The organism is Burkholderia sp. CCA53 (genome assembly GCF_001685525.1).
Classification (GTDB): Bacteria; Pseudomonadota; Gammaproteobacteria; order Burkholderiales; family Burkholderiaceae; genus Burkholderia; species Burkholderia multivorans.
Genome location: NZ_BDDJ01000001.1, coordinates 1,356,817 through 1,414,487 on the forward strand (window position 1 = coordinate 1,356,817; position 57,671 = coordinate 1,414,487).

Annotated in this window: 50 protein-coding genes, 6 tRNA genes and 3 rRNA genes (2 of these 59 only partly in view); 15 read left to right on the forward strand and 44 right to left on the reverse strand. The window is 62.8% G+C overall.

The annotated features are described in order from the left end of the window. The 41 genes from rplF to BCR55_RS06535 form a co-directional block, all read right to left on the reverse strand. Positions 1-483 carry the 5' portion of a 50S ribosomal protein L6 gene (rplF, locus tag BCR55_RS06335; protein WP_006400646.1) on the reverse strand. Its footprint begins 48 nt before the window's first position, so 483 of the gene's 531 nt are visible here — the first part of the coding sequence; its start codon is at positions 481-483; its stop codon lies beyond the left edge, outside the window. An 18-nt stretch (positions 484-501) separates the two neighbouring features. Then, on the reverse strand, positions 502-897 hold the full coding sequence (gene rpsH, locus BCR55_RS06340; protein ID WP_006400647.1) for a 30S ribosomal protein S8: 396 nt from the start codon (positions 895-897) through the stop codon (positions 502-504). 14 nt (positions 898-911) lie between these two features. Then, the gene (gene rpsN / locus BCR55_RS06345) at positions 912-1,217 is read right to left on the reverse strand and encodes a 30S ribosomal protein S14 (RefSeq protein WP_006400648.1); all 306 of its coding nucleotides are present in this window, start codon (positions 1,215-1,217) and stop codon (positions 912-914) included. Positions 1,218-1,224: 7 nt separating this feature from the next. Continuing rightward, positions 1,225-1,764 carry a 50S ribosomal protein L5 gene (gene rplE, locus BCR55_RS06350; RefSeq protein WP_006400649.1) on the reverse strand — a complete coding sequence of 180 codons (540 nt, stop codon included), beginning with the start codon at positions 1,762-1,764 and terminating at the stop codon, positions 1,225-1,227. Between the two features lie 16 nt (positions 1,765-1,780). Next, positions 1,781-2,089 carry a 50S ribosomal protein L24 gene (rplX, locus tag BCR55_RS06355; RefSeq protein WP_006400650.1) on the reverse strand — a complete coding sequence of 103 codons (309 nt, stop codon included), beginning with the start codon at positions 2,087-2,089 and terminating at the stop codon, positions 1,781-1,783. 9 nt (positions 2,090-2,098) lie between these two features. Further along, entirely contained in the window at positions 2,099-2,467 is a 369-nt protein-coding gene (rplN, locus tag BCR55_RS06360) for a 50S ribosomal protein L14 (protein WP_004197951.1), read from the reverse strand. 312 nt (positions 2,468-2,779) lie between these two features. Next, the gene (rpsQ, locus tag BCR55_RS06365) at positions 2,780-3,052 is read right to left on the reverse strand and encodes a 30S ribosomal protein S17 (protein ID WP_006400651.1); all 273 of its coding nucleotides are present in this window, start codon (positions 3,050-3,052) and stop codon (positions 2,780-2,782) included. Further along, positions 3,049-3,243, reverse strand: coding sequence for a 50S ribosomal protein L29 (gene rpmC, locus BCR55_RS06370; protein ID WP_006400652.1), 195 nt, complete (start codon positions 3,241-3,243; stop codon positions 3,049-3,051). Before rpmC ends, rpsQ begins: the two co-directional genes overlap by 4 nt. 9 nt (positions 3,244-3,252) lie before the next feature. Further along, positions 3,253-3,669 carry a 50S ribosomal protein L16 gene (gene rplP, locus BCR55_RS06375; RefSeq protein ID WP_006400653.1) on the reverse strand — a complete coding sequence of 139 codons (417 nt, stop codon included), beginning with the start codon at positions 3,667-3,669 and terminating at the stop codon, positions 3,253-3,255. 2 nt (positions 3,670-3,671) lie between these two features. Continuing rightward, on the reverse strand, positions 3,672-4,472 hold the full coding sequence (rpsC, locus tag BCR55_RS06380; protein ID WP_006400654.1) for a 30S ribosomal protein S3: 801 nt from the start codon (positions 4,470-4,472) through the stop codon (positions 3,672-3,674). 11 nt (positions 4,473-4,483) lie between these two features. Further along, positions 4,484-4,813, reverse strand: a complete 330-nt coding sequence (rplV, locus tag BCR55_RS06385; RefSeq protein ID WP_004199272.1) for a 50S ribosomal protein L22 — start codon at positions 4,811-4,813, stop codon at positions 4,484-4,486. 12 nt (positions 4,814-4,825) lie between these two features. Then, entirely contained in the window at positions 4,826-5,101 is a 276-nt protein-coding gene (gene rpsS / locus BCR55_RS06390) for a 30S ribosomal protein S19 (RefSeq protein WP_004199273.1), read from the reverse strand. A 10-nt stretch (positions 5,102-5,111) separates the two neighbouring features. Next, a complete protein-coding gene (gene rplB / locus BCR55_RS06395; protein WP_006400657.1) occupies positions 5,112-5,939 on the reverse strand; it encodes a 50S ribosomal protein L2 in 828 nt (275 codons plus the stop codon). A 2-nt stretch (positions 5,940-5,941) separates the two neighbouring features. Then, positions 5,942-6,256: a 50S ribosomal protein L23 gene (rplW, locus tag BCR55_RS06400; RefSeq protein WP_004199275.1), complete on the reverse strand. Its 315-nt coding sequence runs from the start codon at positions 6,254-6,256 to the stop codon at positions 5,942-5,944. Beyond that, positions 6,253-6,873, reverse strand: coding sequence for a 50S ribosomal protein L4 (gene rplD, locus BCR55_RS06405; protein WP_006400658.1), 621 nt, complete (start codon positions 6,871-6,873; stop codon positions 6,253-6,255). Before rplD ends, rplW begins: the two co-directional genes overlap by 4 nt. Further along, the gene (rplC, locus tag BCR55_RS06410) at positions 6,873-7,523 is read right to left on the reverse strand and encodes a 50S ribosomal protein L3 (protein ID WP_012212557.1); all 651 of its coding nucleotides are present in this window, start codon (positions 7,521-7,523) and stop codon (positions 6,873-6,875) included. The genes rplD and rplC overlap by 1 nt, the downstream gene beginning before the upstream one ends. A gap of 177 nt (positions 7,524-7,700) precedes the next feature. Beyond that, entirely contained in the window at positions 7,701-8,012 is a 312-nt protein-coding gene (gene rpsJ, locus BCR55_RS06415; protein ID WP_004199280.1) for a 30S ribosomal protein S10, read from the reverse strand. A gap of 286 nt (positions 8,013-8,298) precedes the next feature. Next, positions 8,299-9,489: an elongation factor Tu gene (gene tuf / locus BCR55_RS06420; protein WP_006400660.1), complete on the reverse strand. Its 1,191-nt coding sequence runs from the start codon at positions 9,487-9,489 to the stop codon at positions 8,299-8,301. Positions 9,490-9,531: 42 nt separating this feature from the next. Next, a complete protein-coding gene (gene fusA / locus BCR55_RS06425; RefSeq protein WP_006400661.1) occupies positions 9,532-11,634 on the reverse strand; it encodes an elongation factor G in 2,103 nt (700 codons plus the stop codon). Positions 11,635-11,757: 123 nt separating this feature from the next. Further along, positions 11,758-12,228, reverse strand: coding sequence for a 30S ribosomal protein S7 (gene rpsG / locus BCR55_RS06430; RefSeq protein ID WP_004198359.1), 471 nt, complete (start codon positions 12,226-12,228; stop codon positions 11,758-11,760). Positions 12,229-12,400: 172 nt separating this feature from the next. Then, the gene (gene rpsL, locus BCR55_RS06435; protein WP_006400662.1) at positions 12,401-12,781 is read right to left on the reverse strand and encodes a 30S ribosomal protein S12; all 381 of its coding nucleotides are present in this window, start codon (positions 12,779-12,781) and stop codon (positions 12,401-12,403) included. A gap of 227 nt (positions 12,782-13,008) precedes the next feature. After that, positions 13,009-14,856 carry a DNA helicase RecQ gene (gene recQ / locus BCR55_RS06440; RefSeq protein WP_175403812.1) on the reverse strand — a complete coding sequence of 616 codons (1,848 nt, stop codon included), beginning with the start codon at positions 14,854-14,856 and terminating at the stop codon, positions 13,009-13,011. 229 nt (positions 14,857-15,085) lie between these two features. Beyond that, complete coding sequence (gene rpoC / locus BCR55_RS06445; protein WP_006400664.1) at positions 15,086-19,327, reverse strand: DNA-directed RNA polymerase subunit beta'; 4,242 nt, start codon at positions 19,325-19,327, stop codon at positions 15,086-15,088. Positions 19,328-19,348: 21 nt separating this feature from the next. Next, positions 19,349-23,455, reverse strand: a complete 4,107-nt coding sequence (gene rpoB / locus BCR55_RS06450) for a DNA-directed RNA polymerase subunit beta (RefSeq protein ID WP_006400665.1) — start codon at positions 23,453-23,455, stop codon at positions 19,349-19,351. Positions 23,456-23,833: 378 nt separating this feature from the next. After that, positions 23,834-24,208 (reverse strand): 50S ribosomal protein L7/L12, encoded by a 375-nt coding sequence (rplL, locus tag BCR55_RS06455; protein WP_006400666.1) that lies wholly within the window; start codon positions 24,206-24,208, stop codon positions 23,834-23,836. Positions 24,209-24,271: 63 nt separating this feature from the next. Continuing rightward, a complete protein-coding gene (rplJ, locus tag BCR55_RS06460; protein ID WP_006400668.1) occupies positions 24,272-24,769 on the reverse strand; it encodes a 50S ribosomal protein L10 in 498 nt (165 codons plus the stop codon). Between the two features lie 305 nt (positions 24,770-25,074). Beyond that, a complete protein-coding gene (gene rplA, locus BCR55_RS06465; RefSeq protein ID WP_006400670.1) occupies positions 25,075-25,773 on the reverse strand; it encodes a 50S ribosomal protein L1 in 699 nt (232 codons plus the stop codon). Then, complete coding sequence (gene rplK / locus BCR55_RS06470; RefSeq protein ID WP_006400671.1) at positions 25,774-26,205, reverse strand: 50S ribosomal protein L11; 432 nt, start codon at positions 26,203-26,205, stop codon at positions 25,774-25,776. A gap of 140 nt (positions 26,206-26,345) precedes the next feature. Continuing rightward, complete coding sequence (nusG, locus tag BCR55_RS06475) at positions 26,346-26,903, reverse strand: transcription termination/antitermination protein NusG (protein WP_006400672.1); 558 nt, start codon at positions 26,901-26,903, stop codon at positions 26,346-26,348. Position 26,904: 1 nt separating this feature from the next. Next, complete coding sequence (secE, locus tag BCR55_RS06480) at positions 26,905-27,285, reverse strand: preprotein translocase subunit SecE (protein ID WP_006412134.1); 381 nt, start codon at positions 27,283-27,285, stop codon at positions 26,905-26,907. Between the two features lie 43 nt (positions 27,286-27,328). Further along, a tRNA-Trp gene (locus tag BCR55_RS06485) sits at positions 27,329-27,404 on the reverse strand. Between the two features lie 59 nt (positions 27,405-27,463). Further along, on the reverse strand, positions 27,464-28,654 hold the full coding sequence (gene tuf, locus BCR55_RS06490; protein ID WP_006400660.1) for an elongation factor Tu: 1,191 nt from the start codon (positions 28,652-28,654) through the stop codon (positions 27,464-27,466). A 63-nt stretch (positions 28,655-28,717) separates the two neighbouring features. Then, positions 28,718-28,792: transfer RNA gene (locus tag BCR55_RS06495), tRNA-Thr, on the reverse strand. A gap of 25 nt (positions 28,793-28,817) precedes the next feature. Further along, a tRNA-Gly gene (locus BCR55_RS06500) sits at positions 28,818-28,891 on the reverse strand. Between the two features lie 43 nt (positions 28,892-28,934). Continuing rightward, positions 28,935-29,020: transfer RNA gene (locus BCR55_RS06505), tRNA-Tyr, on the reverse strand. Between the two features lie 1,097 nt (positions 29,021-30,117). Next, positions 30,118-30,230, reverse strand: a 5S ribosomal RNA gene (gene rrf, locus BCR55_RS06510). Between the two features lie 152 nt (positions 30,231-30,382). After that, positions 30,383-33,263: ribosomal RNA gene (locus tag BCR55_RS06515) — 23S ribosomal RNA — on the reverse strand. Positions 33,264-33,611: 348 nt separating this feature from the next. Next, a tRNA-Ala gene (locus BCR55_RS06520) sits at positions 33,612-33,687 on the reverse strand. A 40-nt stretch (positions 33,688-33,727) separates the two neighbouring features. Further along, positions 33,728-33,804 (reverse strand) — tRNA-Ile (locus BCR55_RS06525). A gap of 61 nt (positions 33,805-33,865) precedes the next feature. Beyond that, positions 33,866-35,398, reverse strand: a 16S ribosomal RNA gene (locus BCR55_RS06530). Together the 16S, 23S and 5S rRNA genes with 2 tRNA genes alongside form the textbook arrangement of a ribosomal RNA operon. A gap of 636 nt (positions 35,399-36,034) precedes the next feature. Further along, positions 36,035-37,300, reverse strand: a complete 1,266-nt coding sequence (locus BCR55_RS06535; RefSeq protein WP_065494350.1) for an SGNH/GDSL hydrolase family protein — start codon at positions 37,298-37,300, stop codon at positions 36,035-36,037. Positions 37,301-37,489: 189 nt separating this feature from the next. On the opposite strand from BCR55_RS06535, the gene paaA reads away from it, so the two are divergent. The 8 genes from paaA to BCR55_RS06575 all read left to right on the forward strand — a co-directional run bounded on the left by paaA (position 37,490) and on the right by BCR55_RS06575 (position 43,826). After that, positions 37,490-38,488: a 1,2-phenylacetyl-CoA epoxidase subunit PaaA gene (paaA, locus tag BCR55_RS06540; protein WP_006401298.1), complete on the forward strand. Its 999-nt coding sequence runs from the start codon at positions 37,490-37,492 to the stop codon at positions 38,486-38,488. Positions 38,489-38,595: 107 nt separating this feature from the next. Beyond that, positions 38,596-38,880: a 1,2-phenylacetyl-CoA epoxidase subunit PaaB gene (gene paaB / locus BCR55_RS06545; protein WP_006401299.1), complete on the forward strand. Its 285-nt coding sequence runs from the start codon at positions 38,596-38,598 to the stop codon at positions 38,878-38,880. A gap of 8 nt (positions 38,881-38,888) precedes the next feature. After that, entirely contained in the window at positions 38,889-39,692 is an 804-nt protein-coding gene (paaC, locus tag BCR55_RS06550; protein ID WP_065494351.1) for a 1,2-phenylacetyl-CoA epoxidase subunit PaaC, read from the forward strand. A gap of 22 nt (positions 39,693-39,714) precedes the next feature. Next, entirely contained in the window at positions 39,715-40,278 is a 564-nt protein-coding gene (gene paaD, locus BCR55_RS06555) for a 1,2-phenylacetyl-CoA epoxidase subunit PaaD (protein ID WP_053296722.1), read from the forward strand. Position 40,279: 1 nt separating this feature from the next. After that, positions 40,280-41,368 carry a 1,2-phenylacetyl-CoA epoxidase subunit PaaE gene (paaE, locus tag BCR55_RS06560; protein ID WP_006408270.1) on the forward strand — a complete coding sequence of 363 codons (1,089 nt, stop codon included), beginning with the start codon at positions 40,280-40,282 and terminating at the stop codon, positions 41,366-41,368. A gap of 131 nt (positions 41,369-41,499) precedes the next feature. Continuing rightward, positions 41,500-42,324, forward strand: coding sequence for a DUF1835 domain-containing protein (locus BCR55_RS06565; RefSeq protein WP_035946445.1), 825 nt, complete (start codon positions 41,500-41,502; stop codon positions 42,322-42,324). Positions 42,325-42,340: 16 nt separating this feature from the next. Then, positions 42,341-42,946: a TetR/AcrR family transcriptional regulator gene (locus BCR55_RS06570; protein ID WP_006401304.1), complete on the forward strand. Its 606-nt coding sequence runs from the start codon at positions 42,341-42,343 to the stop codon at positions 42,944-42,946. Between the two features lie 232 nt (positions 42,947-43,178). Continuing rightward, positions 43,179-43,826 carry a GNAT family N-acetyltransferase gene (locus BCR55_RS06575; protein WP_006408711.1) on the forward strand — a complete coding sequence of 216 codons (648 nt, stop codon included), beginning with the start codon at positions 43,179-43,181 and terminating at the stop codon, positions 43,824-43,826. Positions 43,827-43,899: 73 nt separating this feature from the next. Here the strand turns inward: BCR55_RS06575 and BCR55_RS06580 are convergent, their stop codons facing one another. After that, entirely contained in the window at positions 43,900-44,424 is a 525-nt protein-coding gene (locus tag BCR55_RS06580; RefSeq protein ID WP_006401306.1) for an Lrp/AsnC family transcriptional regulator, read from the reverse strand. Between the two features lie 201 nt (positions 44,425-44,625). On the opposite strand from BCR55_RS06580, the gene hppD reads away from it, so the two are divergent. After that, positions 44,626-45,723 carry a 4-hydroxyphenylpyruvate dioxygenase gene (hppD, locus tag BCR55_RS06585; protein ID WP_006401307.1) on the forward strand — a complete coding sequence of 366 codons (1,098 nt, stop codon included), beginning with the start codon at positions 44,626-44,628 and terminating at the stop codon, positions 45,721-45,723. A gap of 138 nt (positions 45,724-45,861) precedes the next feature. Here the strand turns inward: hppD and BCR55_RS06590 are convergent, their stop codons facing one another. Further along, positions 45,862-46,056 carry a hypothetical protein gene (locus tag BCR55_RS06590; protein WP_006401308.1) on the reverse strand — a complete coding sequence of 65 codons (195 nt, stop codon included), beginning with the start codon at positions 46,054-46,056 and terminating at the stop codon, positions 45,862-45,864. A 319-nt stretch (positions 46,057-46,375) separates the two neighbouring features. Here BCR55_RS06590 and BCR55_RS06595 point away from each other — a divergent pair, with 319 nt between their 5' ends. Next, positions 46,376-49,966, forward strand: coding sequence for an indolepyruvate ferredoxin oxidoreductase family protein (locus tag BCR55_RS06595; protein ID WP_065494352.1), 3,591 nt, complete (start codon positions 46,376-46,378; stop codon positions 49,964-49,966). 142 nt (positions 49,967-50,108) lie between these two features. Here BCR55_RS06595 and BCR55_RS06600 read toward each other — a convergent pair whose 3' ends face one another. Then, positions 50,109-52,379 carry an NADP-dependent malic enzyme gene (locus tag BCR55_RS06600; protein ID WP_006408265.1) on the reverse strand — a complete coding sequence of 757 codons (2,271 nt, stop codon included), beginning with the start codon at positions 52,377-52,379 and terminating at the stop codon, positions 50,109-50,111. A 457-nt stretch (positions 52,380-52,836) separates the two neighbouring features. Here BCR55_RS06600 and BCR55_RS06605 point away from each other — a divergent pair, with 457 nt between their 5' ends. The 5 genes from BCR55_RS06605 to BCR55_RS06625 all read left to right on the forward strand — a co-directional run. Then, the gene (locus BCR55_RS06605) at positions 52,837-53,523 is read left to right on the forward strand and encodes an orotate phosphoribosyltransferase (RefSeq protein WP_006409709.1); all 687 of its coding nucleotides are present in this window, start codon (positions 52,837-52,839) and stop codon (positions 53,521-53,523) included. 225 nt (positions 53,524-53,748) lie between these two features. Then, positions 53,749-54,339, forward strand: a complete 591-nt coding sequence (locus tag BCR55_RS06610; protein WP_006408263.1) for a YbhB/YbcL family Raf kinase inhibitor-like protein — start codon at positions 53,749-53,751, stop codon at positions 54,337-54,339. Positions 54,340-54,533: 194 nt separating this feature from the next. Continuing rightward, a complete protein-coding gene (gene argC, locus BCR55_RS06615) occupies positions 54,534-55,484 on the forward strand; it encodes an N-acetyl-gamma-glutamyl-phosphate reductase (RefSeq protein WP_006401315.1) in 951 nt (316 codons plus the stop codon). A gap of 422 nt (positions 55,485-55,906) precedes the next feature. Further along, a complete protein-coding gene (locus BCR55_RS06620) occupies positions 55,907-57,328 on the forward strand; it encodes a DUF2957 domain-containing protein (RefSeq protein ID WP_059936175.1) in 1,422 nt (473 codons plus the stop codon). Between the two features lie 140 nt (positions 57,329-57,468). Then, positions 57,469-57,671 carry the beginning of a DUF2957 domain-containing protein gene (locus BCR55_RS06625; RefSeq protein WP_006401319.1) on the forward strand. The gene runs 1,045 nt beyond the window's last position, so 203 of the gene's 1,248 nt are visible here — the first part of the coding sequence; it begins with the start codon at positions 57,469-57,471; its stop codon lies off the right edge, out of view.

The following is a 57,671-nucleotide window of genomic DNA, read 5'->3' on the forward strand; positions in this document are numbered from 1 at the left end:
CACGCCCTTGCCCTTGTAGGGCTCAGGCGGACGGTAGCCGCGGACTTCCGCAGCCACTTGGCCGACTTTCTGCTTGTCGATCCCCTTGATCACGATTTCGGTTTGCGTCGGGGTTTCAGCCTTGACGCCTTCCGGCATCTGGTGCACCACCGGGTGCGAGAAACCCAGCGACAGGTTCAGCTTGTCGCCTTGCGCTTGCGCACGGTAGCCGACGCCAACCAGCGTCAGCTTGCGCTCGAAACCCTTGGTCACGCCGTGCACGGCATTCGCGATGATCGCGCGCATCGTGCCCGACAGTGCATTTGCTTCGCGGCTTTCGTCGGCCGGCGCCAGGTTCAGCGTGCCGTCGTTGTTCGCCACCTTCACGAGCGGGTTCACCGCTTGCGTGATCGTGCCCAGCGGGCCCTTGACGGTGATGACGCCGTCGGCCAGCTTGACTTCCGCGCCTTGCAGCGCGATCGGGCTCTTACCTACTCGAGACATGTTTCTCTCTCCTCGGCTTTAAGCGACGTAGCAGATGACTTCGCCGCCGACGCCCGTTGCGCGCGCCTTGCGGTCGGTCATCACGCCCTTCGGCGTCGACACGATAGCCACACCGAGGCCATTCATGACCTGCGGAATCTCGTTACGGCCGCGGTACACGCGCAGACCCGGCTTCGACACGCGCTCGAGGCGCTCGATCACCGGACGGCCCGCGTAGTACTTCAGCGCGATGTTCAGCTCAGCCTTCGCGCCTTCGGTCTTCACCGCGAAATCGTCGATATAACCTTCGTCCTTCAGGACTTGTGCGATTGCAACCTTGACCTTCGACGAGGGCATCGCGACCGATACCTTCTCGACCATCTGCGCGTTGCGGATGCGAGTCAGCATATCGGCGATAGGATCACTCATGCTCATTTACGTTTCTCCTATTACCAGCTCGCCTTGGTCAGGCCAGGAATCTCGCCACGGAATGCGATTTCACGAATCTTGTTGCGCGCGAGGCCGAATTTGCGGAACGTGCCACGCGGACGGCCCGTGATCGCGCAGCGGTTGCGCTGGCGGGTCGGGTTTGCGTTGCGGGGCAGTTGCTGCAGCTCAAGGCGTGCTTCGTAGCGCTCTTCTTCCGACTTGCTTTGGTCTTCGATGATCGCCTTCAGCGCTTCGCGCTTTGCTGCGAACTTCGCGACCAGGCGGGCGCGCTTCTTTTCACGTTCGATCAGTGCCAGTTTAGCCACGGTAACCTCAGTTTCTGAACGGGAACTTGAAGCTGGCGAGCAGCGCCTTTGCTTCGTCGTCGGTCTTCGCGGTCGTCGTGATGCTGATGTTCAGCCCACGCAGCGCGTCGATCTTGTCGTAATCGATTTCGGGGAAAATGATCTGCTCTTTCACACCGATGTTGTAGTTGCCACGGCCATCGAATGCACGACCCGACACGCCGCGGAAGTCACGCACGCGCGGCAGCGCAACCGTCACCAGACGGTCGAGGAATTCGTACATCGCACGGCCACGCAGCGTCACCATCGCGCCGATCGGGTAACCCTGGCGGATCTTGAAACCTGCGATTGCCTTGCGAGCCTTCGTGACGACCGGCTTCTGGCCGGCGATCTTCGTGAGGTCGCCAACGGCGTTCTCGATGATCTTCTTGTCCGCGACGGCTTCGCCAAGACCCATGTTCAGCGTGATCTTGGTGATGCGCGGCACTTCCATGACCGACTTGTAACCGAACTTCTCGATCAGGCCGGGCACAACCTTTTCTTTGTAAAACTCTTGCAAACGAGCCATTTTTTACTCCGCTGCGTCAGGCGCTCAGTACGGCACCGGTCGTCTTCAGGAAGCGAACCTTCTTGCCTTCCTCGACCTTGATGCCGACACGCGACGCCTTGCCGTTCGCGTCGACAACCGCGACGTTCGAAATGTGGAGGGGCATCGTCTTCGCTTCCACACCACCCGTCGTACCCTTCATCGGGTTCGGCTTCACGTGCTTCTTGACGAGGTTGATACCTTCAACCGTCACGCGGTCGGCGGCGACTGCCAGCACGACACCGCGCTTGCCCTTGTCCTTGCCTGCGATGACGATGACTTCGTCACCCTTGCGAATCTTGTTCATCGCGACTCCTTACAGCACTTCCGGCGCCAGCGAGACGATCTTCATGAATCGTTCGCTACGCAGCTCACGCGTCACCGGCCCGAAAATGCGGGTGCCGATCGGCTCGAGCTTGTTATTCAAAAGCACAGCGGCGTTGCCGTCGAACTTGATCAGCGAGCCGTCTTGACGGCGCACGCCCTTGGCGGTGCGGACCACCACGGCGTTGTAGATTTCGCCTTTCTTCACACGCCCGCGCGGCGTTGCCTCTTTGACGCTCACCTTGATGATGTCGCCAATGCTGGCATAACGACGCTTCGAGCCGCCGAGCACCTTGATGCACATGACTTCACGCGCACCCGTGTTGTCGGCTACTTCAAGCCGAGATTCGGTCTGGATCATGGTTTGTCTTTCCCAACTTAATCCGGATGCACCACCATGATGCATACGGTCAGTCTTGGTCCCGTCAGCCGATCGGCTGCTTGGGTTGGAACAGCAGCGACGGCAAACGAAACCCGCCATCGCAATTCGGTGAATCTTTCGGAGCAGGCTGGCGCCTGTCCGCTTCCCCCACCAACTTCGCCCGCGACGGGGCTCCCATAAAGAGGGAAGACCGGGATTATAACAAATAATCCCGGTCACGCAAGCAAAAACTTTGCGATTTCAAGCACTTCGTGGAGAAGTGCCCGTTACTACTCTACTGCTCTGACCCGCTTAGATAACGCGGGCTGCCTCGACGAGACGCGCCACCGCCCAGGCCTTCGTCTTCGAAACAGGACGGGTTTCCTGGATTTCGACGAGATCGCCTTCGTTGTAGGTGTTCGCTTCATCGTGCGCGTGGTACTTCTTCGAACGCACGACATACTTGCCGTAGATCGGGTGCTTGACGCGGTGCTCGACCAGCACGGTGACGGTCTTGTCCATCTTGTTGCTGACGACCCGACCGATCAGCGTCCGCTTCAGCGAGGTTTTCACGCTATCGTTCATTTCTGGTTCGCCTTCTGAGTCATGACGGTCCGCACACGTGCGATGTCGCGACGAACCTTCTTCAGCTGGCTCGTGTTCGTGAGCTGCTGGGTCGCGAGTTGCATGCGCAGGCCGAATTGCGCCTTCAGCAGGTCCGCCAGCTCTTTGTTGAGCGCGGCCTGGTCTTTCTGGAGAAGTTCGGAAGCCTTCATGTTTTCTCCTTAGGCGCCGAGCTGGCGAACGATAAACGTGGTCTGGATCGGCAGCTTCGCTGCAGCCAGACGGAACGCCTCACGCGCCAGTTCTTCGGATACGCCGTCCATTTCGTACAGCATCTTGCCCGGCTGAATCTCGGCGACGTAGTACTCCGGGTTACCCTTACCGTTACCCATACGTACTTCGGCCGGCTTCTGCGAAATCGGCTTGTCCGGGAAAATGCGAATCCAGATGCGGCCGCCACGCTTGATGTGACGCGTCATGGCACGACGCGCCGCTTCGATTTGACGCGCGGTCAAACGGCCGCGACCGATCGCCTTCAGGCCGAATTCACCGAACGACACCGCGTTGCCGCGCGTCGCCTTGCCGGTGTTACGACCCTTCTGCTCTTTGCGATACTTCCTGCGTTTCGGTTGCAGCATCGTTATTCTCCAGTCTTGCCGTCTTCCGGCTTGCCGGCGCCACGGCGCGGTGCGCCACGACGAGCACCCGGAGCGCCGCCTTCGCCGTCACGGCGCGGACGACGGTCGCCCGGACGCGCATTGCGACGCGGACGCTTGTCTTCGGCTACTTCTTCCACCACCGGCGCGTCGTTGCGGCCAAGGGTATCGCCCTTGTACACCCACACCTTGACGCCGATGATCCCGTAGGTCGTCTTCGCTTCCGAAGTCGCGTAGTCGATATCGGCACGCAGCGTATGCAGCGGCACGCGACCTTCGCGATACCACTCCGTACGCGCGATTTCGATACCGTTCAGACGGCCTGCGCTCATGATCTTGATGCCCTGGGCACCCAGACGCATCGCGTTCTGCATCGCACGCTTCATCGCGCGCCGGAACATGATCCGGCGCTCGAGCTGCTGCGTGATGGAGTCGGCGATCAGCTGCGCATCGGTTTCCGGCTTGCGGATCTCTTCGATGTTGACGTGAACCGGAACGCCCATGCGGCGTTGCAGTTCCGTCTTCAGCAGTTCGATATCCTCACCCTTCTTGCCGATGACGACGCCCGGACGCGAGCTGAAAATCGTGATGCGCGCGTTCTTTGCCGGACGCTCGATGACGACGCGACCGACCGAAGCGTTCTTCAGCTTCTTCTTCAGATACTCACGAACACCGATGTCTTCCTGCAGCATCGCCGCGAAATTGTTGTTGTTCGCGTACCAACGCGAAGCCCAATTGCGGCTGACAGCCAGGCGGAAGCCAGTCGGATGAATTTTCTGTCCCATCGTATGGCTCCTTAATTCCCGACCGTCACTGTGATGTGACAGGATTGCTTCTCGATGCGGTTACCGCGGCCCTTGGCGCGCGCGGTGAAACGCTTGAGCGATGCAGCCTTGTCGACGTAGATGCTCTTGATCTTCAGCTCGTCGATATCGGCGCCTTCGTTGTGCTCCGCATTCGCGATCGCCGACAGCACGACCTTCTTCACGATGCCAGCCGCTTTCTTCGGCGAGAACGTCAGAACGTTCAGCGCCTTGTCGACCGGCAAACCGCGGATCTGGTCAGCCACAAGGCGCGTCTTTTGCGCCGAGATGCGGGCACCGCGATGAATTGCTTTCACTTCCATCTTGATAGCCCCTTATTTCTTGGCCTTCTTGTCGGCCGCGTGACCCTTGAACGTACGGGTCAGTGCGAACTCGCCAAGCTTGTGGCCGACCATGTTTTCCGAGATGTACACCGGAACGTGTTGACGGCCGTTGTGAACGGCGATCGTCAGGCCGATGAAATCCGGGAGGATCGTCGAGCGACGCGACCAGGTCTTGATCGGCTTCTTGTCGCGCGAAGCTGCAGCCGCCTCAACTTTCTTCAGCAAATGGGCGTCGCAGAACGGACCTTTTTTAACAGAACGTGCCATTGCCTACTCCTTAACGCTTGTGACGGCGCTGGACGATCATCGTCGTCGTGCGCTTGTTGCGACGCGTACGGAAGCCCTTCGTCGGCGTGCCCCACGGGCTCACCGGGTCGCGGCCCGCAGCGGTACGGCCTTCACCACCACCGTGCGGGTGGTCGATCGGGTTCATTGCCACGCCACGCACCGTCGGGCGGATACCGCGCCAGCGGTTCGCACCGGCCTTGCCGATCTGGCGCAGGCTGTGCTCTTCGTTGCCGACTTCACCGATCGTCGCACGGCACTCGATGTGCACGCGGCGGATTTCGCCCGAACGCAGACGGACTTGCGCGTACACGCCTTCGCGTGCGAGCAGCATGGCCGACGTACCGGCCGAACGCGCCATTTGCGCGCCCTTGCCCGGCAGCATCTCGATGCAGTGGATCGTCGTACCGACCGGGATGTTGCGGATCGGCAGCGTGTTGCCTGCACGGATCGGCGCTTCCGAACCCGACATGAGCTGCTGGCCAACCGTCACGCCCTTCGGCGCGATGATGTAGCGGCGCTCGCCGTCGGCGTACAGCACCAGCGCGATGTTCGCGCTGCGGTTCGGGTCGTACTCGAGACGCTCGACCTTCGCCGGAATGCCGTCCTTCGTGCGACGGAAATCGATCACGCGGTAGTGGTGCTTGTGACCACCGCCCTGGTGACGCGTCGTGATGCGGCCGTTGTTGTTGCGGCCAGCCTTGGAGCTCTGCGTGTCGAGCAGTGCCGCGTGCGGCTTGCCCTTGTGCAGGTCCTTGTTGACCACCTTGACCATCGCGCGGCGGCCCGGCGAGGTCGGTTTAACTTTCACGATTGCCATGATTACTTGGCCTCCGCTTCGAAGTTGATTTCCTGGCCGGGCTTCAGGCACACGTATGCCTTCTTCACGTCCTTGCGGCGGCCCATCGAACGGCCGAAGCGCTTTTGCTTGCCCTTCTGAACCAGCACGTTGACGGAATCAACTTCAACCTTGAACAGCAGCTCGACAGCCGCCTTCACTTCCTGCTTCGTGGCATCCGGTGCGACTTCGAACACGACTTGCTCGTTCTTGTCGGCAACCAGCGTCGCCTTTTCGGAAATCACCGGTGCGAGCAGGACCTGCATCAAACGATGATCGTTCTTGCGAATCTCGCTCATGACAGCAACTCCTCGATCTGGGCGACCGCAGCCTTCGTGACCAGCACTTTCTTGAAGTAGATCAGCGACAGCGGGTCAGCGTAGCGCGGCTCGACAACTGCCACGTGCGGCAGGTTGCGCGAAGCCAGGTACAGGTTTTCGTCGACCGTGTCGGTGATGATCAACACGGAATCGAGACCCATGGCCTTGAACTTGTCGGCCAGCAGCTTGGTCTTCGGCGCTTCGAGAACGATGTCCTCGACGACCGACAGACGGCCTTCGCGGGCCAGCTGCGAGAAGATCGAGCAGAGACCTGCGCGATGCATCTTCTTGTTGACCTTGTGCGAGAAGTTTTCTTCCGGCGAGTTCGGGAAGATACGACCACCGCCACGCCACAGCGGGCTCGACGACATACCGGCACGAGCGCGGCCCGTACCCTTCTGACGCCACGGCTTCTTGGTCGTGTGCTTGACCTGCTCGCGGTCCTTCTGCGCGCGGTTACCCTGGCGAGCGTTCGCCTGGTAAGCGACGACGATCTGGTGGATCAGCGCTTCGTTGTAGTCACGACCGAACACGACGTCCGATGCGTTGACCACTGCACCTTCCTGACCATTTTCGTTCAGGAGCTTGAGTTCCATTATTTCGCCCCCTTGGTCTTCACGGCCGGCGTCACGAAAACCTTGCCGCCCTTCGCACCCGGAATCGCACCCTTGACGAGCAGCAGCTTGCGCTCTGCGTCGATACGAGCGATTTCGAGGTTTTGCACCGTCACCGTCACGTCACCCATGTGACCCGTCATGCGCTTGCCCGGGAACACGCGACCCGGATCCTGCGCCATACCGATCGAGCCCGGCACGTTGTGCGAGCGCGAGTTACCGTGGGAAGCACGGCCCGAACCGAAGTTGTAACGCTTGATGGTACCGGCGTAGCCCTTACCGATCGACACGCCTTGCACGTCGACCTTCTGGCCCACTTCGAACAGATCCGGGCCAACGATGGCGCCATTCGACAGCTCGGCTGCCTTGGCCGCATCGATGCGGAATTCCTTGAGGATTTCACCGGCTTCAACGCCGGCTTTGGCGAGATGACCTGCCAGCGGCTTCGTCACGCGCGATGCGCGGCGGGAGCCGAATGCAACCTGAACGGCGGTGTAGCCGTCGGTTTCAACAGTCTTGATCTGCGTCACGCGGTTGTCCGACACGTCCACCACGGTGACGGGAATCGAATCCCCTTCAGCCGTGAAGATACGGGTCATGCCAACCTTGCGACCTACGAGTCCAAGGCTCATCGTTTTCTCCATTCCCGACTGCGATTGGTCGGGGCTGATTTACAAAATGCCGGGTACGCAAGACCCGACTTTTTTACGCGAATGCGCGAAAAGCCTAGCATTGTAGCAAGGCCTCCCGTTTTCTGCAAGCAATCAAAGACTTAGCACCCTCCGGAACCCCGGAAGGCGCCGAAAGCCTTACTGCAGCTTGATTTCCACGTCGACGCCAGCCGGCAGGTCGAGCTTCATCAGCGCGTCGACCGTCTTGTCGGTCGGATCGACGATGTCCATCAGACGCTGGTGGGTACGGATCTCGAGCTGGTCGCGCGACGTCTTGTTGACGTGCGGCGAACGCAGGATGTCAAAACGCTGGATGCGCGTCGGCAGCGGCACCGGGCCACGGACGATTGCACCAGTCCGCTTCGCGGTATCGACGATCTCGGCGGCCGATTGATCGATCAGGCGATAGTCGAAAGCCTTCAGGCGAATGCGGATTTTCTGTTGCTGCATGACGATTCCTTGAAAAGAGCGAGGCGATATTGCATCGCCGGACACTAAAAGAACGCAAGACAGCGCACCTGCGGGGTGCGAGGCACGATGTCCCGGGACGGTACTTCCACTGCTAAGCCCGCGATTCTACACGATTTTGTCGAGCGGTGGTGCGCGTTTGTCGATACCGCGCCGCCGCCCGGCCAAAACGAAACCGGGCGCCAGCGGAACTGGACGCCCGGTTTCGGACGGTACGACTGCTTACCGTGGAATCGCGGCCCCCGTGGGAAGCCGCGGATCGCCGAATTTACTCGATGATCTTTGCGACGACGCCGGCACCGACGGTACGGCCGCCTTCACGGATAGCGAAGCGCAGACCTTCTTCCATCGCGATCGGCGCAATCAGCTTCACCGTGATCGACACGTTGTCGCCCGGCATCACCATTTCCTTGTCCTTCGGCAGCTCGATCGAGCCCGTCACGTCCGTCGTACGGAAGTAGAACTGCGGACGGTAGTTGTTGAAGAACGGCGTGTGACGGCCGCCTTCGTCCTTGCTCAGCACGTACACTTCGGCCGTGAAGTGCGTGTGCGGCGTGATCGAACCCGGCTTCGCCAGAACCTGGCCGCGCTCCACGTCTTCACGCTTCGTGCCGCGCAGCAGGATACCGACGTTGTCGCCTGCCTGACCCTGGTCCAGCAGCTTGCGGAACATTTCAACGCCCGTGCAGGTCGTCTTCACCGTCGGCTTGATACCGACGATTTCGATTTCTTCACCGACCTTCACCACGCCGCGCTCGACACGACCCGTCACCACCGTACCGCGGCCCGAGATCGAGAACACGTCTTCCACCGGCATCAGGAACGTACCGTCCACCGCGCGCTCCGGCGTCGGGATGTACGTGTCCAGCGCGTCGGCCAGGTTCATGATCGCCGTTTCGCCCAGCTCGCCCTTGTCGCCTTCCAGCGCCAGCTTTGCCGAACCCTTGATGATCGGCGTGTCGTCGCCCGGGAAGTCGTACTTCGACAGCAGTTCGCGAACTTCCATCTCGACCAGCTCGAGCAGTTCAGCGTCGTCCACCATGTCGCACTTGTTCAGGAACACGATGATGTACGGAACGCCAACCTGACGCGCCAGCAGGATGTGCTCACGCGTTTGCGGCATCGGGCCGTCTGCGGCCGAGCACACCAGGATTGCGCCGTCCATCTGCGCTGCACCCGTGATCATGTTCTTCACGTAGTCGGCGTGGCCCGGGCAGTCGACGTGCGCGTAGTGGCGGTTCGCCGTTTCGTACTCGATGTGCGCGGTGTTGATCGTGATGCCGCGTGCCTTTTCTTCCGGCGCCGCGTCGATTTCGTCGTACTTCTTCGCTTCGCCGCCGAACTTCGACGACAGAACCGTCGCGATCGCTGCCGTCAGCGTCGTCTTGCCGTGGTCAACGTGACCAATCGTACCAACGTTCACGTGCGGCTTGGTCCGCTCAAACTTCTCTTTTGCCATGATTCTCTTCTTTCAAAAAATAATCAGTTGGTAGATGCAGATTTACTTCGACTTCGCGCTGATGATCGCGTCGGCAACGTTGCGCGGAGCTTCAGCGTAGTGCTTGAACTCCATCGTGTACGTTGCACGGCCTTGCGTCAGCGAGCGCAGCGAGGTCGAGTAACCGAACATTTCCGACAGCGGCACTTCGGCGCGAACGATCTTGCCGCCGCCCACCATGTCTTCCATGCCCTGAACGATGCCGCGACGGCCCGACAGGTCGCCCATCACGTTGCCCATGTACTCTTCCGGCGTCTCGACCTCGACAGCCATCATCGGCTCGAGCACCACCGGATTCGCCTTGCGCATCGCTTCCTTGAACGCCATCGAACCGGCCATGCGGAACGCGTTTTCGTTCGAGTCGACGTCGTGGTACGAACCGAACGTCAGGTGAACCTTCACGTCGACGACCGGGAAGCCGGCCAGCACGCCCGACTTCAGCGTGTCCTGGATACCCTTGTCGACCGCCGGGATGTATTCGCGCGGAATCACGCCGCCCTTGATCTCGTCGAAGAACTCGTAGCCCTTGCCCTGTTCGTTCGGCTCGAGCGTGATGACTGCGTGACCGTACTGGCCGCGGCCGCCCGACTGCTTGACGAACTTGCCTTCGACGTCCTTCGCCGTCGAACGGATCGTTTCGCGGTACGCAACCTGCGGCTTGCCGACGGTTGCTTCGACGCCAAACTCACGCTTCATCCGGTCGACCAGAATTTCGAGGTGGAGCTCGCCCATGCCCGAAATGATGGTCTGGCCCGACTCTTCGTCGGTCTGCACGCGGAACGACGGATCTTCCTGCGCGAGACGGTTCAGCGCGAGGCCCATCTTTTCCTGGTCGGCCTTCGTCTTCGGCTCGACAGCCTGCGAAATCACCGGCTCCGGGAACACCATGCGCTCGAGCACGATCGGGTTGGCCGGATCGCACAGCGTGTCGCCCGTGGTCGCTTCCTTCAGGCCGACCGCAGCGGCGATGTCGCCCGCGCGAACTTCCTTGATTTCCTCACGGTTGTTCGCGTGCATCTGCAGAATACGGCCGAGGCGTTCCTTCTTGCCCTTGGTCGAGTTCAGCACCGTGTCGCCCGAGTTGACGACGCCCGAGTACACACGGAAGAAGATCAGCTGGCCGACGAACGGGTCGGTCATGATCTTGAACGCGAGCGACGAGAACTTCTCGTCGTCCGACGCCTTGCGCTCGGCCGTTTCGCCGTTGTCGAGCTCGCCCTTGACCGGCGGGATGTCGACCGGCGACGGCAGGAAGTCGATCACGGCGTCGAGCATGCGCTGCACGCCCTTGTTCTTGAACGCGGTACCGCACAGCATCGGCTGGATTTCGCACGCGATCGTACGGTCGCGCAGCGCCTTGATGATGTCGGCTTCCGGCAGATCGCCTTCTTCCAGGTACTTGTTCATCAGGTCTTCGTTGGCTTCCGCAGCCGCCTCGACCATCTTTTCACGCCATTCCTGGCACGTATCGACGAGCTCGGCCGGGATGTCGACGTAGTCGAACTTCGTGCCCTGCGACGCCTCGTCCCAAATGATCGCCTTCATCTTCAGCAGATCGACGACGCCCTTGAAGTTTTCTTCCGCGCCGATCGGCACCACGACCGGAACCGGGTTCGCCTTCAGGCGCAGACGGAGCTGGTCGTAGACCTTGAAGAAGTTCGCGCCGGTACGGTCCATCTTGTTGACGAACGCGAGACGCGGCACCTTGTACTTGTTCGCCTGGCGCCACACCGTTTCCGACTGCGGCTGCACGCCGCCCACTGCGCAGTAGACCATGCACGCGCCGTCCAGCACGCGCATCGAACGCTCCACTTCGATCGTGAAGTCGACGTGCCCCGGCGTGTCGATGATGTTGATGCGGTGTTCCGGATAGTTGCCGCCCATGCCCTTCCAGAAGGCGGTGGTAGCAGCGGACGTGATCGTGATGCCACGCTCCTGTTCCTGCTCCATCCAGTCCATCGTTGCTGCGCCGTCGTGGACTTCACCGATCTTGTGGTTCACACCGGTGTAAAACAGAATGCGCTCGGTCGTCGTCGTCTTGCCGGCGTCGATGTGAGCGCTAATACCGATATTGCGGTAGCGCTCGATGGGAGTCTTGCGAGCCACTTTGATCCTCTACTGGGATGGCGCGACGCAGCCCTGCTGCATCGCGCCTCAACACAAACGGGCGAGGCGCTCGAAAAGCGCACCCGCCCGGAATTTATTTCCGCTAACAGCCCAGCCAGGCGCTTAGAAACGGAAATGCGAGAACGCGCGGTTGGCTTCTGCCATGCGGTGAACTTCGTCGCGCTTCTTCATCGCGCCGCCACGGCCTTCGGCCGCTTCGGAGAGTTCACCTGCCAGGCGCAGAGCCATCGACTTCTCGCTGCGCTTCTTCGCAGCCTCGCGCAGCCAGCGCATCGCCAATGCCATACGACGCGACGGGCGCACTTCGACCGGAACTTGATAGTTGGCACCACCAACGCGGCGGCTCTTCACTTCGACCACCGGCTTGACGTTGTTGAGCGCAACCGTGAACACTTCCAGCGGGTCCTTGCCACCCTTGGTCTGGATCTGTTCGAAAGCACCATAAACGATGCGTTCAGCGACCGACTTCTTGCCGGACAGCATCAGCATGTTCATGAACTTGGCTACATCCACGTTGCCGTACTTCGGATCCGGCAACACTTCCCGCTTGGGGACTTCGCGACGACGCGGCATGATTCTTCCTTTACCTGTTCAGTTGGAGCTGTGTTCAGCCCCGCGGCCACCAACTAACCCGATCACATCTTCACGACTAACCAGCTTGGCCGGGTGACCACTTACTCGACAGCACCGGCAATCCGGCACCACCGCCTTGACCGCCCTGAGGCGATCCCTGATCAAACGCTGCTTACTTGGCAGCCTTTGCACGCTTCGCGCCGTACTTCGAGCGCGCTTGCTTACGGTCCTTGACGCCCTGGGTATCCAGCGAGCCGCGAACCATGTGGTAACGCACACCCGGCAAGTCCTTCACACGGCCGCCGCGGATCAGCACAACCGAGTGCTCCTGCAGGTTGTGGCCTTCACCGCCGATGTACGAAATCACTTCGAAGCCGTTCGTCAGACGAACCTTGGCGACCTTACGGAGTGCCGAGTTCGGCTTCTTCGGCGTCGTCGTGTACACACGGGTGCACACGCCGCGACGCTGGGGGCAGTCCTGCAGGGCCGGGCTCTTGCTCTTCGTCGTTTCCGACTGACGGCCTTTGCGAACCAGTTGGTTGATGGTTGGCATTGTTTATTCCTGAAATTGAACAAAATCCGCACTTCGATTTCGGGCAAAGCGAAAATCGACGCACAGTTGACTCCCGGCGCGGCGAATCGGGCACGAACCTTCGAACGCGTGTCGACCCACCGAAGACCGGAACCCAGCATGATATTCCGGAAATACCAACTAAGTCAACGGCTTGCGTGATTTGCCGCCGGTCGCGCCCGCTGACCCGAAGGGTCGGAACGCCTGTGTCAGGCCGATTCGACGACGTCGATGATCTCGTCGCCGAACCGCTCGAGCTTGCGCACGCCCATGCCGGGGATATGGCGCAGATCGTCGATCGTCTCCGGGGCATTGCGCGCGATCTCCGCGAGCGTCGCGTCGTGGAAGATCACGTAGGCCGGCACGCCGTCGGCCTTCGCCGTCTCCGCGCGCCACGCGCGCAGCGCGTCCCAGCGCGCGCGCTCGCGTGCGCCCATGCCGGCCGTCGGATCGACGCGCGTGCCGCTGCGGCCGGACGACTGGCGCGTGCGCTGCGGCTTCACGTAGCGTCGCAGCGTGACCTTCTCGTCGCCCTTCAGCACGGGCTTCGCGGCTTCGGTCAGCACGAGCGCGCCGAATCCGCCGTGATCGACCGCGAGATAGCCGTACGCGACGAGCTGCCGGAAAATCGCGCGCCACTCGGGCTCCGACAGCGCCGCACCGATCCCGAACGTACTGAGTTGATCGTGCCCGCGCTGCAGCACCTTTTCGGTACGCGCGCCGCGCAGAATCTCGATCAGATGGCTCGCGCCGAAGTTGAAGCCGCTCGCACGCTGCGCGCGGAACACGCATGAGAGCGCCATTTGCGCTTCGCGCGTCGCGTCCCACGATGCGGGCGGCTCGAGGCACGTATCGCAGTTGCCGCACGGCTGGCTCGCTTCACCGAAGTAATTGAGCAGCCGCACGCGGCGACACGAGATCGTCTCGCACAGGCCGAGCAACGCGTCGAGCTTCGACGTCTGCACGCGCTTGTGCGCGTCGTCCGCATCGGACTCGTCGATCATCTTGCGCTGCTGGACGACGTCGCCGAGCCCGTACGCCATCCACGCGTTCGCCGGCAGCCCGTCGCGCCCCGCGCGGCCGGTCTCCTGGTAATAGCCTTCGACGCTCTTCGGCAGATCGAGGTGCGCGACGAAGCGCACGTCGGGCTTGTCGATGCCCATCCCGAACGCGATCGTCGCGCACATCACGATGCCTTCCTCGCGCTGGAACATCTCCTGATGCTTCTGCCGCACCTCGAATTCCATGCCGGCGTGATAAGGCAGCGCGCGGATGCCCTGCGCCTTCAGCCACTCGGCCGTTTCCTCGACCTTGCGGCGCGACAGGCAATAGACGACGCCGGCGTCGGTCGTGCCGTCGCCATTCGTGTGTTCGGCGCGGATGAAATCGAGCAGCTGCGCGCGCGCGTTGTCCTTCTCGACGATCCGATAGCGGATGTTCGGCCGATCGAAGCTCGACACGAATACGCGCGCGTCGTCGAGCGCGAGACGGTGAATGATTTCGTCGCGCGTGATCGCATCGGCGGTCGCCGTCAGCGCGATGCGCGGCACCGCCGGGAACCGCTCGTGCAGCACCGACAGCTGGATGTATTCCGGACGGAAGTCGTGCCCCCACTGCGACACGCAGTGCGCCTCGTCGATCGCGAACAGCCCGATCTTCGCGCGCTCGAGCAGTTCGAGGAAACGCCCCGTCATCAGCCGTTCGGGTGCGACATACAGCAGGTCGATCTCGCCTTCGCGCAGCGCGCGCTCGGTCGCCGCTGCCTCGGCGCCCGACAGCGTCGAGTTCAGATACGCGGCACGCACGCCGACTTCGCGCAGCGCGGCGACCTGATCCTGCATCAGCGCGATCAGCGGCGACACGACGATGCCCGCACCATGGCCGGCCTCGCGGCGCATCAGCGCGGGAATCTGGTAGCACAGCGACTTGCCGCCGCCCGTCGGCATCAGCACCAGACAGTCGCCACCGCTCGCGACGTGCTCGACGATCTCGCCCTGCTGGCCGCGAAAGGCGGAATAACCGAAGACTTCGTCGAGGATTTCGAGGGCGCGAGACATGAATGATGAGAACGAGGACGGCGGAACGATGACCGCGATTTTAACAACCCGCCCCGCGCGGCGCGCGGCAAATCGCACGACGTTCGCCGTTCGGACAGCGTGCGCTCGCGCGCAGCGCGTGCCGATACGCCGCACGCACGCCCGCCAACGGGACGAACAAAAAAAAACCGCCCGGCAAACCGGGCGGTTTCGATGACAGCAAAGCAGACGCGGCTCGCGCCGCGCGCCGTTACTCGGCTGCCGGGTGTTGCGGCTCTTCCGCCGGCGTGCTCGGCGTGCCGAAGTCGAATGCCTCTTCCGCTGCGATCTGGTCGAAACGCTCGCGGTCGGACATCTCCTTCGCCTTGCGTGCCTTGTGGAACGCGAGACCCGTACCGGCCGGAATCAGACGGCCGACGATCACGTTTTCCTTCAGGCCGCGCAGATCGTCGCGCTTGCCCATGATCGCCGCTTCGGTCAGCACGCGGGTCGTTTCCTGGAACGATGCCGCGGAGATGAACGAATCGGTCGACAGCGACGCCTTCGTGATACCGAGCAGCACGTTCTCGTACGACGCCGGGCGCTTGCCCTCGGCAATCATGCGGTCGTTCTCGTCCAGCATGTCCGAACGCTCGACCTGCTCGCCCGGGATGAAGCGCGAATCGCCGTTGTCGGTGATCTGCACACGACGCAGCATCTGGCGAACGATCACCTCGATGTGCTTGTCGTTGATCTTCACGCCCTGCAGACGATACACGTCCTGCACTTCGTCCACGATGTAGCGCGACAGCGCCTCGATACCCTGCAGACGCAGGATGTCGTGCGGATCGGCCGGGCCGTCCACGATCATTTCGCCCTTGTTGACGACCTGACCGTCGTGGACCAGCACCTGCTTTTCCTTCGCAATCAGGAACTCGTGCTGGTTGCCCTCGAGATCCGTGATGACGAGACGCTGCTTGCCCTTCGTATCCTTGCCGAACGACACCGTACCGGTGACTTCCGCGAGGATGCCCGCATCCTTCGGCGAACGCGCTTCGAACAGCTCGGCCACGCGCGGCAGACCACCGGTAATGTCACGCGTCTTCTGCGATTCGGTCGGGATACGTGCGAGCACTTCACCGACCTGCACCTGCTGACCGTCCTTCACGGTGATCAGTGCGCCGACCTGGAAGCCGATCTGCACCGAGTGCTCCGTGCCCGGGATCTTCACTTCGTCGCCGTTCGCGTCGAGCAGCTTCACCTGCGGACGCACGCTCTTCGATGCCTGCGAACCGCGACGCTTCGCGTCGATCACGACGAGGGTCGACAGGCCGGTCACGTCGTCGATCTGCTTCGCGACCGTCACGCCTTCCTCGACGTTCTCGAACTTCACCGTACCGCCGTACTCGGTGATGATCGGACGCGTCATCGGATCCCACGTCGCCAGCTGCGTGCCGGCCTTGATCGCCGCGCCGTCGAGCTGCAGCAGCGTCGCGCCGTACGGGATCTTGTGACGTTCGCGCTCGCGACCGATGTCGTCGGTGATCAGCGCCTCGCCCGAACGCGAGATGACGATCTGCTCGCCCTTCGCGTTCGTCACGTAGCGCATCGACGGCGAGAAGCGGACGGTACCGTTGCTCTTCGCCTCGACCGACGACGCGACTGCCGCACGCGATGCCGCACCACCGATGTGGAACGTACGCATCGTCAGCTGCGTGCCCGGCTCGCCGATCGACTGCGCCGCGATCACGCCGACTGCTTCGCCGACGTTCACGAGCGTGCCGCGGCCGAGGTCGCGGCCGTAGCACGATGCGCACAGGCCGTAACGCGTTTCGCAGGTCAGCGGCGTGCGCACGCGCACTTCGTCGATGCCGAGGCGTTCGATTTCCTCGACCGCCGTTTCGTCGAGCAGCGTGCCCGCTTCGTACAGCGTTTCCTGCGTTTCCGGGTTCACGACGTCCGCGACCGCGACGCGGCCGAGGATACGGTCGCGCAGCGCTTCGACGACTTCACCGCCTTCGACCAGCGCCTTCATCGCGACGCCGTTCGACGTGCCGCAATCGTCCTCGACGACCACCAGATCCTGCGTGACGTCGACCAGACGACGCGTCAGGTAACCCGAGTTCGCGGTCTTCAGTGCCGTATCAGCCAGACCCTTACGTGCACCGTGGGTCGAGATGAAGTACTGCAACACGTTCAGACCTTCGCGGAAGTTCGCGGTAATCGGCGTCTCGATAATCGAGCCGTCCGGCTTCGCCATCAGGCCGCGCATACCGGCCAGCTGACGAATCTGCACCGCCGAACCGCGGGCGCCCGAGTCGGCCATCATGTAGATCGAGTTGAACGATTCCTGGCGCGTCTCGTTGCCGTCGCGATCGATCACCGGCTCCGTCGACAGCTGCTCCATCATCGCCTTGCCGACCGCTTCCGACGTCGCCGACCAGATGTCGACCACGTTGTTGTAGCGTTCCTGCGCGGTGACGAGACCCGACATGTACTGACGGTCGTATTCCTTCACCTTCTTCGCGGCGTCGCCGACGATCGTTTCCTTCTGCGGCGGCACGAGCATGTCGTCCACGCAGATCGAGATGCCGGCGCGCGTCGCGAGACGGAAGCCCGACTGCATCAGCTGATCGGCGAACACCACCGTCGCGCGCAGACCGCACTTGCGGAACGCGGTGTTGATCAGGCGCGAGATTTCCTTCTTCTTCAGCGGCTTGTTCAGCACCGAGAACGGCAGGCCCGGCGGCAGAATTTCCGACAGGATCGCGCGGCCGACCGTCGTCGCGTAGAGCGAGATCTTCGGCACGAACTCCGGCGCGCCTTCCGACTTGTCCTCGTTGCGGACCATTTCGGTGATCCGCACGTTGACGCGCGAGGCGAGCTCAACTTCCTTGTTCTCGTACGCGCGGATCACTTCCGACACGCCGGTGAACGTGAGGCCTTCGCCCTTGCCGTTGATCGCTTCGCGGGTCGCGTAGTACAGACCCAGCACGATATCCTGCGACGGCACGATCGACGGATCGCCGTTGGCCGGGAACAGCACGTTGTTCGACGCGAGCATCAGCGTGCGCGCTTCCATCTGCGCTTCGAGCGACAGCGGCACGTGGACGGCCATCTGGTCACCGTCGAAGTCGGCGTTGAACGCCGCACAGACGAGCGGGTGCAGCTGGATCGCCTTGCCTTCGATCAGCACGGGCTCGAACGCCTGGATGCCGAGACGGTGCAGCGTCGGCGCACGGTTCAGCATCACCGGGTGCTCGCGGATCACCTCTTCGAGGATGTCCCACACGACCGGCGTCTGGTTCTCGACTTCCTTCTTCGCCGCCTTGATGGTCGTCGCGACGCCCATCACTTCAAGCTTGTTGAAGATGAACGGCTTGAACAGCTCGAGCGCCATCAGCTTCGGCAGACCGCACTGATGCAGCTTCAGCGTCGGGCCGACCACGATGACCGAACGGCCCGAGTAGTCGACGCGCTTGCCCAGCAGGTTCTGACGGAAACGACCGCCCTTGCCCTTGATCATGTCGGCGAGCGACTTCAGCGGACGCTTGTTCGCGCCCGTCATCGCCTTGCCGCGACGACCGTTGTCGAGCAGCGAGTCGACGGCTTCCTGCAGCATCCGCTTTTCGTTGCGGACGATGATTTCAGGTGCCTTCAGCTCGAGCAGACGCTTCAACCGGTTGTTACGGTTGATCACGCGGCGATACAGGTCGTTCAGATCCGACGTCGCGAAACGGCCGCCGTCCAGCGGCACGAGCGGACGCAGTTCCGGCGGCAGCACCGGCAGCACTTCGAGGATCATCCACTCGGGCTTGATGCCCGAGCGCTGGAATGCCTCGAGGACCTTCAGGCGCTTCGCGTACTTCTTGATCTTCGCTTCCGAGCCGGTGTTCTTCAGCTCGGTGCGCAGCTGTTCGACCTGCTCGTCGATGTTGATCGCGCGCAGCAGTTCGCGCACGCCTTCCGCGCCCATTTCGGCACGGAATTCGTCGCCGTATTCCTCGACCTTGTTGTAGTAATCCTCTTCGGTCATGATCTGCCGCGCCTTCAGCGGCGTCATGCCCGGATCGATCACCACGTACGCTTCGAAGTACAGCACGCGCTCGATGTCGCGCAGCGTCATGTCGAGCACCATGCCCAGACGCGACGGCAGCGACTTCAGGAACCAGATGTGCGCGACCGGCGACGCGAGCTCGATGTGGCCCATGCGCTCACGACGCACCTTCGCCAGCGTCACTTCAACGCCGCACTTCTCGCAGATCACGCCACGGTGCTTCAGGCGCTTGTACTTGCCGCACAGGCACTCGTAGTCCTTGATCGGTCCGAAGATCTTCGCGCAGAACAGACCATCGCGTTCCGGCTTGAACGTACGGTAGTTGATGGTCTCCGGCTTCTTCACTTCGCCGAACGACCACGAACGGATCTTGTCGGGCGAGGCCAGACCGATCTTGATCGCGTCGAAAACTTCTTCCTGTTGGACTTGCTTGAATAGATCGAGCAGAGCTTTCATTGCTTTCTCTCCGTAGTCCGATTAATTGCGGTCGAGATCGATATCGATACCGAGCGAGCGGATTTCCTTCACCAGCACGTTGAAGGATTCCGGCATGCCTGCATCGATCACGTGATCGCCCTTGACCAGGTTCTCGTACACCTTGGTCCGGCCCGTCACGTCGTCCGACTTCACCGTCAGCATTTCCTGCAGCACATACGATGCGCCGTACGCTTCGAGCGCCCACACTTCCATTTCACCGAAACGCTGACCACCGAACTGCGCCTTACCACCCAGCGGCTGCTGCGTGACGAGCGAGTACGGGCCCGTCGAACGCGCGTGCATCTTGTCGTCGACAAGGTGATGCAGCTTCAGGTAGTGCATGTAGCCGACCGTCACGCGACGCTCGAACGGCTCGCCCGTGCGACCGTCGTACAGGCGAACCTGGTTCTTCGACGGGTTCATGTCGAGCTGCTTCGCGATGTCGTCCGGGAACGCGAGGTCGAGCATCTTCGCCATTTCGTCCTCGGTCGCACCGTCGAACACCGGCGTCGCAAACGGCACGCCTTCGCGCAGGTTCTTCGCGAGTTCGAGGATCTCGTCGTCGGAGAAGCTGTCCAGATCTTCCGCGCGACCCGACTCGTTGTAGATCTTCGTCAGGAACGCACGCAGCTCTTCGATCTTTGCCTGACGCTGCAGCATTTCGCCGATACGCCAGCCGAGGCCCTTCGCGGCCCAGCCGAGGTGCACTTCCAGAACCTGACCCACGTTCATCCGCGACGGCACGCCGAGCGGGTTCAGCACGACGTCTGCCGGACGGCCGTCGGCCATGTACGGCATGTCTTCGATCGGCACGATCTTCGACACGACACCCTTGTTGCCGTGACGGCCCGCCATCTTGTCGCCAGGCTGCAGGCGGCGCTTCACCGCCAGGTACACCTTGACCATCTTCAGCACGCCCGGCGGCAGTTCGTCGCCTTGCGTGAGCTTCTTGCGCTTCTCTTCGAACGCCAGATCGAACTGGTGACGCTTCTCTTCGATCGAGTTCTTGATTGCTTCGAGCTGCGCCGCTGCTTCGTCGTCCGCGAGGCGGATGTCGAACCAGTGGTAGTGGTCGAGATCTTCCAGGTACGCCTGGTCGATCTTCGTGCCCTTCGCGAGCTTCTTCGGACCGCCGTTCGCGACCTTGCCCACCAGCATGCGCGCGAGACGCTGGAACGCGTCGCCTTCCACGATACGCAGCTGGTCGTTCAGGTCGAGACGGTAGCGCTTCAGTTCGTCGTCGATGATCTGTTGCGCACGCTTGTCGCGCTGGATGCCTTCACGCGTGAACACCTGGACATCGATCACGGTGCCGCTCATGCCCGACGGCACGCGCAGCGACGTGTCCTTCACGTCCGACGCCTTCTCGCCGAAGATCGCGCGCAGCAGCTTCTCTTCCGGCGTCAGCTGGGTCTCGCCCTTCGGCGTGACCTTGCCGACCAGTACGTCGCCCGCTTCGACTTCCGCACCGATGTAGACGATGCCCGATTCGTCGAGACGGCCGAGCTGGACTTCCGCCAGGTTCGAGATGTCGCGCGTGATTTCTTCCGGCCCGAGCTTCGTGTCGCGTGCAACGACGTTCAGCTCTTCGATGTGGATCGACGTGTAGCGATCGTCGGCCACGACCTTCTCCGAGATCAGGATCGAATCCTCGAAGTTGTAGCCGTTCCACGGCATGAACGCGATCAGCATGTTCTGGCCGAGCGCGAGCTCGCCCAGGTCCGTCGAGGCGCCGTCGGCCAGCACGTCGCCGCGCGAGACCTTGTCGCCCATCTTCACGATCGGACGCTGGTTGATGTTCGTGTTCTGGTTCGAACGCGTGTACTTGATCAGGTTGTAGATGTCGACACCGACTTCACCTGCGACCGCTTCGTCGTCGTTCACGCGAATCACGATACGGCCTGCGTCGACGTAGTCGACGACACCGCCGCGGAACGCCTGAACCGTCGTGCCCGAGTCGACCGCGCAGGTGCGCTCGATGCCGGTACCGACGACCGGCTTCTCCGGACGCAGACACGGCACGGCCTGACGCTGCATGTTCGAGCCCATCAGTGCACGGTTCGCGTCGTCGTGCTCGAGGAACGGAATCAGCGATGCCGCGACCGACACGATCTGCGACGGCGCCACGTCCATGTACTGGATGCGGTCCGGCGTGACCATCATCGTTTCGCCGGCCTCACGCGACGACACGAGTTCGTCGGTCAGTCGGCCTTCGTCGTCGATCGCCGCGTTCGCCTGCGCGATCATGTAACGGCCTTCCTCGATCGCCGACAGATAGTCGATCTGGTCGGTCACCTTGCCGTCCACGACCTTGCGGTACGGCGTCTCGAGGAAGCCGTACTCGTTCAGGTGCGCGTACAGTGCGAGCGAGTTGATCAGACCGATGTTCGGACCTTCCGGCGTTTCGATCGGGCACACGCGGCCGTAGTGGGTCGGGTGCACGTCGCGAACTTCGAAGCCTGCGCGCTCGCGCGTCAGACCGCCTGGGCCCAGTGCGGAAACGCGGCGCTTGTGCGTGATTTCCGACAGCGGGTTGGTCTGGTCCATGAACTGCGACAGCTGCGACGAACCGAAGAACTCGCGGATCGCCGACGAAATCGGCTTCGAGTTGATCAGGTCGTGCGGCATCAGGTTTTCGCTTTCGGCCTGGCCGAGGCGTTCCTTGACCGCGCGCTCGACGCGCACGAGACCGGCGCGGAACTGGTTTTCCGCCAGTTCGCCGACGCAACGCACGCGACGGTTGCCGAGGTGGTCGATGTCGTCCACTTCGCCCTTGCCGTTGCGCAGCTCGACGAGGATCTTGATCGTCGCGAGGATGTCGTCGTCCTGCAGCGTCATCGGGCCCGTGATTTCGTCACGGCCGACGCGGCGGTTGAACTTCATGCGGCCGACCTTCGACAGGTCGTACGCTTCTTCGCTGTAGAACAGACGGTTGAACAGCGCCTCGACCGCTTCTTCGGTCGGCGGCTCGCCCGGACGCATCATGCGATAGATCGCGATGCGCGCGGCCGTCTTGTCGGTCGTTTCGTCGACACGCAGCGTCGACGAGATGTACGGACCCTGGTCCAGATCGTTCGTGTAGAGCGTCTGGATTTCCTTGATGCCCGCTTCGCGCAGCTTCTCGAGCACGCTTTCGGTGATCTCGTCGTTCGCGTTCGCGATCACTTCGCCCGTCTCGCCGTCGACGACGTTCTTCGCCAGCACGCGGCCGAGCAGATAGTCTTCCGGCACCGAGATGAACTTCGTCTTCGCGGCTTCGAGGTCGCGGATGTGCTTCGCGTTGATCCGCTTGTCCTTCTGGACGATGACCTTGCCGTCGCGATCCGTGATGTCGAAGCGCGCGACTTCGCCGCGCAGGCGCTCGGGCACGAACTCGAGCTGCGCACCTTCGTCCATCAACGTGAAGTTGTCGAACACGAAGAAGTTCGCGAGGATCTGTTCCGGCGTGAGGCCGATCGCCTTCAGCAGGATCGTGACCGGCATCTTGCGGCGACGGTCGACGCGGAAGTACAGGATGTCCTTCGGATCGAATTCGAAGTCGAGCCACGAGCCGCGGTACGGAATGATCCGTGCCGAGAACAGCAACTTGCCCGAGCTGTGCGTCTTGCCCTTGTCGTGTTCGAAGAACACGCCCGGCGAACGGTGCAGCTGCGAGACGATGACACGCTCGGTGCCGTTGATGACGAACGAGCCGGTCGGCGTCATGAGCGGAATTTCGCCCATGTACACTTCCTGCTCCTTCACTTCCTTGACGACGGGCTTGTTCGGCGATTCCTTGTCGAGGATGACGAGGCGGACCTTCGCGCGCAGCGCGGAGCAGTACGTCAGGCCGCGCTGCTGGCATTCCTTGATGTTGAATGCCGGCGCGGACAGCGCATAGCTCACGAACTCGAGGCGCGCGAAGCCGTTGTGCGAAACAATGGGAAATACCGATGTGAAAGCGGCCTGCAAACCTTCAGGCTTGCGTTGCGTCGCCGGCACATCGGCTTGCAGAAACGTGCTGAATGATTCAAGCTGGGTGGCCAGCAGGAAAGGAACTTGGTGAACGATGGGGCGCTTCGCGAAACTCTTGCGAATGCGCTTCTTCTCGGTGAAGGAATATTGCATACGATCTCCGAATCACGGCGGGTGCTATCGAGGCGGAATACCTGGACGTTTCAAACCCGAGTGTTCACCGACTGAGACCCGATGGCCGTCCGACGGCTTGAACGAGCCGAGAAGCTTGGTGGTTGGCCGCTACCAACCGCTGGCTGACGGCAGCGGATGCCTGTGTTGCCCGCTACCCGACCAAACTTGCCTTCTGCAGTCGCTTCAGAAGACAAAGAGAATCGCCAATCGCCGTGCAGCAGCCACGATTTGACGTTTATCTTTGGCTTCTGGGGCCGATTATCCCGCCTCCCGAAAGAGTGCCAGAATAACGTCCCCACAAAGCACAAAAAGGCCGGCGGTGAAAATACCGCCAGCCTTCGCACAGCGCGTCGGAACTTACTTGAGTTCGACCTTCGCGCCTGCGTCTTCCAGCTTCTTCTTCGCTTCTTCAGCAGCAGCCTTGTCGACGCCTTCCTTGACGGGCTTCGGTGCGCCGTCGACGAGGTCCTTCGCTTCCTTCAGGCCCAGGCCCGTGATTTCGCGAACGGCCTTGATGACTGCGACCTTGTTGCTGCCTGCTTCAGCCAGAACGACCGTGAAGTCGGTCTTCTCTTCAGCAGCAGCAGCTGCGCCGCCGCCTGCCGGGCCAGCGACTGCGACTGCAGCTGCCGACACGCCAAACTTCTCTTCGAACGCCTTGACCAGTTCGTTCAGTTCGAGAACGGTCATCCCTTCGACTGCTGCCAGGATGTCTTCTTTTGCGATTGCCATTTGAAATACTCCTAAATTGAATTCGGATACAGCCAGCGATCAGTGACGCTGATGCGTGTTCGATTACGCAGCTTCTGCTTGCTTCTTCTCGGCCAGCGCGGCAAGAGCACGCGCGAAGCCCGAAACAGGCGCTTGCATGACGAACAGCAGCTTCGAGAGCAGTTCTTCACGGCTCGGGATGCTTGCCAGCGCTTGCACGCCAGCCTTATCCATCACCTTGCCATCGAACGAACCAGCCTTGATGACCAACTTGTCATTGCTCTTGCTGAAGTCGTTGACGACCTTAGCAGCGGCAATTGCATCTTCCGAGATGCCGTAGATCAGCGGACCAGTCATCTGCTCTGCCAGCGGAGCAAAGGGCGTACCTTCAACAGCGCGACGCGCCAGCGTGTTCTTCAGAACGCGCAGGTAAACCTTCTGCTCGCGCGCTTTCGCGCGCAGCGTGGTCAGATCGCCAACCGCAATTCCACGATACTCAGCCAGCACAACGGTCTGGGCCTTCGCAACTTGTGCGGCGACCTCAGCAACGACGGCTTGCTTGTCTTCTCTATTAAGCGGCACGGTTAGCCTCCAGAAACGATACGCTCGGCTAGCCGGTATGGCTCGACCTCACGTACCTCGTTCAACAACGGCGTCCGACCTCGTTAGGAGTATTTCCACCTCACGCCGCGAACTGCTTCGCGACCTGCGGCTTCACCACTACAAAACTTTTTCGGGTTCGCCATCTGCGTTGGCTTGAATTAAGGGATGCCCGACTGCTGCCTCCCACCAACGGTCTTTGATAACCGGTTGCCCGCGGACTGCACGAACAACCGCCCAAAGCCCTTGAAGACCGCTTCGCGAACGAAGCGGCCTGAATTTCATGCTTACTGCGCGGCCAGCGTAGCCTGGTCGACACGCACGCCGACGCCCATCGTGCTCGACAGTGCGATCTTGCGCAGGTAGACGCCCTTGCTCGTTGCCGGCTTGGCCTTCTGCAGCGCTTCGATCAGCGCCGACAGGTTCGAACGCAGCGCAGCCGGTTCAAACGATGCACGGCCGATCGTCGCGTGGATGATACCGGCCTTGTCGACGCGGAACTGCACCTGACCAGCCTTCGCGTTCTTGACCGCGGTCGCGACGTCCGGCGTGACCGTGCCGACCTTCGGGTTCGGCATCAGGCCGCGCGGGCCGAGGATCTGACCGAGCGTACCGACGATACGCATCGTGTCCGGCGAAGCGATCACGATGTCGAAGTCCATCTGGCCAGCCTTGATCTGCTCGGCCAGGTCTTCCATACCGACGACTTCCGCGCCTGCTGCACGTGCCTGCTCGGCCTTCTCGCCTTGCGCGAACACGGCGACGCGAACCGACTTGCCCGTACCGGCCGGCAGAACGACCGAACCGCGAACGACCTGGTCCGACTTCTTCGCGTCGATGCCGAGCTGGACTGCGACGTCGATCGACTCGTTGAACTTCGCGCTCGCGCATTCCTTCACGAGTGCCAGTGCGTCGTCGATCGCGTACAGCTTCTGACGATCGACCTTGGCGGCAAATGCCTGACGGCGCTTGGAGATCTTAGCCATTTACACGCCCTCCACAGTGATGCCCATCGAGCGTGCGCTACCAGCGATGGTGCGAACGGCTGCGTCCAGATCAGCTGCCGTGAGGTCCGGCATCTTCGTCTTTGCGATCTCTTCGGCTTGAGCGCGCGTGATCGAACCGACCTTGTCGGTGTGCGGCTTGCTCGAGCCCTTGTCCACCTTCGCCGCCTTCTTGATCAGGACGGTCGCCGGCGGCGTCTTCATCACGAACGTGAAGCTCTTGTCAGCGTATGCCGTGATGACGACCGGCACCGGCAGACCCGGCTCCATACCTTGAGTCTGCGCGTTGAACGCCTTGCAGAACTCCATGATGTTCAGGCCGCGCTGGCCCAGTGCCGGACCGACCGGCGGCGACGGGTTGGCTTTACCTGCAGGAATCTGCAGCTTGATAAAGCCGACAATCTTCTTTGCCATTTGAAAACCTCGTTGGAACGCCAAGCGGCGTTCGGTGAGTGATAACGCGCGTTCGCCGCTGGCTACTGACGCTCCTCAACGACCATGACGCGGGCCGTAAGCGCGAAGGTGGGCAGCCGAGGCTGCCCACAGAATCAGGATCAGACTTTTTCGACCTGGCCGAATTCGAGTTCGACCGGGGTAGAACGGCCAAAGATGGTGACCGACACGCGCACGCGCGACTTTTCGTAGTTGACTTCTTCGACGGTGCCGTTGAAGTCCGTGAACGGGCCTTCCTTGACCCGTACCATCTCGCCCACTTCGAACAGGGTCTTCGGGCGCGGCTTCTCCACGCCTTCCTGCATCTGCGACATGATCTTCTCGACTTCCTTCGGGGAAATCGGGGTCGGGCGGTTGCGTGCGCCGCCGACGAAACCGGTGACCTTCGCGGTGTTCTTCACGAGGTGCCACGTTTCGTCCGTCATTTCCATTTCCACGAGCACGTAGCCCGGGAAGAAACGACGTTCCGTCACAGCCTTGTGGCCGCCTTTGACTTCGACCACTTCTTCGGTCGGGACCAGGATCTGACCGAATTTATCCTGCATGCCGGCCCGTTCGATGCGCTCCTGAAGCGCACGTTGCACGCTCTTCTCCATGCCGGAGTAGGCGTGCACGACGTACCAACGTTTTCCGCTCGGAGATGCCGGAGTATCGCTCATATCATTTCCAACCCAGAATCACCGAGAAAATCACCCATTCGATCGATTTGTCGCTCAACCAGAGGAAAATCGCCATCACAAGCACGAAACCGAACACGACGAGCGTGGTTTGCGTTGCTTCCTTACGGGTGGGCCAAACGACCTTTCGGACTTCCTTGTACGAGTCCTTGGCAAACGCGATGAGGCTTTTGCCTGGAGCGGACATCAGCCCGACGGCCACGCCGGCGACGATCCCGACCGCCAACGCGGCGCCGCGGACATACCACTGCTGATTGCCCAGCCAGAAGAAGCCCACGAATCCGGCCAAGACCAGCAATACGCCCAGGGCCAGCATCAGCTTATCGCCGGAGGTATTTACAGTTTCGACGGATGGATTCGCCATAACACCTTAAAACAAATGCCACGTAGGACACGTGGCTATTTTTTGGCAGGGGCAGAGGGAATCGAACCCCCAACCTTCGGTTTTGGAGACCGACGCTCTGCCAGTTGAGCTATACCCCTAGACCATGTTGGGGCCGGCTATCGCCAGCCCCAAAACTGTCGATCAACGAATAACTGGCTTACTCGATGATCTTTGCGACGACGCCGGCACCGACGGTACGGCCGCCTTCACGGATAGCGAAGCGCAGACCTTCTTCCATCGCGATCGGCGCAATCAGCTTCACCGTGATCGACACGTTGTCGCCCGGCATCACCATTTCCTTGTCCTTCGGCAGCTCGATCGAGCCCGTCACGTCCGTCGTACGGAAGTAGAACTGCGGACGGTAGTTGTTGAAGAACGGCGTGTGACGGCCGCCTTCGTCCTTGCTCAGCACGTACACTTCGGCCGTGAAGTGCGTGTGCGGCGTGATCGAACCCGGCTTCGCCAGAACCTGGCCGCGCTCCACGTCTTCACGCTTCGTGCCGCGCAGCAGGATACCGACGTTGTCGCCTGCCTGACCCTGGTCCAGCAGCTTGCGGAACATTTCAACGCCCGTGCAGGTCGTCTTCACCGTCGGCTTGATACCGACGATTTCGATTTCTTCACCGACCTTCACCACGCCGCGCTCGACACGACCCGTCACCACCGTACCGCGGCCCGAGATCGAGAACACGTCTTCCACCGGCATCAGGAACGTACCGTCCACCGCGCGCTCCGGCGTCGGGATGTACGTGTCCAGCGCGTCGGCCAGGTTCATGATCGCCGTTTCGCCCAGCTCGCCCTTGTCGCCTTCCAGCGCCAGCTTTGCCGAACCCTTGATGATCGGCGTGTCGTCGCCCGGGAAGTCGTACTTCGACAGCAGTTCGCGAACTTCCATCTCGACCAGCTCGAGCAGTTCAGCGTCGTCCACCATGTCGCACTTGTTCAGGAACACGATGATGTACGGAACGCCAACCTGACGCGCCAGCAGGATGTGCTCACGCGTTTGCGGCATCGGGCCGTCTGCGGCCGAGCACACCAGGATTGCGCCGTCCATCTGCGCTGCACCCGTGATCATGTTCTTCACGTAGTCGGCGTGGCCCGGGCAGTCGACGTGCGCGTAGTGGCGGTTCGCCGTTTCGTACTCGATGTGCGCGGTGTTGATCGTGATGCCGCGTGCCTTTTCTTCCGGCGCCGCGTCGATTTCGTCGTACTTCTTCGCTTCGCCGCCGAACTTCGACGACAGAACCGTCGCGATCGCTGCCGTCAGCGTCGTCTTGCCGTGGTCAACGTGACCAATCGTACCAACGTTCACGTGCGGCTTGGTCCGCTCGAATTTTTCCTTGGCCATTTTCAACTCCCGAAAGGAATTTCACATGTTGCGCCGCGCGCAAACAGACACTGACTTTACTGCTGGTGCCCATGGGCAGGATCGAACTGCCGACCTCTCCCTTACCAAGGGAGTGCTCTACCACTGAGCCACATGGGCGCTTTTACGCTTCAACTTCGCGGACTGGAGCGGGTGAAGGGAATCGAACCCTCGTCGTAAGCTTGGAAGGCTTCTGCTCTACCATTGAGCTACACCCGCACGGGCCACTAACGATTCCTTACCGCTCTCTGCGCTGATGTCTTGGTGGAGGAGGTTGGATTCGAACCAACGTAGGCGTAAGCCAACAGATTTACAGTCTGCCCCCTTTAGCCACTCGGGCACCCCTCCGTAGAGAACTGACGATTATGGGGGTGCATCGAACTCTTGTCAAGCACTGCGAGAAGATTATTTTCATCTTCTTCCCGAGCGCCGGCTCGACCACCAGGCATCCGCCGCCGACTACGATGGCGACGAGAGGTTCGCCATTCGGCGCCCACACCTTCGTCAGACTCCGCTTCCAGCAATGTTGCATGCTGGAAACGAAAGACCGCCATCATACGGCCTCTCGGACAGAATGCCAAGCGGGTAGGCGGAAAATTTTTGCAATATTCGTGCCGGGCGTCCTTTGGGCGACGAATTGGGGACTTCAGGGGACGGTTGTCGGGCGTATCGCGCCGTTGCCCCGCGAGGCAGTCGCAGCGCCGGGGAGCGACGGCCCGGACTGAACGGCCTCGGACGCGGCGCCGGCGACCGCGCTCAGGCCTGACGCGCGGACTCTTCGGGACCGCTTCTCCGCTGCGCACATGGCTGTCGACCGGTGCGGCGCCCTGCCCAACTGCTTGCTGCTTGTTCGCCGCCGCGCCCGGTATCGGCGGCCGGGCGCGACGGGCACCCTTGGCCGGAAGGGTCAAGACGCCCGGAAAGCGCAGCCACACCGCGCGGAACGGTCGGAATAGGAGCTACGAGCAGACGATTGTCGATGGGCGCGCGTGAGCTGAGGAACGCAGCGAGGCTGCAACGTGGAACAGGCAATCGCACAGAGCGCGCGACGGGGGGACATTTCAGTTGCCCCGACGCCGCATGGGTCGATCTGCGGACCGGTGGGGCGTCAGCAAAGACCGCTGTCAGCCAGCTGTCGAGCGATGTCCGTCGATCGACGAAGGCGGGCCGCAGGGCACCAACTGCAAGGCGGTGTCGATGGCAGCGTCTGTCGGCGTGTCACGGCGCGCCAGAGGATAGGCGACGGCTCATTTGCCGTGAGGCGGCTCGCCGCGCCGAGTCTAGGGCTCGGCCGGTTGAAAGAAGGCATGCCCCAGAAAGAGGACGCGTATCCTGCGAGGATTCGCATCGCGCGGAGACCGGCCGGCGCTCGGGCCGATAGCGCATTTCCAGCGCCACAAATGCAAAAACCCCCGCCTGCTGGGCGGGGGTTCTTGGCTTAGGGAGCCTGACGATTACCTACTTTCACACGGGAATCCGCACTATCATCGGCGTAGAGTCGTTTCACGGTCCTGTTCGGGATGGGAAGGGGTGGGACCGACTCGCTATGGTCATCAGGCAAAGAGGGTTGTTGCGCCGCTTCGCAGCGCAACCAATCGGGAAGAAGCAGTAATTTTGGGTTGTGCGTATCGCACACGAGAATCCAACATGTCGCTTTGGATCGCAGCCGGTGCTGTCGCACGGCGCCGATCTACAAGGCAGACTTGTTATAGGATCAAGCCTTACGGGCAATTAGTATCGGTTAGCTGAACGCATTACTGCGCTTACACACCCGACCTATCAACGTCCTGGTCTCGAACGACCCTTCAAGGAGGTCAAGCCTCCAGGGATATCTCATCTTAAGGCGAGTTTCCCGCTTAGATGCTTTCAGCGGTTATCTCTTCCGAACATAGCTACCCGGCGATGCGACTGGCGTCACAACCGGTACACCAGAGGTTCGTCCACTCCGGTCCTCTCGTACTAGGAGCAGCCCCCTTCAAATATCCAACGCCCACGGCAGATAGGGACCAAACTGTCTCACGACGTTTTAAACCCAGCTCACGTACCTCTTTAAATGGCGAACAGCCATACCCTTGGGACCGGCTACAGCCCCAGGATGAGATGAGCCGACATCGAGGTGCCAAACACCGCCGTCGATATGAACTCTTGGGCGGTATCAGCCTGTTATCCCCAGAGTACCTTTTATCCGTTGAGCGATGGCCCTTCCATACAGAACCACCGGATCACTATGACCTGCTTTCGCACCTGCTCGACTTGTCGGTCTCGCAGTTAAGCACGCTTATGCCATTGCACTATCAGCACGATTTCCGACCGTACCTAGCGTACCTTCGTACTCCTCCGTTACCCTTTGGGAGGAGACCGCCCCAGTCAAACTGCCTACCATGCACTGTCCCCGATCCGGATCACGGACCAAGGTTAGAACCTCAAACAAACCAGGGTGGTATTTCAAGGACGGCTCCACCGAAACTAGCGTTCCGGTTTCATAGCCTCCCACCTATCCTACACAGATCGGTTCAAAGTCCAATGCAAAGCTACAGTAAAGGTTCATGGGGTCTTTCCGTCTAGCCGCGGGTAGATTGCATCATCACAAACACTTCAACTTCGCTGAGTCTCGGGAGGAGACAGTGTGGCCATCGTTACGCCATTCGTGCAGGTCGGAACTTACCCGACAAGGAATTTCGCTACCTTAGGACCGTTATAGTTACGGCCGCCGTTTACCGGGACTTCAATCAAGAGCTTGCACCCCATCATTTAATCTTCCGGCACCGGGCAGGCGTCACACCCTATACGTCCACTTTCGTGTTTGCAGAGTGCTGTGTTTTTATTAAACAGTCGCAGCCACCAGTTTATTGCAACCCCTTCACCCTCCTGGCGCAGGCCAGTCAAGCTACAAGGGCGTACCTTATCCCGAAGTTACGGTACCAATTTGCCGAGTTCCTTCTCCCGAGTTCTCTCAAGCGCCTTAGAATACTCATCTCGCCCACCTGTGTCGGTTTGCGGTACGGTCATCGTTAGACTGAAGCTTAGAGGCTTTTCTTGGAACCACTTCCAATTGCTTCGCGACCGAAGTCGCTCGCGCCACACCCTTGAATCCTGCGCCCGGATTTGCCTAAGCGCCTTCTCCAATGCAGCGACCGGGACGTCCAACACCCGGACAACCTTCCGCGATCCGTCCCCCCATCGCATCTAACGACGGTGCAGGAATATTGACCTGCTTCCCATCAGCTACGCATTTCTGCCTCGCCTTAGGGGCCGACTCACCCTACGCCGATGAACGTTGCGTAGGAAACCTTGGGCTTACGGCGAGGGGGCCTTTCACCCCCTTTATCGCTACTCATGTCAGCATTCGCACTTCCGATACCTCCAGCACCCTTTACAAGGCACCTTCGCAGGCTTACGGAACGCTCTCCTACCATGCGTGCAAGCACGCATCCGCAGCTTCGGTATATGGCTTAGCCCCGTTACATCTTCCGCGCAGGACGACTCGATCAGTGAGCTATTACGCTTTCTTTAAAGGGTGGCTGCTTCTAAGCCAACCTCCTGACTGTTTTAGCCTTCCCACTTCGTTTCCCACTTAGCCATATTTGGGGACCTTAGCTGGCGGTCTGGGTTGTTTCCCTCTTGACACCGGACGTTAGCACCCGATGTCTGTCTCCCGTGATTGCACTCTTCGGTATTCGGAGTTTGCTATGGCGGGGTAATCTGCAATAGACCCCCCAACCATGACAGTGCTCTACCCCCGAAGGTGAGACACGAGGCACTACCTAAATAGTTTTCGGAGAGAACCAGCTATTTCCAGGTTTGTTTAGCCTTTCACCCCTATCCACAGCTCATCCCCTAACTTTTCAACGTTAGTGGGTTCGGACCTCCAGTACGTGTTACCGCACCTTCATCCTGGCCATGGATAGATCACCTGGTTTCGGGTCTACGCCCAGCAACTGAACGCCCTATTCGGACTCGCTTTCGCTACGCCTGCCCTATACGGTTAAGCTTGCTACTGAACGTAAGTCGCTGACCCATTATACAAAAGGTACGCCGTCACCCCTTACGAGGCTCCGACTGTTTGTATGCATGCGGTTTCAGGATCTATTTCACTCCCCTCCCGGGGTTCTTTTCGCCTTTCCCTCACGGTACTGGTTCACTATCGGTCGATCACGAGTATTTAGCCTTGGAGGATGGTCCCCCCATCTTCAGACAGGATTTCACGTGTCCCGCCCTACTTGTCGTACACCTAGTTCTTTCATACTGTTTTCGCCTACAGGGCTATCACCTGCTATGGCCGCACTTTCCAGAGCGTTCGGCTAACAATACAAATAAAGAGTACAAGGCTCATCCCATTTCGCTCGCCACTACTTTGGGAATCTCGGTTGATTTCTTTTCCTGCGGTTACTTAGATGTTTCAGTTCACCGCGTTCGCTTCACATGACCTATGTATTTAGTCATGGATACTCCATACGGAGTGGGTTTCCCCATTCGGACATCCCCGGATCAAAGCTTGTTTGCCAGCTCCCCGGGGCTTTTCGCAGGCTACCGCGTCCTTCATCGCCTGTGATCGCCAAGGCATCCACCACATGCACTTGTTCGCTTGACCCTATAACGAGTCTGTCTCATGTCGGCCATCGTTAGCGCTTCAGCGCTTACGATGGCCCCATCCCCGCATGGGGACGACAGTCGTTACAGGTTGAGTTCTCGCGTTGTGCCGTATTCCAAATTGAGCCGAACAATGAAGTTCGAATCATCTTGAGATACATCGATACAATCACAACCCGGATAGTTTCCACGTCCATCTCATAAGACGCTTCCGCTATCCAAATTACTTACTTCTTCCTGATTGTTAAAGAACGACAGCCGATACAGTTTCCTGCATCACTCTGACTGGCTCAATCGCCAATGCCAAATCCTCGGTTCGCTTTCGAACCAAGCACTTCGCATTGAAGATTGGTGGAGGCAGACGGGATCGAACCGACGACCCCCTGCTTGCAAAGCAGGTGCTCTCCCAGCTGAGCTATGCCCCCATGTACAGAGACCACCCAGGTTTCTTCTCGCCAGACAACTTGGTGGGTCTGGTTGGATTCGAACCAACGACCCCCGCCTTATCAAGACGGTGCTCTAACCGACTGAGCTACAGACCCCTGAGTCTGTCTTGATTACAGCCGATAAGCGTGAGCGCTCAACTTCGCGAGATAGCTCTAGAAAGGAGGTGATCCAGCCGCACCTTCCGATACGGCTACCTTGTTACGACTTCACCCCAGTCATGAATCCTACCGTGGTGACCGTCCTCCTTGCGGTTAGACTAGCCACTTCTGGTAAAACCCACTCCCATGGTGTGACGGGCGGTGTGTACAAGACCCGGGAACGTATTCACCGCGGCATGCTGATCCGCGATTACTAGCGATTCCAGCTTCATGCACTCGAGTTGCAGAGTGCAATCCGGACTACGATCGGTTTTCTGGGATTAGCTCCCCCTCGCGGGTTGGCAACCCTCTGTTCCGACCATTGTATGACGTGTGAAGCCCTACCCATAAGGGCCATGAGGACTTGACGTCATCCCCACCTTCCTCCGGTTTGTCACCGGCAGTCTCCTTAGAGTGCTCTTGCGTAGCAACTAAGGACAAGGGTTGCGCTCGTTGCGGGACTTAACCCAACATCTCACGACACGAGCTGACGACAGCCATGCAGCACCTGTGCGCCGGTTCTCTTTCGAGCACTCCCGAATCTCTTCAGGATTCCGACCATGTCAAGGGTAGGTAAGGTTTTTCGCGTTGCATCGAATTAATCCACATCATCCACCGCTTGTGCGGGTCCCCGTCAATTCCTTTGAGTTTTAATCTTGCGACCGTACTCCCCAGGCGGTCAACTTCACGCGTTAGCTACGTTACTAAGGAAATGAATCCCCAACAACTAGTTGACATCGTTTAGGGCGTGGACTACCAGGGTATCTAATCCTGTTTGCTCCCCACGCTTTCGTGCATGAGCGTCAGTATTGGCCCAGGGGGCTGCCTTCGCCATCGGTATTCCTCCACATCTCTACGCATTTCACTGCTACACGTGGAATTCTACCCCCCTCTGCCATACTCTAGCCTGCCAGTCACAAATGCAGTTCCCAGGTTGAGCCCGGGGATTTCACATCTGTCTTAACAGACCGCCTGCGCACGCTTTACGCCCAGTAATTCCGATTAACGCTCGCACCCTACGTATTACCGCGGCTGCTGGCACGTAGTTAGCCGGTGCTTATTCTTCCGGTACCGTCATCCCCCGACTGTATTAGAGCCAGGGATTTCTTTCCGGACAAAAGTGCTTTACAACCCGAAGGCCTTCTTCACACACGCGGCATTGCTGGATCAGGCTTTCGCCCATTGTCCAAAATTCCCCACTGCTGCCTCCCGTAGGAGTCTGGGCCGTGTCTCAGTCCCAGTGTGGCTGGTCGTCCTCTCAGACCAGCTACTGATCGTCGCCTTGGTAGGCCTTTACCCCACCAACTAGCTAATCAGCCATCGGCCAACCCTATAGCGCGAGGCCCGAAGGTCCCCCGCTTTCATCCGTAGATCGTATGCGGTATTAATCCGGCTTTCGCCGGGCTATCCCCCACTACAGGACATGTTCCGATGTATTACTCACCCGTTCGCCACTCGCCACCAGGTGCAAGCACCCGTGCTGCCGTTCGACTTGCATGTGTAAGGCATGCCGCCAGCGTTCAATCTGAGCCAGGATCAAACTCTTCAGTTCAAACCTGTTACTGTTTTTCGGTTTCGTTAGAAACCGGTCGCTCACTCAAAGCTGACAGGTCATATGAATTGCTTCATAAACCTGACTTACTTTAGTGTGAGACTCTTGATACTTTTGCTATCCTGATCCGAAGATCAGGTCTCGCTCACATCAAGCGCCCACACTTATCGGCTGTTAGTTTTTAAAGAACATGTCTGCGAGCAGATCGTCTTGCTCAGCAGCGCTGCGTTGTCAGCAGCAGAGAAGCGAGATTATGAACACTGTTTCGCAGCTCGTCAACAACTTTTTTCACTACATCGTTGCGACTGCGCGGTTCTTCTTCCTTCGTCGGGCGGGCGCTCTATGCTGCAGCACACCACCGGCTCCGCTTCCCCTCTCGCGCCGCGTTTCCGTTAGCGCGAAAGAGGCGTGATTCTATGCACCTGACGCCCAACGCGCAAGCGGTTTGTGAAAATATCTTTAAAAGCCTCCGTGCACTGCCGCGCACGGAGGCTTCGGGACAACGACGCGCGGGTTCGGCGAATTCGCAAACTAGAGCGCGGGGCCGCGTCCTCCGGACGCTCGCTCGAGCTTAAGATTCGGCACCGAGTCTGGTCGGCATTGCGCGGCCTCGTGTCCCATATATATAGGAGCGCGCTACTCGCCAGCCGCAATCGCCTTCAACCGCTCCAGCGGCACCGCCTCGGCCATCGCCGCGTAGCCGGCGTCGCTCGGATGGATCCCGTCGCCACTGTCGTACCGGTGCTGCAGCACGCTCGGACGCGCCGGGTCGCGCAACGCCGCGTCGAAGTCGACGATGCCGTCGAACGCGCCGCCGCTCCGGATCCATCGGTTTACCTCCAAACGGATCGCCTCGCGCGCCGGCGGCAAGTCGGCGGGCGTCAACGTCGCGCCGAACACCTTTACGCCGCGCCGATGCGCCGCGTCGATCAATCGGCGATAGCCGTCGACCAGCGCCGCGGCCGTGACCTGCGTGTGCGGATCGTCGCAATCGAGCCCCGCGCGCGGCGGCATCGCCGCGAAATTGATGTCGTTGATCCCGATCAGCACGATTGCCGCCTTCACGCCGGCGCGCGACAGCGCATCGCGCTCGAATCGCGACGCCAGCGCCACGCCGTAGCATGGCGAATCGCTGAGCAGCCGGTTGCCGCTGATCCCGAGGTTCACGACGCCGACCGACGTCGTACCGGCGCCCTCCAGCCGGCGCGCGAACGCGTCCGGCCAACGGCGGTTCCGATTCAGGCTCGACCGCAAGCCGTCGGTAATCGAATCACCGATCGCCGCGACGCTCGCATGCGCACCGCCCGCCTCAACCGCCAGCTCCGTCACCCACGCGTACTGCGTAAACCGCGTGCGAAACGCCGCGGCGCCGGCATCGTTCACATGGTCGCCTGGACCGGACACGTAATTCAGTTGGTTCGACACGCGGTGCCAAACCGTCATCCGCTGCTTCGGTCCCATATAGAAGCTGATCGCATAGGGCCGACCGGCCACGACGTCCAGCGCGACCGGATCGCTGTCGAGCTCCTGCCCCGGCGCGAGCGTCACCGAGGCCTTGCCGCCGAACCGCACCGGCGCGGCCGCACCGTCCGCGAGCGCCGCGCCTTCGCCGGCACGGCCGAGGCTCGCCGCCTCGACCACCAGCGGTGCATGGCCATACGCGTTGCTCACGCGAATACGCGCCGCGCGGCCCGATGCAGTCGGATAGACGATTTGGCGGACGGTCCGCCCCGCGACGTCCGGTACTCGGTACAACGGCGGCGGCGAGGCCAGCTCGGGAATCGGCTGCAGCGCGGTCGCCCACGCGGCCACCCAGCCGGCGGGCGCCGCGCAGACGGCGAACGGCGAAAGAAGAACGGAGGCACCCAGCACGGTCGCCGCCAGACTGCTTCGGAATGACATCGGCAAATCCTCATCGGAAAGCGGGCATTGTGCCGCAGAAGAAGCGCGACCGATCGCGCGCCGCCATGCGATCGCACCCTGGCGCCCGTGGTTTACCCGCACCTCGCCGAATTTCCACAACAAATTTATTAACCGACCGGTCGGTTGGTTTATACTTCGCACACATTCAACCGGACGAGAGCGCTCGCCATGTACACGCAATCCCTCGACATTCCCGGCAACGTCGCGCCGCTCGACGCCGCAGCCGAGTCGCCCGAGCAGGCGCGGTTCGACGCGGTGATGGCCGCGGACGGCAAGATCGAACCGCAGGACTGGATGCCGGACGCCTATCGGAAGACGCTGATCCGCCAGATCTCGCAGCATGCGCACTCGGAAGTAGTCGGCATGCTGCCGGAAGGCAACTGGATCACGCGCGCGCCGAGCCTGAAGCGAAAGGCGATCCTGCTTGCCAAGGTGCAGGACGAAGCGGGCCACGGTCTCTATCTGTATAGCGCGGTCGAAACGCTCGGCGTCTCGCGCGAGTCGCTGATCGACGCGCTGCATGCGGGCAAGGCCAAATATTCGAGCATCTTCAACTACCCGACGCCGACCTGGGCCGACGTCGGCGTGATCGGCTGGCTCGTCGACGGCGCCGCGATCATGAACCAGGTGCCGCTGTGTCGCTGCACGTACGGCCCGTATGCGCGCGCGATGATCCGCGTCTGCAAGGAGGAGTCGTTCCATCAGCGCCAGGGCTTCGATGCGCTGCTGACGATGATGAAGGGCACCGACGCGCAGCGCGCAATGGTCCAGCAGGCCGTGAACCGGTGGTGGTGGCCGGTGCTGATGATGTTCGGCCCGAGCGACGCCGATTCGGTCCACAGCCATCAGTCCGCGAAATGGGGCATCAAGCGGATCTCGAATGACGATCTGCGGCAGAAGTTCGTCGATGCGACGGTCGAGCAGGCGAAGGTGCTCGGCGTCACGCTGCCCGACCCGGACCTGAAATGGAACGAGGCGCGCGGCCACTACGACTACGGCGCGATCGACTGGGACGAATTCTGGCGCGTCGTCAACGGCGACGGCCCGTGCAACAAGGAACGCCTCGCAACGCGCGTGAAGGCGCACGAAGACGGCGCGTGGGTCCGCGAAGCCGCGCTCGCGTACGAAGCGAAACGCCGCGCGCGCGCCGAACAGCACGCGGCATAAGCGGCACGCGCCGGCACCGTGCGTGTCGGCCGCCGATCGAATTCAACACAGCATTGCATCGGACCGGCTCGCGCCGCGCGCGCGAAGCCGGCCCGCAGGAGAGAAAGATGAACAAGGAATGGCCGATCTGGGAAGTGTTCGTGCGCAGCAAGCAGGGCCTCGACCACAAGCACTGCGGCAGCCTGCACGCGGCCGACGCGACGATGGCGCTGCGCATGGCGCGCGACGTCTACACGCGCCGCCAGGAAGGCGTGAGCATCTGGGTGGTGCCGTCGTCGGCGATCACCGCATCGGATCCGAACGAGAAGGCCGAAATGTTCGAACCGGCCGGCGACAAGATCTATCGCCATCCGACGTTCTACACGCTGCCCGACGAAGTCAACCACATGTAACGCGCGCCATGACGATCACGCCCGAACACCTTTCCTACGTGCTGCGCCTCGCGGACAACGCGCTGATCCTCGGTCAGCGCAACGCCGAGTGGTGCGGTCACGGCCCGGTCCTCGAGGAAGACATCGCGCTCACCAACATGAGCCTCGACCTGATCGGCCAGGCGCGCATGCTGTACACGCACGCGGCCGAACTCGAACGCCAGCTGAACGGCGCGACGAAAACCGAGGACGACTACGCCTACTTCCGCACCGAACGCGAGTTCGCGAACTTCACGCTGGCCGAGCTGCCGCACTACGGACCGCTCGCCGGCACCGCGCACGCCGACAAGGACTACGCGGTGACGATCGTACGCAATTTCCTCTACGCGACGCTGATGCTGCACGTATGGAGCGCGCTCGAAACGTCGACCGACGCGCAGCTCGCCGCGATCGCCGCGAAGTCGGTGAAGGAAACGCGCTATCACGTGCAGCACGCGCGCGAATGGCTCGTGCGCTTCGGCGACGGCACCGACGAATCGCATCGCCGCGCACAGGCCGCGCTCGAGTACCTGATGCCGTACACGCGTGAATTCTTCGCGGCCGACGCGATCGACGCGGCGGTCGCCGCGCAGGGCATCGGGCCCGCGCCGGCGTCGCTCGAACCCGCGTGGCGCGCCGACGTCGAAGCGGCACTGGCGGAAGCGACGCTCGCGCTGCCCGCGCCCGTGCAGCACGTGCCGACCGGCAAGCAGGGCGAACACTCGGAACATATGGGTTACCTGCTCGCCGAAATGCAGAGCCTTGCGCGCCAGCATCCGGGCGCGACCTGGTAACCCGCGACGACGGAGCCGACGCATGTCCATCGAGACCGCCGCCCCCACGCACGGCGCGCCCGGCGCGCACCACGCCGATCCGCTGCTCGCGCGCGCGTGGGACGTGCTCGAAGCCGTACCCGATCCGGAGATCCCGGTCGTGTCGATCCGCGAGCTCGGCATCCTGCGCGACGTGCGCCGCGCCGCCGACGGCACGCTCGAAGTCGTGATCACGCCGACCTACTCGGGCTGCCCGGCGATGTCGCAGATCGCCGAAGACATCGCGGCCGCGCTGCAGAGCGCCGGCCTGCCGCCGCACCGGATCGAGACGGTGCTCGCGCCCGCGTGGACGACCGACTGGATCACGCAGGACGCGCGCGAGAAGCTGCGCGCCTACGGCATCGCGCCGCCCGTCGGCCAGTGCGGCAGCGCCGCGCCGCGCGAAAACGTCGTGCGCTTCGTGCCGCGGCCGGTCGCGGCGCCGGTTTGCCCGCGCTGCGGTTCCGCGAACACCGAGCGTCTCGCGCAGTTCGCGTCGACGGCCTGCAAGGCGCTGTACCGCTGCGTCGACTGCCGCGAACCCTTCGACTACTTCAAACCTTACTGATATGGCGACCCCGCAATTTCATCCGCTACGTATCCGCGACGTGCGGCCCGAGACCGCCGACGCCGTGACCGTCTCCTTCGAGGTGCCGCCGGAGCTGCGCGACGCATACCGCTTCACGCAGGGCCAGTTCGTCACGCTGAAGACGCATATCGACGGCGAGGAGACGCGCCGCTCGTATTCGATCTGCGTGGGCACGACCGACTACGATCGCGACGGCGAGCTGCGCATCGGCATCAAGCGCGTGCGCGGCGGCCGCTTCTCGAACTTCGCGTTCGACACGCTGAAGCCCGGCCACACGATCGACGTGATGACGCCGGACGGCCGCTTCTTCACGCATCTGAACGCCGATCATGGCAAGCAGTACGTCGCGTTCTCGGGCGGCTCGGGCATCACGCCGGTGCTCGCGATCGTGAAAACGACGCTCGAACTCGAGCCGCGCAGCACGTTCACGCTGATCTACGGCAACCGTAGCGTCGACGCGATCATGTTCGCGGAAGAGCTCGAGGATCTGAAGAACCGCTACATGAACCGCTTCGTCCTCTATCACGTGCTGTCCGACGATCTGCAGGACGTCGAGCTGTTCAACGGCGTGCTCGACCAGGCGAAGTGCGCGGCGTTCCTCGACACGCTGGTGCCGGCCGATTCGATCGACGAAGCGTTCATCTGCGGCCCGGCGCCGATGATGGATGCGGCCGAAGCCGCGCTGAAGGCGGCCGGCGTGCCGCCCGCGAAGGTGCACGTCGAGCGCTTCGGCACGCCGCTGCCGCAGGCGGGCGTGCCGGTCGTCGAGATCACCGAACAGACGCCGGCCGCCGATCTCGAGATCGTGCTCGACGGCAAGAAGCGCAAGCTGCGTCTGCCATACGAAGGCGTGAGCCTGCTCGACGTCGGCCTGCGCGCCGGCCTCGCGCTGCCGTACGCGTGCAAGGGCGGCGTGTGCTGCACGTGCCGCGCGAAGGTGCTCGAAGGCGAAGTACGGATGGAGAAGAACTACACGCTCGAGGAGCACGAGGTGAACGACGGCTTCGTGCTGACGTGCCAGTGCCATCCGGTCAGCGACAGGATCGTGGTGAGCTTCGACGAGCGTTGATCGGCCGCGCGTCGAGACGCGGCGCCGGTTTCTCGTCGTCACACATCTCGCTTACACTAGGGGCCGCCGGCCGGTCGGACAGCTTGCAGCGTCCGCCCGGCCGGCGGTTTTCTTTTGTTGACGACAGGCCGATGAGTACCATTCACGTGATTCAGGGCGGCACCGCCGCCGCGTCGCTGCGCGAAGCGCTCGCGGCAGCCGGACGCGACGAGCGCGTCGTCGGGTTGCTCGACGACCTCGGCGTCGGCCCGTTGAAGGGTGCCGACGAGACGCCGGACGTGCGCGCCGCGTTCTGGCAACGTGTGCTCGGCGACCAGATCCCCGACTGGAAAGCGGAGATCGAAGGCGAATTCGCGCGACTCGACCAGCTGGCCACGGACACCGGCCAGGTCGTCGTGTGGCACGCGCCATGCGTCGGCGACAAGCTGCTGCTGCGCCGCGTCGCCTATCACCTGCGCAGTGTCCCGCAACGGCTGAACGAAGTGCGGCTGTCTGCCGCCGACCTCGACGCGACGCAGCGCGCCGCACTCGCACGCGCGGACCACGCCTGTTCGACGGGCATGTTCTCGCCGGCGCAGCTCGGCAAGCGGCGGCCTGCCGCCGCGCCGATCTCGGTCTTGCGGATCGGCCGGCTCGCGCTCGAATGGCAGGAGGCCAAACACCTGAACGCCGAGCTGCGCTACTGGATCAGCAACACGATCAAGAGCGGCCACTATGCGGACCTCGACGCGCTGATCGTCGCGCGCGCGAGCACCGACTGGCAGCCGGCGCGGCAGCTCGTCGGCCGCATCATGGCCGAGGCCGATCGCGGCGGACTGTTCGTCAGCGACGCCGTCGCGTGGTGGCGCTGCCGCGAACTGGCCGCGGCCGGCCGGCTCGAGCTGCGGGACGATGCGCCCGCCGCCCTCTCCTTCACGCACGTGCGCGCCGCCCGCGCGGTAAACGCATCCCGCTAATCTTCCGCATTCGACCATGGCCCGTACCCGAGCGCCCGACCACGAATCCCAGCGCGAGCAGATCCTCGATCTCGCCGCCGAAAAGTTCGCGCAGACGAGCTATCCGAGCACGTCGATGTCCGATCTCGCGACCGCGAGCGGCACGTCGAAGGCACGCCTCTATCACTATTACGAGAGCAAGGAAGCGATCCTGTTCGACCTGCTCGACCGCTACACGAAGCGGCTGATGCTGATCATCGCGGAAGTCGAAGGGACGAGCCAGCGGCGCGGGCTCAGCGAGCGCGAGGCGTTCGCCGAGCTGGTGCGCGCGTTCCTGGCCGAATACGAGACGTCGCACAGCCGGCACGTCGCGCTGCTCAACGACGTGAAGTACCTCGAGGATGCGCAGCGCGAAATCGTGCTCGACCGCCAGCGCGACATCGTCGCGGCCTTCGCGCGGCAACTCGCGCGCGCCTACCCGGACCGCATCTCGAAGGAAAACCAGACGTCGGTAACGATGATGGTGTTCGGAATGATCAACTGGACGTTCACGTGGCTGAAGCCGGGCGGCCGCCTCGGCTACCGCGACTTCGCCGAACAGGTGATCGACATGATCGAGCGCGGGCTGTCGTCGGCCGCGTGATGTCGCAGGGCAGCATCCGTTGCGCGGTGTGCACAGCCACACCGCCCTCTCGGCATTTCATATGATGAATTTTTAATACGTTTAAAATCAGCGGTTTATCTTATGAACTAAGCGCATTTAGAATTCACCCTCGACAGAATATACGGGTTTTCCCCAATCCTGACCCAAACACTCGGGTAAAATGCTGCTGCATTGCACAACCCGCTGTACGGTCACCATTGAGGAACCCACGATGAACACGCAATTCCACGGCTCGGCCGATGTCGTCGGCACCGCCGGTAATGCGCCGGTTCTCGTCAGGGAACTGGCTTCCAAAGACCGTGAGCAGATGCTCACCCATTTTCTGTCGCTGAACGAGGACGACCGCCTGCTGCGCTTCGGCCAGATGGTGCCCGACCACGTGATCGAAAACTACGTGCGCACGATCGACTTCGGCCGCGATACCGTGTTCGGCGTGTTCGACCATGATCTCGAGCTGATCGGCGTCGGTCACCTCGCCTATCTGCCGGCCGACGGCGACAAGCGAACGGCCGAATTCGGCGTGTCGGTGCTCGAACGCGCGCGCGGCCGCGGCGTCGGCACGAAGCTGTTCGAGCGCGCGGCGATCCGCAGCCGCAACACGCGCGTGACGACGCTCTACATGCACTGCCTGTCGCGCAACGCGACGATGATGCACATCGCCAAGAAGTCCGGGATGCGCATCGAGCATGCGTACGGCGAAGCCGACGCGTATCTGTCGCTGCCGCCGGCCGACCACTCGACGATCCTCGCCGAGATGCTGCAGGAACAGGCGGCCGTGTTCGACTATGCGATGAAGCGCCAGGCGCACCGGGCGTCGAAGTTCATCGAGTCGCTGATGCCCGCTGCGCTCAGCGCGTAACGCCGGTACGCCGCCGCGGCGCGTCGCTTGCGCCCGGCGGTTCTCGCTTCCCCCTCCCGCCTTCCCATCGGCGCTAGCGCATCGACCGGATCGGCAGCGCCGTCGTCTCCTTGAAGCATTCGAGCGAAAAGCTCGTTTTCACGTCGATCACCGACGGATGGTGCAGCAACTGCTCCTGCACGAAGCGGGAGAAATGCGCCATGTCCTCCACCTGCACGCGCAGCAGATAATCCATATCGCCCGTCATCGCGTGGCACGCGACGACTTCCGGCCAGGCCTGCACGGCCGCGCGGAACAGCTCCGCGTGCGTCGCGCCCGCGCGCGCCGCCGTTTCGTCCGCGCGCACCGGCACGACGCCGCCGCGCTTCTCGAGCCGCACGCTCACGTACGCGAGCAGATCGAGCCCGAGCTTCTGCGGGTCGAGCAGCGCGACGTAGCCCGTGATCACGCCGATCTCCTCGAGGCGGCGGATTCGCCGCAGACACGGGCTCGGCGACAGGTTCACGCGTTCGGCGATCTCCTGGTTCGACAGGCGCCCGTTCTCCTGAAGAATCGCGAGGATCCGCCGGTCGATCGCGTCCAATTCGACCTGCGCCATCTTCTGCCCTCCGAAAGTCGTTTCGAGACTGGAAATTGCGCCATCGTAGGATCGCGCGACCAAGTTCGCAAGTTTACGCTCCACAGGGCCCGCTACACTTTGTCGCACGTACTCGATCGTTTCGCGCGCCGTCGGCGCGCACCACCCTCGACACAGGACCGACGGCGCTCCGCATCGCCGCGGCCGACTCAGGAGACACGCATGCAGATCCCCACCTGGGACAACCCCGTCGGCACCGACGGCTTCGAATTCATCGAATACACGGCACCGGATCCGAAGGCGCTCGGACAACTGTTCGAACGGATGGGCTTCACCGCGATCGCGCGTCACCGCCACAAGGACGTGACGGTCTACCGCCAGGGCGACATCAACTTCATCATCAACGCCGAGCCCGACTCGTTCGCGCAGCGCTTCGCGCGGCTGCACGGCCCGTCGATCTGCGCGATCGCGTTTCGCGTGCAGGACGCCGCGAAGGCGTACAAGCGCGCGCTCGAACTCGGCGCATGGGGCTTCGACAACAAGACCGGCCCGATGGAGCTGAACATCCCGGCGATCAAGGGCATCGGCGATTCGCTGATCTACTTCGTCGACCGCTGGCGCGGCAAGAACGGCGCGCAGCCGGGCGCGATCGGCGACATCAGCATCTACGACGTCGACTTCGAGCCGATCCCCGGCGCGGAGCCGAACCCGGTCGGCCACGGGCTCACGTACATCGACCACCTGACGCACAACGTGCATCGCGGCCGCATGCAGGAATGGGCAGAGTTCTACGAACGCCTGTTCAACTTCCGCGAAGTGCGCTACTTCGACATCGAAGGCAAGGTGACGGGCGTGAAGTCGAAGGCGATGACGTCGCCGTGCGGCAAGATCCGCATCCCGATCAACGAGGAAGGCTCGGACACGGCCGGCCAGATCCAGGAATACCTGGACGCGTACCACGGCGAAGGCATTCAGCATATCGCGCTCGGCACCAACGACATCTATGGGGCCGTCGACGGCCTGCGCAGCAAGGAAGTGAAACTGCTCGACACGATCGACACCTATTACGAACTGGTCGATCGCCGCGTGCCGAACCACGGCGAATCGCTGGAAGAGCTGAAGAAGCGCAAGATCCTGATCGACGGCGCACGCGACGATCTGCTGCTGCAGATCTTCACCGAAAACCAGATCGGGCCGATCTTCTTCGAGATCATCCAGCGCAAGGGCAATCAGGGCTTCGGCGAAGGCAACTTCAAGGCGCTGTTCGAATCGATCGAGCTCGATCAGATCCGCCGCGGCGTCGTGCAGGACAAGGCCTGACGCCAGGCCTGACGGAACGGGCCCGTGCGCGCGGCCGCACGCCGCCGTCCGGCCCGGCCGCACAAACAAAAAGGGCGGGAATCGCACGATTCCCGCCCTTTGTTCGTTTTCGGCGCGGCGCGCTGCCGCGCGATCGCATCAACGCACGCTCGCCTTCGACGCCGCGGCGCGCGCGACGGCCGGCTGCGCATCGGCGTTCTGCGCCGACGCGGTCTGACGCATCTGCGCGCCGGCTGCCGCCAGTGCGCTCGCGCCTTGCGCGCGCACCGGGCCGGTCATCGCGAAAAATGCGGCCGACACGATCAGGAAACTCTGGATATGACGCGTGTTCATTGCACCTCCTTTTAAGACTGCCGGCGCCTCCCCGTGCCTCGACAGCGTGTCGACGCGACCGGGCACCTCCGGCAGGCCGACAAGATTAACGGCGTTTGCGCGAAGATGGGGCCAGCTTTACATGCTTTTACATGCTGTAACGGGTGCGCCGGCCCTCGCCCGTTGATGCAGTGCGGCAGTATCGCGGATGGGCGGCGGGTTTATCCCAGTGCTACCATCACTTAAAACCGGCCAATATGCCGGCCACTGCCGACGCGTTCACAAGACGCCGACGCACTCGAAGTTTTGGTGATCCCAAACTGGGTGGAGGAGACTGTTAATGAATGCCCCGCTAGACGCAGGCCAACGCGCGTCGCTCGAAGCCGCGCTAAAGTCCGTCACGCTTGACGACAAATACACGCTCGAGCGCGGCCGCGCTTACATGAGCGGCATCCAGGCGCTCGTGCGCCTGCCGATGCTCCAGCAGGAACGCGACCGCGCCGCCGGCCTCAATACGGCCGGCTTCATCTCCGGCTATCGCGGCTCGCCGCTCGGCGGCCTCGACCTGTCGCTCTGGAAGGCCAAGCAGCATCTGGCCGCCCATCAGATCGTTTTCCAGCCCGGCCTCAACGAAGATCTCGCCGCGACCGCCGTGTGGGGCTCGCAGCAGGTCAACCTGTATCCCGGCGCGAAGTACGACGGCGTGTTCGGCATGTGGTACGGCAAGGGCCCGGGCGTCGACCGCACCGGCGACGTGTTCAAGCACGCGAACTCGGCCGGCTCGTCGAAGCACGGCGGTGTGCTGGTGCTCGCCGGCGACGACCATGCGGCGAAGTCCTCGACGCTCGCGCATCAGTCCGAGCACATCTTCAAGGCCTGCGGGCTGCCGGTGCTGTTCCCGTCGAACGTACAGGAATATCTGGACTTCGGGCTGCACGGCTGGGCGATGAGCCGCTACTCGGGGCTCTGGGTCGCGCTGAAATGCGTGACGGACGTCGTCGAATCGTCGGCGTCGGTCGACATCGACCCGCACCGCACCGAAATCCTGCTGCCGACCGACTTCGTCATGCCGGAAGGCGGGCTCAACATCCGCTGGCCGGACCCGCCGCTCGTGCAGGAAGCGCGGCTCCTCGACTACAAGTGGTACGCGGCGCTCGCCTACGTGCGCGCGAACAAGCTCGATCGCATCGAGATCGATTCGCCGCACGCGCGCTTCGGCATCATGACGGGCGGCAAGGCGTATCTGGACGTGCGCCAGGCGCTGACCGACCTCGGCCTCGACGACGAAACCTGCGCGCGGATCGGCATCCGGCTCTACAAGGTCGGCTGCGTCTGGCCGCTCGAAGCACAGGGCGCGCAGGCGTTCGCGCGCGGCCTCGACGAAATTCTGGTCGTCGAGGAAAAGCGCCAGATCCTCGAATACGCGATCAAGGAAGAGCTGTACAACTGGCCGGACGCGCAGCGCCCGCGCGTGTACGGCAAGTTCGACGAAAAGGACGGTGCCGGCGGCGAATGGTCGGTGCCGATGGGCAACTGGCTGCTGCCCGCGCACTACGAGCTGTCGCCCGCGATCATCGCGAAGGCGATCGCGACGCGCCTCGAGAAGTTCGAGCTGCCGTCCGACGTGCGCGCGCGCATCGCCGCGCGCATCGCGGTGATCAACGCGAAGGAAATGGCGCTCGCGAAGCCGCACGTGCAGACCGAGCGCAAGCCGTGGTTCTGCTCGGGATGCCCGCACAACACGTCGACCAACGTGCCGGAAGGCTCGCGCGCGATCGCCGGCATCGGCTGCCACTACATGACCGTCTGGATGGACCGCAACACGAGCACCTTCAGCCAGATGGGCGGCGAAGGCGTGCCGTGGATCGGCCAGGCGCCGTTCACCGACGAAAAGCACGTGTTCGCGAACCTCGGCGACGGCACCTATTTCCACTCGGGCCTGCTCGCGATCCGCGCGGCGATCTCGTCGAAGGCGAACATCACGTACAAGATCCTGTATAACGACGCCGTCGCGATGACCGGCGGCCAGCCGGTCGACGGCGTGCTGACCGTGCCGCAGATCACGCACCAGCTCGCGTCCGAAGGCGCGAAGAAGATCGTGATCGTCACCGACGAGCCCGAGAAGTACGACAGCCAGAAGGCGCTGCTCGCGCCGGGCGTGACGATCCATCACCGCGACCAGCTCGACGACGTGCAGCGCGAGCTGCGCGAGATCGAAGGCACGACGATCCTGATCTACGACCAGACCTGCGCGACCGAAAAGCGCCGCCGCCGCAAGCGCGGCGCGTATCCGGATCCGGCCAAGCGCGTCGTGATCAACGACGCGGTGTGCGAAGGCTGCGGCGACTGCTCGGTGCAGTCGAACTGCCTGTCGGTCGAGCCGCTCGAAACCGAATTCGGCACGAAGCGCCAGATCAACCAGTCGAGCTGCAACAAGGACTTCTCGTGCGTGAAGGGCTTCTGCCCGAGCTTCGTCACGGTCGAAGGCGGCCAGCTGAAGAAGCCGAAGGCCGTCGCCGTCGACGGCAGCGCGCTGCCGCCGATCCCCGAGCCGGCGCTGCCGGCGATCGATCGCGCGTACGGCGTCCTCGTCACCGGCGTCGGCGGCACGGGCGTCGTCACGATCGGCGCGCTGCTCGGGATGGCCGCGCACCTCGAAAACAAGGGCGTGACCGTGCTCGACGTGACGGGTCTCGCGCAGAAAGGCGGCGCGGTAATGAGCCACGTGCAGATCTCGCACACGCCGACCGACATCCACGCGACGCGCATCGCAATGGGCGAAGCCGATCTCGTAATCGGCTGCGACGCGATCGTGACGGCCGGCGACGAATGCACGTCGCGGATGCGGCACGGCGCGACGCGCGTGGTCGTCAACAGCGCGCAAACGCCGACCGCCGAGTTCATCAAGAACCCGAACTGGGCGTTCCCGGGCGTGTCCGCCGAGCACGACATCCGCACCGCGGCCGGCGACATGGTCGACTTCGTCGATGCGAACCGCTTCGCGGTCGCGCTGCTTGGCGACGCGATCTACACGAACCCGTTCGTGCTCGGCTACGCATGGCAGAAGGGCTGGCTGCCGCTGACGCTCGCGTCGCTGCAGCGCGCGATCGAGCTGAACGGCGTGTCGGTCGACAAGAACCGCGCGGCATTCGAGTGGGGCCGGCGCGCCGCGCACGATCTCGCTAGCGTGCAGCAGGCCGCGGCCGGCGAACCGCGCGCCGCCCAGGGCGCGACGGTGATCGCGCTGCACACGAAGAAGGCCGTCGATGCGCTGATCGCGAAGCGCGTCGAGTTCCTGACCGCGTATCAGAACGCCGGCTACGCGGCACGCTATGCGGCGTTCGTCGACAAGGTGCGCGCCGCCGAGCGTGCACTCGCCGACGGCGACGCGATGCAGGAGCCGCTGACCGAAGCGGTCGCGCGCAACCTGTTCAAGCTGATGGCGTACAAGGACGAATACGAGGTCGCACGGCTGCAGTCCGATCCGGCGTTCCTCGCGCGGCTGTCCGCGCAGTTCGAAGGCGACTGGAAGCTGAAATTCCATCTCGCGCCGCCGCTGTTCGCGAAGAAGGACGCGCACGGCCATCTCGTGAAGAAGGCGTACGGCCCGTGGATGATGTCCGCGTTCCGGCTGCTCGCGAAGGCGAAGTTCCTGCGCGGCACCGCGTTCGACCCCTTCGGCCGCACCGAAGAACGGCGCACCGAGCGCGCGCTGATCGGCGAGTACGAAGCGCTGATCGACGAGGTGCTCGCGAAGCTGACTACGGGCAACCGGCCGCTCGCGGTCGAGCTCGCGTCGCTGCCGGACGGCATCCGCGGCTACGGTCACGTGAAGGACAACAACCTGCGCGCCGTCCGCCAGAAGTGGAACACGCTGCTCGCGCAGTGGCGTTCGCCGACGGGCGGCCAGTCGCGTCAGCAGGTCGCGTAGCCGCCGACGCGCGGCGGGCGTTCGCGCGCCGGACGTCCGCCGCGCTCGCCGTACCGGCCGATCGCGATAAAAAAAGCCACGGAACGCAGGGTTCCGTGGCTTTTTCTTTGCGCCGCGCCGAGGGCGCGGCACACGCGCACGCTTACTTCGTGTTCACGTTCGCGGCGGCAACGGCCGTCATGTTGATGATCCGGCGCACGGTCGCGGCCGGCGTCAGGATGTGGACCGGCTTCGCCGCGCCGAGCAGGAACGGGCCGACCGTCACGCCTTCGCCGCCGACCATCTTCAGCAGGTTGTACGCGATGTTCGCCGCTTCGACGTTCGGCATGATCAGCAGGTTCGCTTCGCCCGACAGCGTCGTGCCCGGGAACGCGGCCTTGCGGACCGCTTCGGACAGCGCGGCGTCGCCGTGCATTTCACCGTCGACCTCGAGGTTCGGCGCACGTTCGACGATCAGCTTGCGGGCCTCGGCCATGCGGCGCGACGACGCCGACGGCGCGCTGCCGAAGTTCGAGTTCGACAGCAGCGCGGCCTTCGGCACGATCCCGAAGCGCTCGATCTCGGCCGCGGCCTGGATCGTCATGTCGGCGAGCTGTTCGGCGCTCGGCAGTTCGTTCACGTACGTGTCGCAGACGAACAGGTTGCGGCCCGGCAGCATCAGCAGGTTCATCGCCGCAAAGTGCTCGGCGCCCTTCGCGCGGCCCAGCACCTGCTCGATGAACTTCAGGTGGCTGTGGTACGTGTCGATCATCCCGCAGATCATCCCGTCCGCATCGCCCAGGTGCACGAGCATCGCGCCGATCAGCGTGTTGAACTTGCGCAGCGCGGCCTTCGCGACTTCGGGCGTCACGCCGTCGCGCGCGCCGATCTCGTGGTACGCCTGCCAGTAGCGGTGGTAGCGCGTGTCGTCTTCCGGATTGACGATCTCGAAGTCGACACCTGCCTTCAGCTTCGAGCCGATCTTCGCGAGGCGCATCTCGACGACCGACGGACGGCCGATGATGATCGGCTTCGCGATCTTCTCGAGCAGCACGAACTGCGCGGCGCGCAGCACGCGCTCGTCCTCGCCCTCGGCAAACACGATGCGTGCCGCGGCCTTCTTCGCGGTCGCGAACACCGGGCGCATCACCATGCCCGTGCGGTACACCGTTGCGCCGAGTTGTTCGCGGTATGCGTCCATGTCCTGGATCGGACGCGTCGCGACGCCCGAATCCATCGCGGCCTGCGCGACGGCCGGCGCGATCTTGATGATCAGGCGCGGATCGAACGGCTTCGGAATCAGGTATTCCGGCCCGAATTCGAGCGAATGGCCTTCATACGCCTTCGCGACTTCCTCGCTCTGGTCGGTTTCCTGCGCCAGCTCCGCGATCGCGCGCACGCAGGCGAGCTTCATCTCTTCCGTGATCGTCGTCGCGCCGACGTCGAGCGCGCCGCGGAAGATGAACGGGAAGCACAGCACGTTGTTGACCTGGTTCGGGTAGTCCGAACGGCCGGTCGCGACGATCGCGTCCGGGCGCACGGCCTTCGCGTCTTCCGGGCGGATTTCGGGCTCCGGGTTCGCGAGCGCGAGGATCAGCGGCTTGTCGGCCATCGCCTTGACCATGTCCTGCTTCAGCACGCCTGCGCTCGAGCAGCCGAGGAACACGTCCGCGCCGACGATCGCGTCGGCGAGCGTGCGCGCGTCGGTCGTCGCCGCGTAGCGCTGCTTCGACGGATCGAGATTGCCGCGCCCTTCGTAGATCACGCCCTTCGAGTCGGTCACGAGGATGTTCGACTTCGTGAGCCCGAGGTTCACGAGCAGGTCCAGACACGCGATCGCCGCGGCGCCGGCGCCCGAGCACACGAGCTTCACGTCCGCGAGGTTCTTGCCGACGACCTTCAGGCCGTTCAGGATCGCGGCCGATGCGATGATCGCGGTGCCGTGCTGGTCGTCGTGGAAGACGGGAATCTTCATGCGCTCGCGCAGCTTCTGCTCGATGTAGAAGCATTCCGGCGCCTTGATGTCCTCGAGGTTGATGCCGCCGAGCGTCGGCTCCAGCATCGCGATCGCTTCGACGAGCTTGTCGGGGTCGGATTCCGAGAGTTCGATGTCGAATACGTCGATGCCGGCGAACTTCTTGAACAGGCAGCCCTTGCCTTCCATCACCGGCTTCGCGGCCAGCGGGCCGATGTTGCCGAGCCCGAGCACGGCCGTGCCGTTCGTCACGACGCCGACGAGGTTGCCGCGCGACGTGTATTTCTGCGCGTCGAGCGGATCGGCGTGGATCGCCTCGCACGCGGCCGCGACGCCCGGCGAATACGCGAGCGAGAGGTCGAGCTGATTCGACAGCGGCTTGGTCGGCGTGACCGAAATCTTGCCGGGTTTCGGGTTCTGGTGATAGGCGAGAGCGGCCTGCTTCAGTTGTTCGTCCATGATTGACCTGCGAGAGACATGCGAAATGTTGACGGTCCGGTACACAGCACCTTGAGCCGCGTCTGCGTGAATCGAGGGGATGGTCGACTGCGAGACGGCCGCGGCGCGCCGGATCGGCACGCCCTCGAACCTTGGCGGGTGGCAAGAAGCAGATGCAAAGTACGGAACGATTTCTAAGGGTCGCCTAGTGTACACCCCCGAGAATGACGCGCGTTGCTGCGCCACGGCATGCCCGCCATCAGCCGCCGGCGCGGGCGGCCCGCTTGTTTCACGGGTGGCGAGCAGTCGGGCGAACCTGCGCGAATTCCGCCGAAAACCGCCCTGAATCGGGTAAAATTGCGGGCTACGCGCGCAGCGGTGCGATCGGCCTCCCGGTCGCGCCCGGCTCCCGGCCGGGTTCCCCTTGCTGCGCCACCGGGCCCGCGCCCGCTCCTCGCTCATCACCCAAGGAATGCCCATGACAGGCTACGATCGTCAGTCGATCTCGGATACGACCGCCAAAATCCTGCTCGAAGTGCAGGCGGTGCACTTCAACGCCGAAAAACCGTTCATCTTCACGTCGGGCTGGGCGAGCCCCGTCTATATCGACTGCCGCAAGCTGATCTCGTATCCGCGCGTGCGTCGTGCGCTGATGGAAATGGCGGAAACGACGATCATGCGCGACGTCGGCTTCGAGCAGATCGACTCGGTGGCGGGCGGCGAGACGGCCGGCATCCCGTTCGCGGCGTGGATCGCCGACCGGATGATGCTGCCGATGCAGTACGTGCGCAAAAAGCCGAAGGGTTTCGGCCGCAACGCGCAGATCGAGGGTCATCTGGAAGAAGGCTCGCGCGTGCTGCTCGTCGAGGATCTGACGACCGACAGCCGCAGCAAGATCAATTTCGTGAACGCGCTGCGCACGGCCGGCGCGAAGGTCAATCACTGCTTCGTGCTGTTTCACTACAACATCTTCAAGGAAAGCGTGTCGGTCCTGAAGGACATCGACGTCGACCTGCACGCGCTCGCGACCTGGTGGGACGTGCTGCGCGTCGCGAAGGCATCGGGCTACTTCGAGACGAAGACGCTCGACGAAGTCGAGAAATTCCTGCACGCGCCGGCCGAGTGGTCGGCCGCGCACGGCGGCGCGACGGGCGCCCAGGAGTAATGCTGCGCCGGCGCCGATGCCGGTACGCCGCACACACGAACCGCTCGCGATCGCGAGCGGTTTTTTTTCGTCCGTACGTGCCGTGCGTCACGGCGTGGCATCCGCTTCGTGCATCCAACCCCGAATGCTAGACTTCATGCGTCGCCGCCTGCCCTTGCGCCGGCCACGCACACACCAACAATGCCGGGCCGCTCGGCCCGCGCCACGTGACGGGAGAAGCGCCATATGCGTGTCGATCGCCGGATCGCTCCGCCTGCGCCATCGGGTCGTCCGCGTGCGTTCGTCGTCACCGCCGCCTGCGCGATGCTGGCCTGCGCGTTCGCGCATGCGCAAGCGCCGTTCACCGTATCGAGCGACGATCTGACGCCGGGCGGCCGCGTCGGCACCGCGAACCTGTTCGATCGCGGCGACTGCAAGGGCGAGAACCGTTCGCCGCAGCTGAGCTGGCGCAATCCGCCGCCCGGCACGCGAGGCTACGCCGTCACGATGTTCGACCCAGACGCGCCGGGCCGCGGCTGGTGGCACTGGGCCGTGACCGGCATTCCGCGTACCGTCACGAGCCTGCCGGCCGACGCGAGCGCGTCCGGGTTCCTGCGGCGCATCGGGGCGAGCGAGGCGCGCAACGACTTCGGCACCGACGGCTACGGCGGCCCGTGCCCGCCGCCCGGCAGGCCGCATCGCTACGTGATCACCGTCTATGCGCTGAAGGCGACCGACCTGCGCGTCGCGCAAGGCCGGCCGGCGCCGATGTTCGAGCACGAAATCGGCACGGAGACGATCGGCACCGCGCGGCTCGTCGTCCGCTACGGACAGTGACGCATCCGATGCCTTTCCGTCATGTCGGCTCGCTAGACTGCGTCTTGCCGCTTCGGGCGGCACGCCGCGCGGCGGTGACGGCGCCTGCGCGCCGCGCAGGCCGCTTTTTTTCCCCGGTGCGCTGCAGGTGCAGCGGATGACGTCTTAAAATGTCGGTTTTCGGGCCGCGGCGCCCCCGTTTCAGTGAGAGCGAAATGAGCACCAAAGTTTTTGTCGACGGTCAGGAAGGCACGACCGGCCTGAAGATCTTCGAATACCTGTCGGCGCGCAACGACATCGAAATCCTGCGGATCGACGAAGCGAAGCGCAAGGACGTCGACGAACGCCGCCGCCTGATCAACGCGTCCGACGTCACGTTCCTGTGCCTGCCCGACGTCGCGTCGCGCGAATCGGCGTCGCTCGTCGAGAATCCGGCCACGACGCTGATCGACGCGAGCACCGCATTCCGCACGCATGCCGACTGGGCGTACGGGCTGCCGGAACTCGCGCGCGGCCAGCGCGAGAAGATCCGCACGTCGAAGCGCATCGCGGTGCCGGGCTGCCACGCGTCGGCTTTCGTGCTCGCGATGCGCCCGCTCGTCGAGGCCGGCATCGTCGCACCGACGTTCGCCGCGCACAGCTATTCGATCACGGGCTACAGCGGCGGCGGCAAGTCGATGATCGCCGACTACGAGAACGCGGCGCCGGGCGGCAAGCTCGCGAGCCCGCGCGCGTATGCACTGGGCCTCACGCACAAGCACCTGCCCGAGATGGCCGCCCATACGGGCCTCGCGAACCCGCCGATCTTCACGCCGATCGTCGGCCCGTTCCTGAAGGGCCTCGCGGTGACGACGTACTTCACGCCCGAGCAGCTCGCGAAGCGCGCGACGCCGCAGGACGTGCAGCGCGTGTTCGCCGAGTACTACGCGGACGAACCGTTCGTGCGCGTCGCACCGTTCAACGCGGATGCGAACCTCGACGGCGGCTTCTTCGACGTGCAGGCGAACAACGACACGAACCGCGTCGACCTGTTCGTATTCGGCAACGAAGAGCGCTTCGTGACCGTCGCGCGACTCGACAACCTCGGCAAGGGCGCGTCGGGCGCCGCGATCCAGTGCATGAACATCAACATCGGCGCAGCCGAGGACACGGGCCTCAAGCGCTGATCGTCATCGCACGCGATGCAAAGCCGGCTTTTTTCATTCACGGCCGGCAATCAATAAAACGCGCGCGCCGGTATTTACAAATATTTACAAGCTTTCGATTAGCTCATTGCCGGTTAATTAATTTCGCGCGCCGCCGCTCTCCCTTTCATCCCGGATAGGGATAAACCGGATACCGTTCGCTTTAAACGCTTCGCGGCGACGTGCACAGCGGCGCAGACGCCCGACCGGCGTGGCGCCGAGCCGACTTCCTCGCCCTATCCCGCCGTCCCGCGCGTTTAAATTTCTTACCGCAGGCCTTATCCGTAAAGGGCTTTAAAAGCGCTTTTCGTTTCAATCGCCTTTTTTAGACGAGTTCGTCAATTGACAGCAAAAATCCACGCGGCGACATTAGCTCGCACAATTAAACGACTGGAGACAGCGGCATGTCGCACACCTTATCGAAGGGGGTGGCAACGGCCTTTGCCATTGCCCCTTTGCTGGTTGCCTGTGGCGGCGGAGATTCCGGCGGTTCGCTCGCGCCGATCGACGCGCCTCAATGCTCGGGCTCGAGCTGCGGCACGCAAGGGCCGCCACCGTCGCAGCCGGTGAACGGCGCGCTGTGCCCGGCGAACGCCGATATCGTGAAGAGCACGTATCTCGGCGGCGCGGGCAGCGGCGAGATCGTCAGCGTGAACATCGATGCGGTCGCAATGACCTACACGCTCAAGTGGCTCGAATCGCCGATCCCGCTGAAAACGGGCACCGTCACGCCGAGCCGCGCCGGCACGACGATCACCGGCAAGGTCGTGCATCCGCCCGCGGGCACGCTGCCGACGGCCGAACAGACACGCTGCGCCTTCGTCCTGACGCCCGGCACCGGCACCGCAGCGGACGGCTCGACCTACTCGACCGCCGCCGACTTCAACCAGGCGAACCCGCCGATGCTGCTGGTCGGTATGGGCGTCGCGGGCGGCGGCATTCCGGGTGCGACGGTGCAGTACGACGGGCTCACGATCGTTCCGGTGATCGCCGAGAACGTCGGCAAGGTGCCGAACCGCCACTTCGACTTCTATCCGTTCCTCGGCTTCGCGAGCACGACGACCGATCTGTCGAAGCTGCCGGGCACCTATAACGCGCTGATCTACCACCTCGTGCCGTCCGGCAACTACGCGACGAAGGGCACGAATTCGAGCGAGACGTTCGACGCGAACGGCGCATGCACGTCGACGTCGGGCAGCTGCCAGACGACCGGCAATCCCTGGACCGTAAATGCCGCGAACGGCGGCTACCTCGATAGCAAGAACGCCCCGCAGATCCTGCCGCAAACGCAGCTGCCGATCGTCGGCGCGACCGGCAAGTCGGCCACCGCGCACATGGTGATCGGCCAGCTCAACGGCGCGACGGTGCCGGTGATCGTGCGGACGGGCGACGTGAATCTCGGCTCGCCGCCGCTGCATACCGACGCCAAGGTCGACGACGAATCGGGCATCGCGGTGCTCGGCGCGGCGAGCACGATCCAGTCGGGCGCGATCGACGGCGGCTACGCAGGCGCGGACTCGAACTTCAAGTACACGGCTGCGCTGATCCGCGGCAGCAACGCATCGTTCATCAATCCGTCCACGCAGGCCGAGGAAGACGGCTTCACGCTCGACTACGGCCAGTCGACGCCGGGCCTGCTGGCCGCGACGACGACGCCGGCGAGCGGCGCGAGCTATCCGTCCGCGTCGGGCGTCGTGATCGCGACGGGCGGGCTGTACGCGGCGCTCGTACAGGGCACGGTGAACGGCGGCGTCACGTCGACGTCGGCGAACGCGACGACGTCGTCGGCACCGTACTTCGGCGTGGGCGCGCAGATCAGCAAGTAGCGGTCGGGGACGCGGCGGCGCATGCACGCCGCCGCGCGACGCACGAAGGCGCCCGGCACGGCGCCGGCAGCACGAGCACAAGCAACAGAAGCGGTCGACAGGGAGCCGGCCGCCGTACAAGACAAATCCGGAGGAGCAACATGAAGCGCAACCTCGTTCTGGCGGCGGCCTTTGCCGCCCCCCTTCTTTCGGCCTGCGGCGGCGGCGGCGACGGCGACAATCCGCCGCCGCTCGTCGAGGAGCGGCTCTGCCCCGCGACGCTCGACTACAACACCGTCTACACGGGCGGCGCGGGCAGCGGCGAACTCGTGAAGCTTCAGCTCGACACGACGAAGATGACCTG

Excerpts from the sequence above, each read along its gene's own strand:
- rplE (WP_006400649.1), bottom strand. The coding sequence starts at position 1,764 with ATGGCTCGTTTGCAAGAGTTTTACAAAGAAAAGGTTGTGCCCGGCCTG.
- tuf (WP_006400660.1), bottom strand. The coding sequence starts at position 28,654 with ATGGCCAAGGAAAAATTCGAGCGGACCAAGCCGCACGTGAACGTTGGT.
- paaC (WP_065494351.1), top strand. The coding sequence starts at position 38,889 with ATGACGATCACGCCCGAACACCTTTCCTACGTGCTGCGCCTCGCGGAC.
- BCR55_RS06610 (WP_006408263.1), top strand. The coding sequence starts at position 53,749 with ATGCGTGTCGATCGCCGGATCGCTCCGCCTGCGCCATCGGGTCGTCCG.
- rpsJ (WP_004199280.1), bottom strand. The coding sequence starts at position 8,012 with ATGCAGCAACAGAAAATCCGCATTCGCCTGAAGGCTTTCGACTATCGC.
- argC (WP_006401315.1), top strand. The coding sequence starts at position 54,534 with ATGAGCACCAAAGTTTTTGTCGACGGTCAGGAAGGCACGACCGGCCTG.
- rpoB (WP_006400665.1), bottom strand. The coding sequence starts at position 23,455 with ATGCAATATTCCTTCACCGAGAAGAAGCGCATTCGCAAGAGTTTCGCG.
- tuf (WP_006400660.1), bottom strand. The coding sequence starts at position 9,489 with ATGGCAAAAGAGAAGTTTGAGCGGACCAAGCCGCACGTGAACGTTGGT.
- secE (WP_006412134.1), bottom strand. The coding sequence starts at position 27,285 with ATGGCGAATCCATCCGTCGAAACTGTAAATACCTCCGGCGATAAGCTG.
- BCR55_RS06570 (WP_006401304.1), top strand. The coding sequence starts at position 42,341 with ATGGCCCGTACCCGAGCGCCCGACCACGAATCCCAGCGCGAGCAGATC.
- rplN (WP_004197951.1), bottom strand. The coding sequence starts at position 2,467 with ATGATCCAGACCGAATCTCGGCTTGAAGTAGCCGACAACACGGGTGCG.
- rpsS (WP_004199273.1), bottom strand. The coding sequence starts at position 5,101 with ATGGCACGTTCTGTTAAAAAAGGTCCGTTCTGCGACGCCCATTTGCTG.
- rpsG (WP_004198359.1), bottom strand. The coding sequence starts at position 12,228 with ATGCCGCGTCGTCGCGAAGTCCCCAAGCGGGAAGTGTTGCCGGATCCG.
- paaE (WP_006408270.1), top strand. The coding sequence starts at position 40,280 with ATGGCGACCCCGCAATTTCATCCGCTACGTATCCGCGACGTGCGGCCC.
- rplD (WP_006400658.1), bottom strand. The coding sequence starts at position 6,873 with ATGGAACTCAAGCTCCTGAACGAAAATGGTCAGGAAGGTGCAGTGGTC.
- rplA (WP_006400670.1), bottom strand. The coding sequence starts at position 25,773 with ATGGCTAAGATCTCCAAGCGCCGTCAGGCATTTGCCGCCAAGGTCGAT.
- rpsH (WP_006400647.1), bottom strand. The coding sequence starts at position 897 with ATGAGCATGAGTGATCCTATCGCCGATATGCTGACTCGCATCCGCAAC.
- BCR55_RS06590 (WP_006401308.1), bottom strand. The coding sequence starts at position 46,056 with ATGAACACGCGTCATATCCAGAGTTTCCTGATCGTGTCGGCCGCATTT.
- rpmC (WP_006400652.1), bottom strand. The coding sequence starts at position 3,243 with ATGAAGGCTTCCGAACTTCTCCAGAAAGACCAGGCCGCGCTCAACAAA.
- BCR55_RS06620 (WP_059936175.1), top strand. The coding sequence starts at position 55,907 with ATGTCGCACACCTTATCGAAGGGGGTGGCAACGGCCTTTGCCATTGCC.
- rpoC (WP_006400664.1), bottom strand. The coding sequence starts at position 19,327 with ATGAAAGCTCTGCTCGATCTATTCAAGCAAGTCCAACAGGAAGAAGTT.
- BCR55_RS06605 (WP_006409709.1), top strand. The coding sequence starts at position 52,837 with ATGACAGGCTACGATCGTCAGTCGATCTCGGATACGACCGCCAAAATC.
- rplK (WP_006400671.1), bottom strand. The coding sequence starts at position 26,205 with ATGGCAAAGAAGATTGTCGGCTTTATCAAGCTGCAGATTCCTGCAGGT.
- rpsQ (WP_006400651.1), bottom strand. The coding sequence starts at position 3,052 with ATGAACGATAGCGTGAAAACCTCGCTGAAGCGGACGCTGATCGGTCGG.
- BCR55_RS06595 (WP_065494352.1), top strand. The coding sequence starts at position 46,376 with ATGAATGCCCCGCTAGACGCAGGCCAACGCGCGTCGCTCGAAGCCGCG.
- rplX (WP_006400650.1), bottom strand. The coding sequence starts at position 2,089 with ATGAACAAGATTCGCAAGGGTGACGAAGTCATCGTCATCGCAGGCAAG.
- rpsL (WP_006400662.1), bottom strand. The coding sequence starts at position 12,781 with ATGCCAACCATCAACCAACTGGTTCGCAAAGGCCGTCAGTCGGAAACG.
- hppD (WP_006401307.1), top strand. The coding sequence starts at position 44,626 with ATGCAGATCCCCACCTGGGACAACCCCGTCGGCACCGACGGCTTCGAA.
- rplC (WP_012212557.1), bottom strand. The coding sequence starts at position 7,523 with ATGAGCCTTGGACTCGTAGGTCGCAAGGTTGGCATGACCCGTATCTTC.
- BCR55_RS06535 (WP_065494350.1), bottom strand. The coding sequence starts at position 37,300 with ATGTCATTCCGAAGCAGTCTGGCGGCGACCGTGCTGGGTGCCTCCGTT.
- BCR55_RS06575 (WP_006408711.1), top strand. The coding sequence starts at position 43,179 with ATGAACACGCAATTCCACGGCTCGGCCGATGTCGTCGGCACCGCCGGT.
- BCR55_RS06600 (WP_006408265.1), bottom strand. The coding sequence starts at position 52,379 with ATGGACGAACAACTGAAGCAGGCCGCTCTCGCCTATCACCAGAACCCG.
- rplW (WP_004199275.1), bottom strand. The coding sequence starts at position 6,256 with ATGAGCGAGATTCGCAAGAACGATCATCGTTTGATGCAGGTCCTGCTC.
- rplL (WP_006400666.1), bottom strand. The coding sequence starts at position 24,208 with ATGGCAATCGCAAAAGAAGACATCCTGGCAGCAGTCGAAGGGATGACC.
- rplV (WP_004199272.1), bottom strand. The coding sequence starts at position 4,813 with ATGGAAGTGAAAGCAATTCATCGCGGTGCCCGCATCTCGGCGCAAAAG.
- rplB (WP_006400657.1), bottom strand. The coding sequence starts at position 5,939 with ATGGCAATCGTGAAAGTTAAACCGACCTCGCCGGGCCGCCGCGCGATG.
- BCR55_RS06580 (WP_006401306.1), bottom strand. The coding sequence starts at position 44,424 with ATGGCGCAGGTCGAATTGGACGCGATCGACCGGCGGATCCTCGCGATT.
- rpsC (WP_006400654.1), bottom strand. The coding sequence starts at position 4,472 with ATGGGACAGAAAATTCATCCGACTGGCTTCCGCCTGGCTGTCAGCCGC.
- paaB (WP_006401299.1), top strand. The coding sequence starts at position 38,596 with ATGAACAAGGAATGGCCGATCTGGGAAGTGTTCGTGCGCAGCAAGCAG.
- paaD (WP_053296722.1), top strand. The coding sequence starts at position 39,715 with ATGTCCATCGAGACCGCCGCCCCCACGCACGGCGCGCCCGGCGCGCAC.
- BCR55_RS06565 (WP_035946445.1), top strand. The coding sequence starts at position 41,500 with ATGAGTACCATTCACGTGATTCAGGGCGGCACCGCCGCCGCGTCGCTG.
- paaA (WP_006401298.1), top strand. The coding sequence starts at position 37,490 with ATGTACACGCAATCCCTCGACATTCCCGGCAACGTCGCGCCGCTCGAC.
- nusG (WP_006400672.1), bottom strand. The coding sequence starts at position 26,903 with ATGAGCGATACTCCGGCATCTCCGAGCGGAAAACGTTGGTACGTCGTG.
- recQ (WP_175403812.1), bottom strand. The coding sequence starts at position 14,856 with ATGTCTCGCGCCCTCGAAATCCTCGACGAAGTCTTCGGTTATTCCGCC.
- rplP (WP_006400653.1), bottom strand. The coding sequence starts at position 3,669 with ATGCTGCAACCGAAACGCAGGAAGTATCGCAAAGAGCAGAAGGGTCGT.